The sequence below is a fragment of the Bacillus sp. ISL-51 genome, from assembly GCF_018613535.1.
Lineage (GTDB): Bacteria > Bacillota > Bacilli > Bacillales > Bacillaceae > Bacillus.
This window is the reverse complement of the sequence record NZ_JAGGQB010000006.1, coordinates 403,096-457,860: the sequence shown is the minus strand read 5'-3', so window position 1 is coordinate 457,860 and position 54,765 is coordinate 403,096. Positions and strand designations below refer to the sequence as shown.

Genomic DNA, 54,765 nt, shown 5'->3' with positions numbered 1-54,765 from the left:
CGCTGATGATACACCTGAATTCGCATGCAGGCTGACGAACAAATCCGATTGGCTGGCGCTTGCTTTCGCCACTCTCTCGTCCAGGCTTAAAAAGGTATCGCCAGTTCTTGAAGCTACCGGTTTTGCGCCTTCTGCGTCCAGTTTGGCTATGACTCGATTCGAAACCGCCGCATTCACGTTTTTCTCCAATAATCCGCTGCCGGATGTCCCGCTGTCCCCGCCGCCATGTCCGGCGTCAATATAGATGGTTTTCCCTTGTATCGGTTCGGCCGCATTGACTGACGGCGCAAGCAGCAGCAAAGCCGCACCGAATGCGGCAGCGCTTTTCGTTAGTAATCCCACGTTTTTTCCTCCCCCATTTTCACATGTTGTTTTCTCTTTTCATTTCCTCAAGACGCAGTTGTCCGCTGCTCTCTTTTTTATAGGTGATTTGCACCGCCGTATGTACAGGCAGAGACTGACATTCAAATCGCTTTGCAAGGGGCACCTTGACCTTTTGCCGTTCACCGTCTATTTCCACTGTTATCGTATCTTGGCCGTTTGTTTTGATATAGATCCCTTCCTGTGTAAATGACGGTGCTGAATCCGCCTCCGCGGTGTAATCGCAGCCTGATAACAGCCATGCGGTGAAGATCAGCAGAATGACAGACTTCACTGGACCACCCCTCGTTTTCTTGTTCGGCTTAATCTTTGAACAGAATGGCCGTTTTGTAAAGGGCGCCTCCTTTCACCCAGCGATTTTCCATTTTTCAGAAGAGGGCTGCAAGACCCGCTGATTACCTGAAGTTAGAAAGAAAGAAAGCTGATCAGTCTATGAAAAAGGCTCTATCGGAAGACTGCATATGCAAAATTTAACGGAAACGGACGACTTTCTATTCATTTTGAAAAAAATTGCTTCTCCGCAAATAGAGAGGGGCGCATCAAGCGCTCCCCCTTTAGAAACCGTTCATATTTATTTTGCGTTTTTCATAGAATGAACGGGACAACTTAAAAGAGCAGTGTATTAATGGCAATGATAAGAATAATGGCTCCGCTGAACACCGTGCTGAACTGCCCGACATGTAAGGATCCGATCCGCAATGACGCGGCTTTTTTCCCCAGCGTACAGCCGATCCATATAGTAAGGAAGCTTCCGACAGCAGCGGTGATGGAAATCGCGGCAGGAGACAGCCCGATTAATCCCGCGCTTAATCCATTTGTGAGCGCATTTGCAGATACGGCTACCCCTAGAACCATAGATTCCAGCATGCCGATTTCTCCTGACCCATCGGCATCAGCAGCCTCCGGGTTTTTCAACAAACCGGAAAAACGGCCTTCTTTTTTTGACGAAACATCAACACGCGCTGTTTCTTGTTTTTTTCTCGGAACGGCCAGCAGGATGATACGGATGCCGATGACGGATAAAATAAAGGCTGCCAGCAATACGGGAAGAATCCCTGGTAAAATAGCCGAAATCCATTTTCCGAAATAAATGCCGATATAGCTGAATAAAAAACAGATAAACGCGATCATCATATTTGCTGCATGTGGTATTTTGATTTTTCTGATTCCATAAGACATCCCCACACCCAAATTGTCGATGCTTGATGATACTGCCAATCCCAAAATCAATAACCAAGCCATGTATTCCCTCTCCATTCTTTGATGTCTTTTCAACACGTCATGCTGTTGAATCTACACTATCCTATTCAGCTGCTCAGGAAAGGTACCCGTTATTCATCAATTTATTGATCATTTATCATCATACCGGCGGAAACGAGGTGACACCCATTGACAGAGAAAAGAAACAAAGACCTTGGCCCCCTTTTAAAATCATTGCTTGAAGAGCACTCACTCTCAATGAGAAAGCTCGGCACACTGACAAACATTGACACAGCTACCATCTCCCGCATTATTAACGGAAAGCAAAATGCAAACTTAAAGCACCTTCAGGAATTCTCGAAACATCTGCATATTTCGCTCGAAGAATTACTTGAAGCGTCCGGCATAGCTATCGGAAATGACAAAGAAACGCCATCCCCAGACCCGCTGACAGCGATTCAGGATATGCTCAATATGGCCGAAATGTTTGATAAGCCTTTTACGCAAGAACAAATTGAGCGTGAACTGACCAGATATGAGCAATATGCCAAAACCCAGCAGGGCCATCGCCTCATTTGTGAAGAGTTTCAAAAAAAAATGGATAACGAAGGAAGTGTCGGCCCGATTATTGATCATTTAAAGGAGATGCACCTTCAATATATGGATGAATCGACCCTGCCCGAAGATCGCGCCATCCTCGGAAGCGCTTTGCTATATTTTATTTTGGCGACGGATGTGATCCCTGATTATATGTTTCCGATCGGCTATTTGGATGACGCAATCGCCGTTCAAATCGCTTTGCACCGGCTGAAAAAGACGTGACGGCGCTTTTTGAGAAAAGCGCTTTTTTGTGTTGAAAAAGATGAAACACCGTATTACGGTTTTGTCAAAACAGAGACAGCTGTCATATGATGCATCAACCTAAGAAAAAGGAGGGTGTCTTCTATGGACAGCAACACAGTTGTGGCAGTTTGTGCTCTGTTAAGTGTTGTGATTCAGATCGGAACGATATTCGCCGCGGGAAAGTATAACAAAGAATAACGAAAACAAATTGACGGGATTTTTCAGCTGGCGTATGCTTATAAATAACTTGTAAATGATATGAAAGAAGATATGAATATGAAAAAAATCCTCCTCCTCTTCGCTGCTGCCGTGATATTCAGCTCGATCGGCCATCAGATTTCAGGCGGCTATACGGACCCTGAAAAAGAGCGCAGAAAACCGCTCCATACGCTTAAATGGCTGAACCGGTCGTAGATGCAGAAGAAGCATAAGCAAATTAATTGCACACAATTCAAACATAGGCTAGAATACTGTCGAGTCAAACTCCCAAGGAAGAAGGCGAAATGATGAAGCAAAAATATAAACCGCTGTTTGAACCATTTACGTTTCAAAGCGGCGTCACCATACCAAACCGGATCACGGTTGCACCGATGACCCACTATTCATCCAATGAAGACGGAACGATATCTGACCGCGAAATCAGCTATATTACCCCACGGTCAAAAGAGATGGGCATGGTCATTACGGCATGCGCAAACGTAACACCGGACGGCAAAGCGTTTCCGGGCCAGCCTGCCATCCATGATGATTCCCACATTCCCGGCTTGCGCAGACTTGCCGAGACCATTCAATCACAAGGAGCGAAGGCCATTGTCCAAATCCACCACGGCGGATTGGAATGCCCTCCTGAGCTCGTGCCGAATGAAGACGTCGTCAGTCCGAGCGGTGCAGAAGAAAACGGCAGTCAAACGGCCCGCGCCCTCACTGAACAAGAGGCTGAACATATCGTAAAAGCGTTCGGCGAAGCGACACGAAGAGCGATTGAAGCAGGTTTTGACGGCGTAGAAATTCACGGGGCAAACGGCTACTTAATTCAGCAATTTTACTCCCCGAAAACAAATCAGCGCACAGACCGCTGGGGCGGAAGCGCTGAGAAACGATTAGCTTTCCCGCTTGCCGTTGTTGACGCAGCCAAAAAAGCGATCGCCGAACACGCGAAGGATCCGTTTGTGCTCGGTTACCGCCTGTCACCGGAAGAGCCGGAAACGCCGGGTCTTACAATGACTGAAACATTCACGCTTGTTGACGCGCTCGCGGAAAAAAACTTGGATTACTTGCATATTTCCCTGATGGACGTCAATTCTAAAGCACGCCGCGGGGCAGATGTTACACGGACCCGAATGGATTTACTGAACGAACGTGTCGGTCAAAAAGTGCCGCTGATTGCAGTCGGTTCCATCTATACTGCAGACGAAGCACTGGCAGTGATTGAAAGCGGAATTCCATTAGTGGCTTTGGGCCGCGTCATCTTAATTGATCCTGAATGGGCAGTGAAGATTAAGGAAGGCCGAGAACAAGATATCGAAAAAGTCATCAAAGCTTCTGAAAAAGAAAAATACCGCCTCCCTGATCCGTTATGGGAAATGATCAAAAACACACGCGGCTGGGTGCCGTTTGAGGAGTAAACATTTGAGAAGAAACTGCCGGGAGTTCCGGCAGTTTTTTTATCGCCCATAAAATTTTTGCCGCTTTGTTTAATCTTATTCAAAATGACAGCGTACATATAGTTAATAGATTGATAGAAAGGAGACCGTGTATATGATGGCTGGTTTTCCTATTAATATTAACAGCGTTTCCGGGAACGGAGTTGTCAATGTCGGCGGCGCGCTTTCAATAAGTCCGTTAACCGTATCAAAAAGCGTCTTCGGGTCCGGGGGTTCCAATACGGGAATTGTAATCGAAAATAACTTGTTCAGCACAACAAATTCAGTAAGCTCCCAATACTCAGATCAAAACGTAACAAAAACGATATGATGATGACTCCGAATATCTCCCTCCATCCGGCTGCAGGAAAGCCGGTCTTTTTGTTTTTCAAAATTTTTGCCGCTCCGTTTAATCCTATTTAGAAAGAATGCGTACATATAGTTAGTAGATTGCAGGGAAAGGAGACAAAATAGCATGACCGGTTTCCCTATTCATATTAACAACGTATCAGGAAACGGAGTTGTCAATGTCGGCGGCGCGTTTACCATCAGCCCTTTAAGCGCTTCAAAAACAGCGTATGGATCCGGAGGTTTAAATACCGGAATTGTCATCGAAAACAACTTTGTAAGCCAGTCGAAAATGATCGGCCGCCAATTTTCAGATCAGAATGTTGTGAAATCGTTTTAGTTAAGGCTGCGTTCATGCGGATGATATGCAGCACCCTCCGCTAATATATAACAGCACTTATGTCCCCCTTCCAAAACAATCACATATGAAAAGGTGAGGGTTACAGCTGATGATGGCTGCTAAGGACAATCTTATTTGGAATACGAATGAAAAACGCGGTTTTGAGCTTGAATACCTCTTCTCTGCCCAGTATGGCGGACAACCAAAACCAATGTCAGAATCATGGGCAGACTATTTTTGTTCAAATGTACTATCTGATATCCTCACTCGCCGTATCAATCTTCACCTCTTAAAGCCGCATGTATCACTTATTTGCTTAATGATTTCAAACTCGTTAAATTGAAGGCATGCTGTTGAATGATTTCAGTTAAAGTGGAATAAAAATCAGATTGAAAGCATCCAACCATTGATGTTACAGAATGTATTGAACGGCGGTTTACTATCCTATTAAGAAGGAAGGTAGCATTGATGAAAAAGCTCTGCCGAGAAGTTTGGATCGAAGTAAATCTTGATGCCATTAAAAAAAATTTACGAGCGATTCGCCATCATATTCCAAATAAGACCAAAATTATGGCTGTCGTAAAAGCGAACGCTTACGGTCATGGGTCTGTAGAAGTGGCGCGCCATGCACTGGAACATGGGGCAAGTGAGCTCGCTGTTGCCAGTCTGGAGGAGGGGATTGTTTTACGAAAAGCGGGGATTACAGCACCTATCCTTGTTCTTGGTTTTACATCCCTTAGTTGTGTGAAAGAGTCAGCAGATTGGAATATAGAGTTATCAGCATTTCAGGTTGATTGGATTAAAGAAGCTAACGAGATATTAGAAAAAGGAGCAAGTACGAATCGGTTGGCTATTCATATTAATGTGGATACTGGTATGGGACGATTAGGTGTACGCACAGAAGAAGCGCTTTTAGCAGTAGTGAAAGCACTAAAGTCAAGTAAATTCCTAAGATGGACAGGAATCTTCACACATTTTTCAACAGCTGATGAACCAGACACTGCACTAACCAGGCTGCAGCATGATAAATTTATCAGTTTTCTCCGCTTTTTAAAAAATCAAGGCATTGAACTGCCTACCGTGCATATGTGCAACACAGCTGCAGCTATCGCTTTCCCGGAATTTAGTGCCGATATGATTCGTTTAGGTATAGGCTTATATGGATTATATCCTTCAGCATATATAAAGCAGCTAAACCTCGTTAAGCTTACACCTGCATTAAGTTTAAAGGCGCGTATAGCTTATGTGAAAACCATGCTGACAGAACCTCGAACCATCAGCTATGGTGCTACGTACATCGCAAACCATGGAGAAGTAATTGCTACAATCCCGGTCGGCTATGCTGACGGTTATTCTCGGGCACTTTCGAATCGCGGGTTTGTTCTTCATCGCGGAAAACGAGTGCCGGTGGCGGGAAGAGTGACGATGGATCTAATAATGGTTAGTTTAGGAGAGGGTGAAGGTAAACAAGGAGAGGAAGTCGTGATTTACGGTCAGCAAAAGGGAGCTGAGATTTCCGTTGATGAAGTTGCTGAAATGCTTAATACGATCAACTATGAAGTGGTGTCTACATTAAGCCGCCGCATCCCTCGTTTTTTTATAAGAGATGGCGAGATTATCAAGGTATCAGCTCCAATATTATACGTGTAGATTTTATTTGGGGACATCCGACCGCCTCCTCAACCGGTAATACCCACGACTATCAAAACCGCACAGTTCATCGAAAATTTCTTCCCATTATTAGTAACTGCGAGGTTAGTTACGGATTGGCACAGCCTCTTCGGAAATAACTGCGAAGTCACTTTTAAAAACGGACACCTTTTTGCTGAAATTATATCCGTCATTAATAGATGCGTATAGCCTTCGGAAAATGGACAAAAAACAGACGGGCGGCAGTCCCGTCTGTTACTCTCATCTCGTCTTAAAACTATTCACAAAAGCTTCCCCTTCTGCCTCAGTGCGAACAATCTGCTGAGCACTCTCACTGATCCGTTCTGCCATCGCTTTTTGAGCCTTTCCCTCAAAGCTGTAAAGAAGCGCTGTATAGACCTCGTTTAATTCTTCCTGAATGGTGCTCATCTGGGACTTCTGTTTCAAAGCACTGCGCACAGTCTGTAACTTCGTGTTTGCTGCTTGCGTCATTCCTGTTTTCAGCATTTGCCGCTGAAGCATTTTTCTCAGGGGGTCATCTTTTTGTTCCAGAAGCTTGTCTAATGTCGTCATGAAAATCATCTCCTATAAACGTAACCAGTTTGCCAGCATCTGGTCTTTTTCCTGAAAGTCATCTGCGATTTGATGTAAGAATCCGCCGATCTCTTCAAGGTCTGTTATCGCTGCCTGCAATGAATCAATGTATGCCTGCTCTGCCTGTGTGTCGTAAAAAATCGGGCCTTTATCGTAAAATTGCGCAATATCCTCAAGTGTATTGGTCACGTCTTGCCCATGAAGCTGATCATACAGGCCGTATCCGGCTTGACCGTGAAATTCCATTTTCAGCTCGGCGATTTTCTCATCGTGTTCCTGATAGGCGTGCTGCGCTTCTTTTTTCATTTTCCGTAAATCCTCAGCCATGGCCTGCACCTTTTCACCCAGCTTCTTTGCGCTTTTCGGCGTTACTTTTATCGTGTCTCCGCTGCCGATTGCACCGGACGGCAGGAGAGCGCCGAGGTTTTTATCGAAGACTAGATCCTCTCCGTTTGGGTTTGCAATGTTTCCTTTTCGATCAAATATGAAATTCGCTTCGTTTAAGCCGTGTGTATCCGGATTTCTCAGAATTACGGTAGTGAGGAAATAAGCGAGATTCTTCCCTATCTGTTCGGACAGTGTCCCATTAAGCCGCTCCTTTCGGCTGAACTGCGAGAGCGAGGGATTTTTCGTATAAATCGTCGTCCCGTTATGACGGTCGTATTCATTCCAGTAGCCCGCCCCGACCATGTCATCCGGATTGATGATTGAGCGTATGTAAGGATCGTATAAGCCGCTGTTGATTTCTTTCTGTTTAGCCTCATCATGCAGTTTAACAACAGAAGGACTGTTAAAAGCTGCTGCGTAAATATCATTGTTGACCGCACTGTATTCCGCTTCTGCTCCTCCCAATGAATGTCCGGTAGTTGAAACGATTGTTGATGTTCCGTTATACTTTTTCTTCACTTCGCGTACCAGATGATCAGCTTGATCAATTTGCGATGTTTTCGTCAACAGCTTATAGTCTCCGGTTGTGAGCATTGCGCCTTGGGAGGGAGTTCCGTTATATTTCCCGAGAGTTTTAGACGTGTCCTTGGCGTCCTTTTTAACAATAAAATGGGCTTCTTTTTTTGGATCACTTCCGAAAACAATGTTGCCGCCGTCTGCTTTTATGCCGTCACCTATCGGGTCTTTTCCGAGATCGGTTCCTGCAAAGGCTACGACAGCGTTTTTCGGATTGTTTGACTTGGCCCACTTTCCACCTTTTTCCTTTACGCCTTTTGAGAAGACAAAGGCATCAAGACCCGTATCAGAATCCTGCTCAACTTTTTCAACGTACCAATAAGATGTCTTACTGATTTTATAAGGGGTTTTATATTTCATGTGTAGGGCTAACATTTTATAGTGGTAGGCCGCTTGGCTCAAACGGTAATATTCTTTATCTGTAACATTAGAGATGGTTATTTCTTTTCGTTTTGACATATATACATCACCTTTCATATATTGTAAAATAAGTTCCGAAAGGATGATACGCATGAGAAAATACATTATTATCCTAATAGTTATAATTATAACAGTGGGAGGTTTTTTCGTGAAGCATCAATATGACAACCGTAAGAATGAAGAAAAACTTGTGCATGAGGCGCAAGATCATATGAAAAATTATTTAAAAAAAGACTATAAAAACGTACAAGAAGTACACTTCTCAAAAAACTACACTATCGATCCAACAGGCGGAATAGAAGTTTCAGGCTACATAAATAATAATAAAGAAAAAGAATTTTCCGGGATATATGATCCAACGAACAAGGAGATAGGTATTTCAGTAGTCAATGCCGAAGAAAAGTAAAATACCCCCTCATTTGGAGGTGGGTATTTGTTGTCTAATTATTCATCTTACAAAACCGGCGCTATCGCTCTCATACCGTCCGGCAAGAAACATCATTAAGTCCATTGCGGACATGTCTGCGATTTCTTCTAACTAGGAATGTGTCCGTTTATCGGAATCGAATACATTCGAATGGATACTCACCAACTGATCCGGTTCTGTGTCGTCTGTCATAGTAAGTGCGCAGCCGTTAGCGAGGTCAATCGCTTCTACCGTTTCCTCAATTCGTTTGCCTTCCTCCCTAAAATAAAAGTGAGTGATTTTGTTCTTTTCCATTATCCTGTAACCCCTTTCGCTTCAGCTATTTTAATCATGAATTCAAGTACGGTCATATTTGCAATTTCTTGACTGTTAGCGTTTGACGTCTATGACGACGGGTACATACGCGAAATAACCGGCGCAGTCCATTACGTGGATCATATACGAAAGGAATTTCGCATAAAAGACGCTAAGGGCGATAACCATTTCGTGAGGTTCACGGACATTACAAACGTAAAAAATGCCCCATCCGGTTAAGGACGGGGCTTTTTATTATTTCGCAGTTTGTTCGCGTATATCGTTTTTTATCAAGCGCAGATCACTCGCTGATTCATGCGCTCTACTATTCGCTTCATCTAAAATTCGTATAATAATTGCAAGTCCGAAAAGAATAGCAACGGAAACTACGCCGGCCAAGACGCTAAAGAACACGGATGACTGCATACTGCTCGCAAGTGCTTTGTCCGTTTTATATTGCGCTTGAGCGATAGAATTATCGTATAGCTCCTCGCTTACTTGTTTACTCGTTTTTGCATCTGCCGCTATGTCCTTATCAAACATAACGAAGCCCGCAATAATTCCCGCTACTACACAAATAACACTCAAATACATTAGCACTTTTACAGTAATCTTCTCCAAATTCCACACCCCCATTAATGGTTAAGTTATACTATCTGAACATCTTTTTCCTCAATGCCTGTTCGTTATGTAACACGGGCACCTACGCATTCATACGTAAGTGCCCGCAAAAAGTTCCGTTATTTATTTCGTAGTTCCCTCACGCTTTGTTCCGATCTCGAAAAGACCCGTCGCAGCCAAGCCGGCAAACCCGCCTGCCCATAGACGCAGCACCAAGTCGAGGTCAATAAACGGATAAGCGATCGCACCCAATCCGATACCGATTACGAAGCTCAGGGCCGGCACGATATTCGTCGGCAGCTTAATTGTCTTCTTCACGAGTTAAACGAGCGCAGTTAGGATAGGCGCCAATACTGTAGCGAAAATTAATACGTCTTCCATGATATCGTCTCCCTTTTCGTTTATTTTACGGTTGCGCCTGTGGACTTCGCGGCATAGACGTTTACCTTTCCGAACTGGTCCGTTTTGATCGTATACACGTCCCTTTGCGGATTACCAAGAACTTCGTACTTCAGGCCGTCGAATTTCTTCGGACGAACAGACTGCATTCGTTCCCTTTGACCGACGCTCTTTACGGTGTAAGTGGAACCCGATGTTTTGGCTGGCTGGCAGAAGACTTTCCGCCGAGCGCTTTAAGTTCCGCAGCGATCGCTGCTTGCACCGCTTTCCAACGGTCCTCACTTATAACTGCGAATAGACTAAGGAAAATGGACAAAAAAATAACCGCCCAATAAATGGGCGGCAAAATTATTCACACTTATTCCAAAAGAACAGGCATAAATTCATCGCTATTATGACGAAAAATTCATCGGAATTGCAATAAATTAATTTTCGAAAAAGACGGCAATTCAACACAATAAACGCCGTCAAATCAACGTTTAACTCGCTTTATGCTCCAATCTCAGCTTATCTGCGACCATCGCGATAAATTCTGAGTTGGTTGGTTTTGCCTTTGTCATGCTTACGGTATATCCGAACAGTGAAGAAATAGAGTCGATATTTCCCCTGCTCCACGCGACTTCAATGGCGTGGCGGATTGCTCGTTCTACACGGCTTGCGGTCGTGTTGAATTTTTTGGCGATGTCGGGATAAAGAACTTTTGTGATGCTTCCGAGGAGCTCGATATCGTTATATACCATGGAAATGGCTTCACGCAAATAAAGATAGCCTTTGATATGGGCAGGCACACCAATCTCATGGATGATGCTTGTGATGCTGGCATCAAGATTTTTCCGTTTCGGTTCCGGCTGGCTGCGGATGATGCTGCTTTGCGCAGATGGTGCACGGTGTGTCACGCTGCTGGCATTTCCGCTTACTTGGCGGATATGCCCGACAAGGTTTTCCATGTCAAACGGCTTAAGGATAAAATAGGATGCCCCTAAATCGACAGCTTTTTTCGTAACATCTTCCTGCCCGAACGCTGTCAGCATGATGACGTTCGGCTGCTTGGCAAGCTCTGATCCCCGAAGGCGCTCCAATACCGCGAGGCCGTCAAGATGCGGCATGATAATGTCTAAGACGAGCACGTCGGGATCTTTTTCTTTAAACAAAGAGAGACATTCCTGTCCGTTATACGCAACGCCGATCACTTCCATATCTTCCTGTCCCTCTATATATTCACTCAACAGGCTTACAAGCTCTCGATTATCGTCAGCAACACAAACTTTAATTTTCTCCACGTTTCTTCCTCCCCCAATGTATTAACAGGACACAACCTTTTATGACTGCTACATGTTACATTCGACAAAACCACTACTTCCCCTTTTAAAAAATCCATATTTACCAATAATAGTGGTATATCTTTGTTTTTCTAGCATTTTCTAGGTTTTTCGACTAAAAATTAAGTTTGACAAATCAGGAAACGTGAATTTGTCGAAAAATCTTCTTTTCTTATTTTACATGAATCCCAGATAGAAGTGAAGAACACAACAAATAAAAAACTGCCGGATAACCGGCAGTCAGCTTGCTTTGTCTTTCCCGTATACATCAATTCCCGCTTCAGAAAGCATCCATTCGATATGAACACCGTAGCCGCTCGTCGGGTCATTGACAAATACGTGAGTCACGGCCCCGACGACTTTCCCGTTTTGGATGATCGGGCTTCCGCTCATTCCCTGTACAATTCCGCCGGTTCTTTTCAGCAGTTTCGGGTCTGTTACCTTTAAAACCATTCCCTTTGTCGCCGGGAATTTTTGCGGTGTCGTACTGACGATTTCAATGTCAAACTTCTCCACCTTGTCGTTTTCAATGACCGTAAGCATTTGTGCCGGCCCTTTTTTCACTTCGTTTGACAGGGCGACGGGAAGCGCTTTATCAGAAATGTTGTTTTCAATCGGCTGATGCAGCGTTCCGAAGATGCCGAACGGACTGTTTCGGTTAATGTCACCAATCTTTTTCCGTTCTGAGGAAAACCTCGCCAGCTTTTCGCCCGGGTTGCCGCCTGTCCCTTTTTCAATCGAGGTTACGGTAGAACGGACGATTTCCCCGTCTTCTACAACGATCGGTTTTTTCGTATCCATATCAGATATAACATGGCCCAGTGCGCCGTATTTTTTTGTTTTCGGTTCAAAAAAAGTCATGGTGCCGATGCCGGCTGCCGAATCGCGGATGTAAAGCCCGATCCGATATTTTCCTTCTGCCTCATCCTTTGTCGGAATAAGCTTTGTCTTAATTTTTTGATTATCGCGTTTCACCAATAAATCCAGAGATTCACCGGTTTTGCCCGCTTTTTGAATAAACGGAGCGATATCGCTCATTTTTTCAATTTTATGTCCGTTCATTTTAACAATGATGTCGCCTGCTTCTATTCCCGCTCGTTCCCCCGGAGACTTTTTTCCATCCTTTGTCATCACTTGATGAAAACCGACGACCAGGACACCGACAGAATGTAACTTGACACCGATGGACTGGCCGCCGGGAATGACCTTCAATTCAGGAAGGACACGTACTTTCGTTTTTTTAATGGGAAATCCGGCAAGATCATATACTACTTCTGACCGGCCTTGTTTTTGTCCCGTGATGCTTGTTTGGCCGTGATCTTTTTTCAGCGTAAAGGCTTCAGATAATTCACCCTTTTCAGCGCTTATTGCTGCATTTGCGGAAACAGCCTGTGTTTGGTTTTCAAAGACGCTCGTTTGCGCCGGAATCATTAAATATTCTTTAAATGGCTTGCAAAAGCCTACACTTAGTAAAGAAACAAGGAGAATTACACCTATTGCTTTTCTCATGTTATCGGGCATTCATTACTTCACTCTCCTCGCTCCTATCCCACACCACTTTCTTTTTCTGCTACATCTATACTTTTGCCTTTCTGAGCATGATTTATAACCGGCATACTAAGAAAAACATTGGATACACTGTTAGAGAAATGGAACATAAAAATAAGCTGCCTATTCAGCAGCTTATCCTGTCGTTTTTACTTGTCCGGCTTGTTTTAAGAGCTCCTTCGCATGCCTTTTTGTGAGATCTGTGACCTCGACTCCTGCGATCATGCGCCCGATTTCCACTACCTTGTCCTGATTGGAAAGCGGGGTGACATGGGTTGTCGTCCGGCCGTCTTTTAATTCTTTAGCGATTAAAAGATGGGTATCGGCCATGGCTGCGACCTGCGGAAGGTGTGTAATGCAAAGCACCTGTGAGCCGGTTGATACTTTATGAATTTTTTCCGCGATCGCTTGTGCGACACGGCCGCTGACTCCGGTATCAACCTCATCGAATATAATTGAGGTAACATCCTGCTGGGATGAAAAAATGCTTTTAATCGCCAGCATCACCCGTGACAATTCTCCTCCTGAGGCTACCTTTGACAGCGGTTTTAGCGGTTCGCCCGTATTTGTTGAAATTAAAAACTTCACGATATCAATGCCTTTTGGCGTCAGCTGCACCGGCTGGCCGTTTATAACCGGAGCTACATCGGCAGACGGGTCGGTCTTCACGAGAAATTCTGTATCGAAAGTGGATTTTCCCATATACAGGCTTTTTAATTCTTGATGGATTTCTTCAGCTAGCTTTTTAGCCCACGCTTTTCTGATTTTTGACAAATTGGCGGCCTCTACGGCCACATCTTTACCGACAGATTCCAATTCCTTTTTCAGCGCTTCAAGGTGGCTGTCCCGATTTTCAATCTGATCGATCTCTTCCTCTATTTTTGAGCCATATTCCAGAATGTCTTCTACCGTCGCTCCATATTTGCGTTTGAGCTGTTTTATTTCGTTTAAACGTGTTTCAATAAAATTAAGCCGTTCAGGATCAAATTCCAGTTCATCTAACAAGTTGCGCATCTGAAATGTCGCATCTTCCAGCAGGTAATAAGAGCTTGAAACACTTTCGGACAGCTTTTGCAGCGGCTCATTGATATCGGAAATATCATCCAGCTGAGATGAGGCCATCCCGACCCAATCGAGTCCTCCCTGCTCGCTGCGGAGAGCGTTATAAGCGTTTTGCAATGATTCATATATCTTTTCGAAGTTGGATATTTGCTTGCGCTCTTCTTGCAAAGTTTCGTCTTCATTCAGCTCAAGCTTCGCCGATTCGATTTCTTCAAGCTGAAATTGAATCAGATCTAACCGATGCGCCATTTCCTGCTCGCTTTCTGACAGCTGCTTTACTTTTTTAAGCAGCTTCATGTAGCGGACATATCCCTCCTGGTAAGCCTGAAGCGCTGCTTCGGCTTCGATGCCTGCAAATTTATCCAAAAGCTCTAAATGCTTGTCGTCCTCCATTAACAGCTGGTTATCGTGCTGTCCGTGAATATCTAATAAAAGTCTGCCGATTTCCCTCAAGGCTGCAATCGTTACTAATTTTCCGTTAACACGGCACACGCTTTTTCCCCCGGCATTGATATCCCGTCTCATGACAATCATGTCGTCTGATGCGTCTATTCCCTGCTGACGGCACACCTCAAAAACGGGATGGCCGCTTTCCAGCAAAAACAGCCCTTCAAGCTCGGCCTTTGTTTCCCCGTAACGGACAAATTCAGAAGACCCGCGCCCGCCGACTAATAAGGAAACGGCGTCTATAATAATCGACTTGCCGGCACCGGTTTCCCCCGTCAGGACGGTGAGACCCCGCTCAAACGAAATCGTCAGTTCCTCTATAATGGCAAAGTTTTTTATTGATAGTTCAGCTAACAAACAGCATTCCACCTTTTATCTGATAATTACGCTACAAGAGCTCCAGCAGTCGGCTTTGGACACCTTCCGTATCTTCAGGCGTCCTGCAAATGATTAAAATCGTGTCGTCTCCGCAAATCGTGCCCATAATTTCTTCCCATTCGAGATTATCCATTAGAGCGCCAATAGCCTGGGCATTTCCCGGCATCGTTTTCAGGACGATCATATGGCTTGCCGAATCAATTTTTACAAACGCATCCATTAATGAGCGCTTCAGCTTTGACAGCGGATTAAAACGCTGATCCGCCGGAAGGCTGTATTTGTAAGAACCTGTATTGGTCGGCACCTTTACAAGATGAAGCTCTTTAATATCCCTGGAAACGGTAGCCTGGGTTACCTTATACCCCTCTTCCCGCAGCATGTCAACTAAGTCATCCTGCGTTTCAATCTCATGGCTCGTAATAAGCTCTCTGATTTTTATATGCCTTTGGCCTTTCGTCATGTCAGCACCTCTGTTTCAAGCTGTCTTGTCATTATGTTAACCGCTTCTCTATAAAAAGTACATGATTGCAGAAAAAAGGAATAATAGCCCCCTATTATTCCGGTACATCTGCTTTTTTTGCTTTTAATGTCTGATGTGCCTCTCCTACGGTGCGAAGAATGTCTTCTTCCGGCAGCTCTGCGCCGTTTTGACCTTCGCCTTCCCACCTCAAATGAAGCAGGAATTCAATATTCCCGTCTCCGCCGGTAATCGGTGAGAAAGACAGTCCTTTGCATACATAGCCTTCGGCTGCGGCAAAATGAACCATACGCCGGAGAACATCGGCGTGGACGCCGGGATCTCTGACAATGCCCTTTTTGCCGACTGATTCCCGTCCGGCTTCAAACTGCGGCTTTACGAGCGCGATGCAATCGCTCCCGGGCACAAGCAGCGTTTTTAACACCGGCAGAATTAAGCGGAGAGAAATGAAAGAAACATCGATTGTGGCGAATTCCGGCAAGCCTTTTGTAAAGTCGGAAGGCTCCGAGTAGCGGAAATTCGTCCGCTCCATCACCACAACCCTCGCATCCTGTCTCAGCTTCCACGCAAGCTGATTGTAGCCGACATCCACCGCATAGGATTGTTTTGCGCCGTTTTGCAGGGCGCAATCCGTAAATCCTCCCGTCGATGAGCCGATGTCAATCATGATTTTTCCTTCAACTGAAACGGGAAATTCCTCAAGAGCTTTTTCGAGCTTTAATCCGCCTCTGCTCACGTATTTGAGAGGATTCCCTTTTACCATTAGCGGGAGGTCCCGGGCAATTTTTTCACCCGGTTTGTCCAATCGGTTTTCATTTGAGTAGACGATGCCCGCCATAATGGCGCGCTTCGCTTTTTCCCGCGTTTCTGCGAGTCCTTTTTCTACAAGAAGTACGTCTAATCGTTCTTTTTTTGCTGTCATGATCCAATTCCTTTATGTGTCTTCGGCGGCATCAGCAGTCTGATCCGGTTAATGGCCTCCGCTTTTGTCAGCCCGATCTCTTCGAGAAGTGCGGTTACACTTCCGTGTTCAATAAATCGGTCAGGTATCCCCATTCGGTCAATCTGCGTATGGTACATGCCGAGGTCATGAGCGAATTCAAGTATCGTGCTTCCGAATCCGCCTTCAAGCACGGCTTCTTCAATCGTTAATATCGGCAGTCCTTCGTTAAGGATGGCCTTCATCATTTGTTTGTCAATCGGTTTAATAAAACGCGCATTTACAACACGCACTGAAAGGCCTTCTTTTTGCAGCTCTTCGGCGGCTTCAAGCGCCATTTCAATGGTCGTGCCGAACGTTAAAATAACCGCGTCCTTCCCGGGACGGAGAACTTCCCATGTTCCGATCGGAATGGTTTTCAGCTCTTCATCCATTTTCACGCCGAGCCCGTTTCCGCGCGGAAAGCGCATGGCAATCGGTCCTTCCTCAAAGCTGAGTGCAGTGTTTACCATATGGCGCCCTTCATTTTCGTCCTTCGGCATCATTAAGACGAGATTCGGAATATGGCGCAAGAAGGCGATGTCAAATACGCCTTGGTGTGTCTCACCGTCTGCACCGACTAAACCAGCGCGGTCAATGCCGATAAATACATTCGCGTTCTGGCGGCAGATGTCATGGACGACCTGATCGTAAGCCCGCTGCAAAAACGTTGAATAGATCGCGAGAAACGGCTTCATGCCCTGAAGCGCCATGCCGGCTGCCATCGTTGCCGCATGCTGTTCTGCAATCCCCACGTCAAACATGCGTTCAGGAAATTCTTTCGCGAACCCTTCCAGCTTTGAGCCGACAGGCATTGCCGGTGTAATGGCGACGATTCTGTCATCTTTGCGTGCAAGCTCCTGCACCGTGCCGCTGACGAGGCCGCTCCATGAAGGGGCTGCGGCTTTCGGCTTGACAAAATCACCCGTATTGATTTTATAAGGTCCCGTGCCGTGCCACGTGCCGATGGTGTCAGATTCAGCCGGCTTATAACCTTTACCCTTTTTCGTGATGACATGCAAAAGGACGGGGCCTTTTGTTTTTTTGGCATACTGCAGATTTTCAAACAGTTCGCTGTAAGAATGCCCGTCGACCGGTCCTAAATACGTAAAGCCCAGCTCTTCAAAAAACATTCCCGACACAAGCATATATTTTAAGCTGTCTTTAATCCGTTCAGCCGTTGCGGCCAGTTTTCCGCCTACTGCAGGAATCCTCTTGAATAAATATTCAAGCTCATCTTTCACCCATTGATATTTGCCGGCCGTCCGAAGGCGCCCGAGCATAGAATGAATTGCCCCGACATTCGGCGCAATACTCATTTCATTATCATTAAGGATGACGATCATGTCTTTTTTTTCATCTCCGATATGGTTCAGCGCTTCAAGCGCCATTCCGCCGGTTAATGCACCGTCTCCGATAATCGGAATGATGTATTCTTTCGTTCCTTTAATATCGCGGGCGGCTGCCATTCCCATTGCGCCTGAAAGGGAAGTCGAGCTGTGCCCGGTTTCCCATACGTCATGCTCGCTTTCGCTGCGCTTCGGGAAGCCGCAAAGCCCTTTATACTGGCGCAAGGTTTCAAACTCCTTGCCGCGCCCGGTCAACAGTTTGTGAACGTAGGACTGATGCCCGACGTCCCATAAAAATTTATCTTTCGGACTGTCAAATTCTTTGTGCAGCGCGATTGTCAGCTCGACAACGCCGAGATTGGGCCCGATATGGCCGCCTGAGGCAGATAGCGTCGTAATTAAAAAATTGCGAATTTCCTCACTCAGCTCTTCCAGCTGCTCAATTGACATGTTTTTAAGAAATGACGGGTCCTGTATTGATAAAAGATCCAAAGCGGATCAACTCACTTTCAGCATGAATTTCTGCAAATTAAACAGTGTCTTTTTATCAAAAGAAAAAGACTTATTCTGTATTTTCAACGAAACTGCTTACATTTTACCATATCAGCGGCAGCCCCTTCAAATCAGGATCGTTTTAATGATCTCTCGCCGCTATTAAGTCGCAAAGATCATACAAAAGCTCTTTCTGCAGAGAAAGCCCGCTGATGATCTGTTTCGCTTCGCTTATATGATAAGTGAGCTTTTGTTTCGCGCCTTCTAACGTCAAGAGCGAAGGATATGTTGATTTGTCATTTGTCGAATCTGAGCCGACAGGTTTGCCGATTTTCTCTTCATTTCCTTCAATGTCAAGGATGTCGTCCCGGATTTGAAACCCGATGCCGATATGGCTGCTGAATCGGCGCAGCCTTTCGATTTCATCTTCCGGCGCATCCGCCAAAATAGCGCCCGCCGTCACAGAAAAGCCGAGAAGCTTTGCCGTTTTCCGCTCATGAATCGATTCCAGCTCTTCCAAGGTTACTTGCCTTTGCTCCGCTTCCATGTCGGCTATCTGCCCGCCGACCATTCCTTCTGTGCCGGCGGCGGTGATCAGTTCATTCACGAGACGAAGCCGTTTATTTGCTGAGACCGCATCAGATACATGGGCTGTAATCAGTTTAAAGCTTTCCGTCAGGAGCCCGTCTCCGGCCAATACAGCCGTCGCTTCTCCGAACACTTTATGGTTGGTCGGTTTTCCGCGCCGCAAATCATCATCATCCATACACGGCAGATCGTCATGGATCAGGGAATAAGTATGGATCATTTCAACTGCGCAGCCGACAGGGATCCCGTCTTTTTCATCTTTACCGTAGGCATTCAGCACGGCTAAGACGACGAGGGGGCGAAGTCTCTTTCCGCCCGCTTCCAAAGAATACAGCATAGACTTTTTAAGGGAGTCAGGCATCGCCAAACGTTCTGTATACAAAGAAAGCTGCTGTTCAATCGTTTTTTTGCGCGATGCTAAAAATGCTTCCAGTTTATTTGTCACCTTCGTCTTCCTCCTGAACGCTGAAAGGTGCAAGTTCCCCGTCATCTTTTAAAATAAAGTCCATTTGTTTTTCGACATGCTGCAGTTTTTCATGGCACATTTTAGAAAGAGCCATTCCTTCTTGAAAATAGTTAATCGCCTGCTCAAGCGGCACATCTCCTTCTTCAAGCTTTGCCACTATGCTTTCAAGGCCTTTCATCGCCTCTTCAAATGTCATCGTTTCACTTTTTTTGATTTCTGTCATTTTTGTTCGCCTCTCTTTTGCAATACTTCACACGTCAGGACGCCATCAGCCAGTTTTACTTCAAGCTGATCGTTTTGTTCGACTTGATCGACGCTTTTAATCAGCTCTTCTTCTTTGTAGGCCAGGCTGTATCCTCTCTCCATTACGTGCAGCGGGCTTAATGCATTTAGTTTACCAAGAACCGTTTGAAACTGCGAGTGAAGCTGCTTCATTTGGAAGCTCATGCTTCGTGTCAGCTGATTTGTGCGATCCTCGTACCGTTTTCTCGCCTGCTTCAGCTGGGCCTCGGGATGGAGTGCGGATAATCTGTAAGTGTCACGCTCCAGCTGCCTGTGCTTTCGGTCTAAAAGTGCTGTAAGCTGTGTTTGGAACTGCTGATACATCAGATCAAACTGCTGCTCTTTTTGTGTGTACAAGCGTTTCGGGAAACGGAATGCGTATGAAGACTGCAGGGTCTGAATCCGCTCTTTTTTCTGGCTGATGTGCTGCTGCATCGCTCTTGTCAGTCGGACTTCTGCCGTTTTTGTCCGTTCCATTAAGTCAGTCGTGTGCGGAACGGCAATTTCTGCCGCTCCTGTCGGCGTTGCGGCCCGGATATCTGCGACAAAGTCACTGATGGTGAAGTCCGTTTCGTGCCCGACCGCGGAAATAATCGGAATGGCTGAAGAAAAGATGGCACGGGCCACGATCTCTTCGTTAAATGCCCACAATTCTTCAATCGAACCTCCTCCTCTTCCGACAATCAGGACGTCACACAGCTGTTGTGCGTTTGCTTCTTCAATGCGCTTAACAATCGACCTGCTGGCATTTTCGCCCTGAACGAGCGCGGGAAGAATAATGACTTTCACGAGGGGATATCTTCTTTTAAGAGTGGTAATTACGTCTCTGACAGCCGCTCCCGTCGGAGACGTCACAACCCCGATCGCAGCTGGAAAAGCGGGGATTTCCTGTTTATGGCGTTCATCAAATAATCCTTCACCGGCAAGTTTTTTCTTTAATTCTTCATACGCTAAGTAAAGCGCCCCCACTCCGTCCGGCTGCATTTCTTTTGCATACAATTGATAGCTTCCGCTCGGTTCATATACGGAGATGCCGCCTCTGACGATCACCTTCATCCCGTCTTCCGGTTTAAACGGCAGGCGTGAGCTCTGCCTTTGAAACATGACAGCCTGCATGCGGGCCTGTTCGTCTTTTAAAGTAAAATAGATGTGGCCTCTCGTATGTATTTTAACGTTGGAAAGCTCTCCCTTAATCCAAATATCTTCAAGATGAGGGTCTACATCGAATTTTCGTTTAATGTATTTTGTCAGTGCGGAAACCGTGACATATGCTGCTTCACCCATGTCCTGCACTCCTTTCATAAAGGCTTTTTGCCCTAAACTAAGAAAACCCGCTTTGGCTGAAAGGAGCCTTAAGAAGCGGGTATCATGCTCATTGTCACACCGCGGTGTGATTGTCTCCGGTTATCTATGATAACGTACGTCTGGCAGATTTAACAGTATTATGCGCAAGCATCGTGATGGTCATCGGACCTACTCCGCCCGGCACCGGCGTGATGAAGGATGCTTTTTCTTTCGCTTCATCAAACTGAACGTCTCCGCAAAGCTTTCCGCTTTCGAGACGGTTGACGCCGACATCAATGACAATGGCGCCTTCTTTGATTTGATCGGCTTTGATGAAGTTCGCTTTACCGACCGCAACCACAAGAATATCTGCTTTTTTTGTATGCTCAGACATATTTTTTGTACGGGAATGGCAATATGTGACGGTCGCATTTTCGTTCAGCAGCAGCTGGCCGACTGGTTTACCGACTATATTGCTTCGTCCGACTACAACAACTTCTTTGCCGGAAAGGTCTACGTTTGTTTTTTTCAATAACTCAACAATTCCGTGCGGCGTGCATGGAAGAAACGTATCTTCGCCAAGCAGCATTTTCCCGACGTTGAGAGGATGGAAGCCGTCAACGTCTTTATCAGGGGAGATCCGCTCAATTACCGCTTTTTCGGAAATATGATCCGGAAGCGGCAGCTGAACGAGAATTCCGTGAAACTCAGGGTTTTGGTTGTACTGATCAATGATATCAAGAAGCTCCGCCTCGGTTAAGCTTGAGTCAAAGCGGTCAAGCTTAAAATTCATTCCCATTGTTTCAGCCGCTTTTTTCTTGCCTGTGACATATGAAACAGAAGCGGGATCGTCCCCGATTAAAATGACCGCTAAGCCCGGCACTACGCCTTGTGCTTTCAGCTCTTCTACTTCTTTTGCCAATTGTTCGCGTTTTTCTTTTGCCGTTTCTTTTCCGTCGATAATTGTTGCAGTCATTTTCTTTCCTCCTATGATTGTTCAATATCAGTTTTAATGTTAGAAAGAACCCCGTTTACGAATTTTGCAGCTTTATCGTCGCCAAACCGTTTTGCCAGCTCGATTGCTTCGTTTAATGACACGTTTGCAGGAATGTCGTCTGCATAAACCATTTCATAAACCGCCAACCGCAGGATCGCGCGGTCCACGTTTGCTATCCGATCAAGTTTCCAATTGACAAGATGGCCGGAAATCATTTCATCTAGCTGAACTTGATGCTCAATCACTCCGTATACCAGCTCTTCAAAAAAGGAATCGGTTTTTTCCTCATCAAGCGCATGCGTAATGGCCTCATTCGGTGCAATATCGCTGACATCAATCTGAAAAAGTGCCTGCAAAGCTTTTTCTCTAGCTGTTCTTCTTTTCATTTTCTTTCTCCTTCAGATCCGCTTTATCTGCTTGTCGTTAAGCCTAAAGAGATCATAACATATTTTTTTCTCAATCGCATGTCGAAATTCAGGTTTTTTCACCCTAATACCGAATAATTTTATCAGCCCTTTGAATTTCATTCGGATTTCACAGCATGAAGAAACTCGGCTGCCGTTATGTAAGCCGGCTTTCTTCATACCTGAAATGAAGGGTAACGTATAAAAAACCAAAGGGCTGCCCATCCCCTTGGTTTTTATACGCTCATTACATTTCTTCGTCGATTTCGACTTCTTGGGCCTTCGTGTCAAATTGAATGCCGACGATATGAATATTAATTTCATTAATGGTCAGCGACGTCATGTTTAATAAGGTTTGGCGAATGTTCTCCTGAACGCTTGCCGCTACTTTCGGGATTGAGATCCCGAATTGAACAACGCAGTAGACGTCAATGATAATCCCGTCATCGGCTAAATCGACCTTTACGCCTTTGCCGTGATTGATTTTGCCGAAGCGTTCCACAACGCCGGTGGCGAAATTGCCCCGCATTTCAGCGACGCCTTCTACCTCGGATGCGGCGATGCCGGCGATGACTTCAATGACTTCAGGAGCAATCTCAACCTTACCTAAATGAGCTTCATCGTGATCCATTTTAAGCAAACCGTTGTCTTTCATTCAATTCACCTCCACAAAAATTATGAGCCCATTACATCATATGTTTCTAAAAACTTAGTATTAAACTCTCCGCTGACAAATGTTTCATGTTCAAGCAGTTTCAGATGGAACGGAATGGTTGTTTCGATGCCTTCAATGACGAATTCGCTTAACGCGCGCTTCATTCGTGCGATCGCTTCATCCCTCGTTTTTCCGTATGTGATGAGTTTGGCAATCATGCTGTCGTAATACGGCGGGATCGAATAGCCTGGGTATGCGGCTGAATCGACACGGACACCAAGTCCGCCCGGCGGCAGGTACATTTTAATTTTACCCGGTGAAGGCATGAAGTTTTTCGCAGGATTTTCAGCGTTGATGCGGCATTCAATTGCCCAGCCGTTAAATTCAACGTCTTCCTGTCTAAGCGAGAGCTCCTGTCCGGACGCCACTTTGATCTGTTCTTTAATCAGATCCGTGCCCGTTACCATTTCTGTGACCGGGTGTTCAACTTGAATCCGTGTGTTCATTTCCATAAAGTAGTAGCGCTGTTCTCTATAGTCGTAAATGAACTCAACTGTGCCCGCTCCGGTATAACCGACGGCTTGCGCTGCTTTTACCGCAGCTTCGCCCATCTGTTCCCTGATGTCAGAATCAAGCGCCGGTGACGGTGTTTCTTCCAGCAGTTTTTGCAAGCGTCTTTGAATGGAGCAATCACGTTCTCCGAGATGAATCGTGTTTCCGTAATTGTCCGCAAGCACCTGAATTTCAACGTGGCGGAAATCTTCTATGTACTTCTCGATGTACACACCCGGATTTCCGAACGCCGTAGCGGCTTCCTGCTGGGTAATTTTAATGCCTTTGATCAATTCTTCTTCTGTGCGCGCAACCCGGATGCCTTTTCCGCCTCCGCCCGCAGTAGCTTTTATAATGACAGGATACCCAATATCACGTGCAAGCGAAACCGCTTCTTCGGTATTTTTTATAATTCCTTTTGAACCGGGCACGATCGGTACACCGGCAAGCTGCATCGTATCACGTGCGATATCTTTTGTCCCCATTTTAGAAATGGCGTCCGCCGTAGGCCCGACAAACGTCACGTTTACTTCAGCGCATAACTCGGCAAAGTCGGCGTTTTCAGCCAAAAAGCCGTATCCCGGATGGATCGCATCGGTTCCGGTCAGTTTTGCGACGCTGACGATGTTTGTCACATTTAAATAGCTGTCTTTTGATGCTTTCGGTCCGATACAAAAAGCCTCATCGGCCATTTGGACATGAAGGGCGTCTTTATCGGCTTCAGAATAAACGGCGACAGTTTCAATGCCCAGCTCTTTACAAGCCCGGATGATTCTGACGGCAATTTCTCCTCGGTTGGCGATCAATAGCTTTTTTATCATAATGGCAGGTCTCCTTACTCAGCTTTTACAAGAAATAGAGGTTGTCCGTATTCGACCAGCTGGCCGTTTTCAACTAACACTTCAACGATTTCTCCTTTAACTTCCGCTTCGATCTCGTTAAAGAGTTTCATTGCTTCGACGATACAAACCACTGTATTTTCGCTCACTTTTGAACCTTGGTTCACGTAAGGGCCGGCTTCCGGTGATGAAGAAGCGTAAAACGTTCCTACCATCGGTGACGTGATTTTGTGAAGATTCTCATCTTGTTTCGGCGCTTCTTGCGCAGGGGCAGCTTCCCGGACTTCCGGATTTGCAGCCTGCGGAGCCGGAGCAGCGGCAGGAACAGCTTGGGCTTGTCCAGTTACATGCACAGCCGGCGCTTCATTTTTTTTCAGTTTTAAGCTTACGCCTTCATTTTCATAAATAAATTCATCAATGGACGATTCATCAATACGTTTTATCAGTTCATGAATTTCGTTGATTTTTAACATCAGTTCCACTCCTATGTATAAAAATAGAAATTTATAGGTTGCTACTAAAAGTACATACTATGTTTATCTTACAGGAGCGGTTGAGTAAATTCAACTGTGATCTAAAAATGACATCAGAAAAGCCCGCGGCGTATGCGGGCGGTTTTTGACTCTTTATTTGGACGGTTCAAATGTGACGGCGACATCCTTCATCGTCTTGATTTCTTTGGCGACAAGGTCAATGATGGCGGAGGCTTTTGCGTTTGAGTGTTTGTCTGACTTTACTGTAATGTTGATTTTGTCTCCTTCGGCGTTAACGAGTGCATCTTTATAGCCTTGTGTTTTAATTAAGGTTTCGAGCTGCTTTTCCGTTCCTTCGGCGTCACTGAGAGCGGTCATTTTATCGTAGGCTTCGCTTTTTTCCTTTGCCGTTGCATCATCGCTTGATACGATGCTGTTTAATTGTTCTCTTTCTTTGCTCCGGGCATCTTCCAGTTCCATGCGGTATGCCGTGAATAAGTTGTCATCAGCTGTTTGCGTGACGACAGTGCCGTCTTTTTCCGAGGCTTCGGCTGATGTTTCTTTATCCTCTTTTTTGCCTTTAGAGTCTTTAGAATCTTTCGTGCCTTTTGTTCCGTCTTCTTTTTCCATTTCAGGCTCGCTTTTTTCCTTTGTTTCTTCTTTAGCCGGCGTTTTTTCAGTGGCGATTTCTCCGCTGCTTTTTTCACTTTTCATTTGCACGGCATTTTTGCTTTCCGGCGACATAATATAGTAAACACTTAATACCACGACGAGACTGAGCATTGTTAAAAGCCAAACTGTTTGTTTTTTCAGCATAATTTATGAATCCTCCTTGATTTTTTTAGGGGCAACCGCTACACGGTAGCTGGGAACGTCCAGCACCCTTGTGACGGCATCAATGATGGTTTTTTTTATTTGAACGTTGTCCACTCCTTGAGCGACAACGAGTACACCGCGTATGTCAGGCTTTTTCGTTTGGACGACGACCGGGGTTTCCTGATCCCCGTTTCGTATCATGACGATTTCTTCTTCAGAGGTTTGGTCGGTGACGCTTCTTTTGCCGCCTTGTTTGTCTGTTTCCTCAGTTACGGTATTTTTTTTCGTTTTGTTTTTCTCAAACACTTTTAAAGACGTTGCGTCTACATTTACAACAATTGAGACGTCCTCCACGCCGATAATCGTCTCAAGGATTTCTTTCAGCTGGTTTTCGTATTCTCTCTCATAATCATCGATCGTGTTTTTGGTGCTGCTGTCTTTTGAAGCCTTAAAGACGGGAGCCGTTTTTTGATCGTTTTGCGCCGTTTGAGTCGATATTGCAGTTTGGGCCGCTTGGTTTTTCCCGGTTTTCTCCGGTGAAGACAGCAGCTGGCTGACAAGCATGAAGGATACCCCCAGAACAAACACGAACAGAAAGTAGTGGTATTTTGTCAGTTTAGGTTTTTCTCCGTCTTTCGCCTGTCCGAACATCAGCTGTTTTTTCAGCATGTTCCATAATCCGTTTTTATTCATGGCCGTTTTTCTCCCCGCCTTCCATATAAACCGTAATCTTCTCACTGCCGATTTCCCATATATCCGCAAGTTTTCTTTTAATGTCGCCGGCTTTCTTTTTTTCAGCGGCGTCGCTTGGTTCGTATTTGCGGTCTGTGCGGATGTCGATCGGTGCGACGGTTTGCACGGTTTTTTCAGAAGATGGGGCCATATACACGCTGATCGTTTTTACATCTTCTTCTGAACGAACCTGTTCTCCCGCTGCAAGGCGGATGTCGTCTACTTTGTATTCGTCATGACTGAACATCTCCTCCGCTTTCTTTTTTAGTTGGACAGCCATTTCTTCTAAAACATATGCGCGACTTGATGCTTGTATTTCTTTTTTTTCTGAATTGATTTGATTTTTTATGTCAGCCGATTGAGATTGCTCTTGTTTTGTCAAATAATCAAAGATAACTTCCGGGTCTGTTTTGAAAAGTGTAAAGATCGGATTGAGCATGACGACGATTAACAGCAGGCTGACAACCATTTTCGCGTATTTTTGCATACTGGAGCTGGGCAGAAGCATGTCGATGACGATTGCAAAGAAGATAAATAAAATGATGCTTGTCAGCCATTCTGTTAAAAAGCTCATATACAAAAGGCCCCCTTTATTTCATCATCATGGTGAGGTTGCCGGCTGTGATAATGACGGTGATGCTGAGGAAAAACATGAGAGAGACGATAGCGAGCGCCGCAAATATATACAGCACACTCCTGCTGATGACGCCGAGACAGGTAATAACGGGTCCGCCTCCAAGCGGCTGAAGGATAGCGGCCGCAAGCTTATAAATAAAGGCGAGAGAAAGCACTTTAATCGCGGGGAAAGCGGAAATGCAGATCAAAATCCCGACGCCGAGCAATCCCACCGTATTTTTTAATAAAAGAGAAGCGCTGATCACTGTGTCCGTCGCATCCGTAAACATCCGGCCGAGCACGGGAATAAAATTTCCCGTAATAAATTTGGCCGTTCTGAGCGTAATCCCGTCCGTAACGGCAGCCGATGCGCCCTGAACCGAGATGACCCCGAGAAAGACGGTGAGAAAAACCGCGAGCGCCCCGATCGCGATATTTCTGAGCAGGTTGGCAAGCTGCGTCACCTTATACTGATCTGTCATCGTGCTGACGATGCTTAAAATTGCGGATAGGAAGATAAGCGGCATGACGATGTTTTGAATAAGAAGGCCGCTCGTATTCATCAGAAATAAAATAACGGGGTGAAAAAAGGCGGCAGAGACGGCTCCCCCGGAAGACGCCATCAGAGCCAGCAGCATCGGGATGAGCGCGAGAATGAAGCTGGTCATCGTTTGTATCGCTTCACTGGCATAATTGACGGCTACATGAAAGCTGTTTAAAGCGAGAATGATAAGCACCATATAGACAATCGCATAAGCGACCTTACTCACGGTGCTTTGCTGAAACGCATTTTGCAGCAGCTGAAGAATGACACAAAAAATGGTGAGCAGAATCAAGGTGCCGAGAAGCTTGCCGTTTGCGAGCACCTCATGAAACAGATAGGAAAACAAAGCCTTCAGCCATTCCTGCGGTGAAATTTTCTTTTCGCCGTTGATAAAGTCAATGATGCTTCCCTTTTGGCTTTCAGGCAGAAGGCCGCCGTATTCAGTCATGATGTCATCCCAAAACTTTCCGATGCCTTCTGTTTTCAGCGCTTCGGCCTGCTTTTTAGCCACTTCTTCAGCCGATTCTTGCGGGATTGCGGTTTCCTGCGACGTGCCGTTCGTTCCGGCAGCTTGTACATATTCCATTTGAAGACATAAGATGATGAACAAAAAAGCCCCCATCCACCGAAAGCGCTTCATTTTTTGTGCCTCCTTTCTTTTATGATGAAGAAGGAATAAGTCCGAGAATCGTTTCAATAATAACGGTTAAAATCGGCACAGCCATCACGAGAATTAAGATTTTTCCCGCGAGCTCTATTTTTGAAGCAATCGCTCCCTGGCCCGCATCCTTCGTAAGCTGCGCCCCGAATTCAGCGATATAGGCAATGCCGATAATCTTTAAAATAGTTTCCACATAAACCATATTGACCTTTGCGTTGACAGCTATTTTTTCAATCATTCTGATAATGTCATAGATCTGGTCGACGAGATAAAGAAAGATCACACAGCCGCTGAAGACGACAATCATAAACGCGAATGTCGGTTTCTGTTCTTTTACGATCAGGGAGAGAAATGTAGCGATCAGCCCTAAACCTACAATTTGAACAATTTCAATCTGTAAGCCCCCCTATCCTTGAAATAGAAACACAGCTTTGATCTTTTTAAAAAGGTCATCGACAATCGTCGCCACCATAAATAAAATATAGATAAAGCCAAGCAGCGTCACCCATTGGGCATATTCTTTTTTTCCCATTTGGTCCAATATGGTATGGAGAAATGCGACCACGATACCGACTCCGGCGATTTGAAAAATGACATTTACGTCGACTCCCATTTTATGTTTGCTCCCCTCATGTTTACATCAATAGAAGAATGAGTAACAGTCCGGCCAAAAACCCTAAACTTTTCACCATTTTTTCATTTTTCGCCTGCGCCCGCCCGGCATCCGCTTCCGCCGCTTCCAAATGTGTAAGCGCAAGCTTAATATGTTTCTGCTGAGAAACCCGGTCATGAAGCCCAAGCGTCTCTCCAAATTGTTTGAGCACGTCATATTCGCTTTTTTTCATCGCCATCGAGTGCCAGGTTTTTTTTAAGCTTTGCTCCCAAGCCGTTTTGGCCGAATCGCTTCCCTTCTCAAGCCTCTCGCTAAAGATTTGAAACAATAACGATACAGGCCGGGAAAGCTGTTTGGCAATTTGCCCTGACGCTATGTGCAGCGGTGTGTGCCCATACATAATTTCCACCTCAAGTGATTGCAGCGCCGCACGCAGCTGGCGGATCTGCCTTGGCCTTTCTACGTAGATTTTCGCGATTTCAAAACCTGTCCACGTCGTCGCCGTCAATATGAAAATAGCGCCTAATAACTTCAGCATGTGAGCACGCCTTCCGCCCGCGGGACCGGCTCTCCGCCGCTTCCGTACATCCGGCTGACCGTACCGGGCCCGCGGCGCCTTGACAGTTCAACATAGCGGTCGAATACTCTCTCCTCCCACAGCAGCTTCAATGACGGCCTCTTCACTAAATCTTTCATATTCCATCCGTGTGCGGAAACGATAACGGATACCCCTGCATGCAGCGCCTCCATCAGCGCCTCTGAGTCTTCCATTCTCCCGATTTCATCCACGATCATGACGTCGGGGCTCATCGAGCGAATCATCATCATCAGCCCTTCTGCCTTCGGGCAGGCGTCCAGCACGTCTATCCTTTTGCCGAAGTGATGCTGAGGAACTCCCCGCAGGCAGCCGGCAATTTCAGACCGTTCATCCACGATGCCGGTCTTTTTAGCCGGAATGCTTTTTGTTCCGCTGCTGGAAACCCTCGCCAAATCACGGAGCAAGGTTGTTTTTCCCGTTTGCGGCGGGCCGATGATCAGTGTGTTCAGCCAGTTTTCCTTCCACAAGAAAGGAATGAGCGGATCTGCGATTCCAAGCTTTTCGCGGGCGATCCGTATATTAAAAGAGGTAATATCCCGGAGTCCTTTGACGGCTCCGTTTTCTACAATCACTCTTCCGGCCAGCCCCACCCGGTGTCCCCCTCTGATCGTGATATATCCTTTTTTCAGCTCTTCTTCCAGCGTGTACATGCTGTAATTGCTGAGCCGGCTGAGGATAAGATGCGCGTCATTGGCCGTGCAGATATAAGACAAAAACAGAGGTTGTCCTTTTTGGATCAGTTCAACCGGCCTGTCGACACGAATTCTGATTTCTTCTGTGTCCCGCCGCTTTTCTTCCGGCACGGCGGAGATGGCATGCCTCATTAATTCAGGGAGAACCTCTGTAATTTCATTCAATAGAGTCTCCTCCTTTTTACCGATTGGCTTCTTTAAAATGTATGACCCGGGACAGACTTTATGACATATCTCTCCGCTATTTATGGACGCCCGCCAAAATCAGAACTACACCTGTAAAAATCAGTATCAGCTTCGCATAAGAGAGCTGCCCTGCAATCTGGTAAATGCCGATCGTCATCGTAATGATGAAGATCAACGGGCCGATGATCGCCAAAATACTGTTGACCACAATCGCTTTTCTAATATCGTTTGTGACAAGCATGATAATAGCAGCTGATAATTCAATGACTGAGGACAAAACTCGTAAACCGGCCATCGTTAAAACGGTAGAATTGATTGAACCAAACAAAAATTTCATTGCAATCCCCCAACTTCAAGCGTTTTGTTACACTATATGCTCTAGCTTCGGGAAGTAGTCTCAGTTTTTTTCATATAAAAGAAAGAATCTGTTTGAACGCAAAAAAAGCCTGCTCCTGAAAAAGGAGCAGACTCTATCATCTCTTTACTACGCTCTTGACACGTAAGAGCCGTCAGATGTATTGACAACAAGCGTATCGCCTTCGTTCACAAAGAACGGCACGTTTACGACAAGACCTGTTTCAGTTTTGGCAGGTTTCGTGCCGCCTGAAGCCGTGTCGCCTTTAATTCCCGGCTCTGTTTCAACAACTTTCAATTCAACTGTGTTCGGCAGTTCAATACCGAGCGTTTCAGACTGATACATCATGATATGCACGGACATGTTTTCAAGCAGGTATTTCAATTCGTATTCAATTTGGCTCGCGTTCAGTTCAAGCTGTTCGTATGAACTTGTATCCATGAATACGTGCTGATCCCCGTTAGCATAAAGATACTGCATTGTTTTCGTTTCGATTTGGGCCTTAGCCACTTTTTCACCCGCACGGAATGTTTTCTCCTGGATGGCGCCTGTGCGCAGGTTGCGGAGTTTAGAACGGACAAATGCCGCGCCTTTTCCCGGCTTTACGTGCTGGAAATCAACGACGCGCCAAATGCCGCCGTCCACTTCAATCGTTAGTCCTGTACGAAAATCGTTAACTGAAATCATGTTTTACGTCCTCCTATATTCCCAATCACAAAATAATTAATTCTTTAGGGGAATGCGTAATGGTCCGGTTGCCGTCCTCTGTGATGATGATATCATCTTCGATTCTGACGCCCCCTAATTCCGGTATGTATATGCCCGGCTCAATCGTAACCGCCATGCCAGGTTCAAGAACGGCCGATGATCTGAAAGATAATCCGGGCGATTCATGGACTTCCATGCCCAACCCGTGGCCTGTCGAATGGCCGAAGTACTGGCCGTAGCCTTTTGCAGAGATGTGATCTCTCGTCAAGGCATCCGCTTCCTTTCCTGTCATGCCAGGTTTAATATGCTGAACGCCGAGCGCTTGAGCATCGAAAACGACTTGATAAATCTCTTTCAGTTTATCACTCGGCTCTCCCACCGCGACGGTGCGTGTAATATCAGAACAATAACCTTTATAGTAAGCGCCGAAGTCGAGCGTTACAAAGTCTCCGTTTTCAATTAATTTGCCGCTTGCCACTCCGTGCGGAAGGCTTGACCTTATGCCTGATGCGACAATCATATCAAAGGAAGAACCGTCGGCTCCTTGATGCCTCATATAAAATTCAAGCTCATTGGCAACTGAAATTTCAGAGATGCCGGGTTTGATAAACGTCAGGATATGTTCAAATGCATCATCCGCAATCTTCGCAGCTTCCTCTAATATCTTAATCTCTTCACTTGACTTAATCAAGCGCAACTTTTCAACCGAATCCGCGACGGGAACCATCTCTGCTTCATTTAACACCGCATGGTATGATGCATATGTGCCGTACGTCATGCTGTTTTGTTCAAAGCCGAGCTTTTTAATGCCGAATTCAAGGATCGTGTCGGCAGCCGTTTGGATTAAGCTTCCGCTGTGTTCGATAATCTCAAAGCCTTTCACTTGAGCCTTCGCCTGCTCAGTGTACCGGAAATCTGTGATGAATGCCGCTCGTTCTCCTGATATCACCGCAAGGCCGGACGAACCCGTAAACCCCGTCATATACTGCAAATTGGCGGCGCTTGTCACAAGTATTCCGTCTATCCCCAGCTGGCCGAAAAGATTTCGCAATTTCTCAAGTTTCATTCTCTTTCTCCTCCTTGCCATTCTTGACTATCGCCTGACACCGCGGGAGAGCATGCCCGCCCGGTTTTCAGCATAAAAAATGTTCACTTCTCGTGAACATTTTACCATACCGCACAGGGATTATACACTTATTCACTTGTCTTGCCGAGCGCTCTGGCAAGCTTGTCCGACGTCAGCTCATTATAGGCAAATGAGATCGAATAACCGACAAACACTCCATACAGAATATAAAGGCACAGCGTCGTCACGATTGTATCTGATTTCAATTCAGTCACAGACCGTACATCCTGAAAAATCGGATTGAACAAGAAAAAAACAGCGAACCATAAAATAACGCCGTACACCATACCGGGCCACATGTTTTTAAAACGTTTTAAAAAGATAAAATAAATAAACGCTCCGGCAATCGAAATCAAACCGATAACCACAATGCTGATGATTGTGCCGAGCCATTGTTTTTTCCATTCTCCGATCATAAACGGCTGAAGAATCATATTCGGGCTGATCTCCGAAAAGTGAAATATATAACCTAGATAGCCGATCAAACTCCAAAATACGCCTCCGGCAAACCCTATCCCGCAGATTCTGCCTGTAAAAGAGACGGGCTGGTGATCATCTTGTTTATTCTTTTCTTCTTGTTGTTCTGTATTTTTTTCGTTGGTCATCATGCCACCTCCATTTATAGAGTGCCCAAAAAATGAAAAGTCATAAAGAAGCCCGCATTATTTTCATGTTATGAGTAAAATTTCTAAATTAGGGTAAACTGCTTATAGAAAAAGTATTGATTTTCCAGCTGTCTAACTAGAGGTTTACCGCTGTTTCCTGTACAATAGAGTGAAAGGAAATGGTTAGTAATCCTAAGAAAACAGGCAGGTTGATAAACGATGTCAAAACAAAAAACGCCGCCCGCATACGGCGGGCAGGCAGTCGTTGAAGGCGTGATGTTCGGAGGCAAACGGAATTATGTGACCGCCATCCGCAGAACTGACGGAAGCATTGATTTTTTCAGGCTTCCGAGAGTGCCGAACGCCAAACTGGCAGCCTTGAAAAAGATTCCGTTCTTACGCGGCATTATTGCGATTATTGAAGCAAGCGCCAACGGCACAAAGCATTTAAACTTTTCAAGCGAACGTTACGGACTTGATCCTCATGACGACGATAAGCTCGAAAATGAAGAAAAGAAAGGCTCGGGCTTGTCCATGTTTTTCAGCCTGGCAGTCATCGGCGTGATATCGTTTTTGTTCAGCAAATTCGTTTTTACGCTCGTTCCGGTCTTTTTAGCGGAGCTGACGAGGCCGTTTTTTTCCTCAGATGCCGCGCAAATCGGGATAGAGAGCCTGTTTAAGCTTATGCTGCTTCTCGGCTACATTTATTTTTTGTCGATGACGCCGTTAATTAAAAGAGTGTTTCAATATCATGGGGCTGAACATAAAGTCATAAACTGTTATGAACAGAATTTGCCAATTACAGTGGAAAATGTTCAAAAGCAGTCCCGGCTTCATTACCGATGCGGTTCAAGCTTTATTTTATTTACGATCATTGTCGGCATGTTTGTGTATTTGCTCGTTCCGACAGATCCGCTTTGGGTGCGTATTTTAGACAGGATTGTGCTTATACCGGTCGTCCTTGGCATCTCCTTTGAGGTGCTGCAGCTGACGAACAGAGTGCGGAATATCCCCGTTTTGAAGGTGCTCGGTTATCCCGGCCTTTGGCTGCAGCTTTTAACGACAAAGGAACCTAATGATGACCAGGTCGAGGTTGCGATAGAAAGCTTTAACGAGCTTCTCAGACTGGAAGACATCTCAGAACAGAGAGAAAAACCGTCTCACAATGTGATCTAAACCGTTACCCGTTATTATTTTCGGAGGTGGGCAGTTATGAATCATCGTGTACAACCTATTATCGCTGTATTAATTGCGCTTGGCGCATTCGGTTTCATTTATGCGGCGGTAACCAACCCCGGGCAAATGATCAGCAGGGCCATTACCGTCATCCTCGCAGGTGTCATTATTTATTTTATCGTCAGATCGGTAATGAACCGCCGCGCCGGACAGGACGGAACCGCCTTTCAAAAAGCGGCGAAACAATCGCGGCGCCGAATGAAGGAGCAAAAAGCAAAGCACCGCGCAGGGCATAGAGGGCGGGTCAGCCATTTGAGGAGCGTGCCTAGCGACAGCAAACCTAAGCCGATGATTCTTAAGAAAAAAAGCCAGACACAGCTGACCGTCATTGAAGGAAAAAAAAATAAAAAGAAAAACAGAGCGCTTTTTTAATAGGTCCATTGCTTCAGAAATTGCTCTGTCCTGCTTTTTCCTAGCTCAATGAGGGCTAGTTTTTTTTGTTCCGTGAGATGAAACTCGGTCGCCATCACATGCTCCACCGGGATAAAAATAATGTTTTGTTCGTATCTTGTCGCAATATGCCTTGCGTCATGGGCGTCTTTCATCGTTTCAAACAAAGCGCCAAACAGCTCAAACGCATTCCGGATTGATTTTTTCGGACGTTCTTTTGCATGAGGCGAAAGCGAGATGCCGATCACGGGCCGCTTGCGTTCCTTTGAAAACAGCCAAATCGGAAAGTTGCTTAATACGCCCCCGTCTACGACCGTGGATGTGCCTTTGTCGGTTTTTAATTTAATCGGCTCGAAAAAATAAGGGATGCTGCAGCTCATCCTGACGGCTCTGGCAACCGGGAACATTTCAGGATTTAACCCGTAGCGTGGGAGGTCATCCGGCAGCACGATCATCGTTCCGTTTGTCAAGTCAGAGGCAATCAGACGGAGCGATCCTTTCTTCAAATCCCCAAACACGATAATGCCCTTTGCTTTTAATTTCTCCGCAATCCACTTTTCCAGCGTGTCGCCTTTATATAAGCCAAGGCGCCAATATATGGACACCCACTGTAAGAGTTTGAGCGGAAGGAATGAAAATCTCTGGTCTAACAATTGCTTCTCTTCTACTTCATCAATGATCGTATGAATCTCCCTGCTTGTGCAGCCTGCAGCGATGAAGGCAGCGATAATCGCGCCGGCGCTTGTTCCGGCCAGCCTTTCAAAGCGGAAGCCCTGCTCCTCAAGCGCTTCATAGGCGCCTGCAAGGGCTACCCCTTTTATTCCTCCGCCAGAAAATACGCCGTCAATATGCATAAGCGCCCTCTCCCTTCCTCCCAAGGTGTATTACTATTTTAAGAAACAGCTTGGTGAAATAGACCATGAATGAAGACATAAAAAAAGGGCGCCCTTTTTCGGGCTGCCCTTTACTCAGCAGGATTTTCTGTTTTTTTCTGTACAGATTTCAGTTCTTTTTTACGGCCCTCGTCATCTTCGAAATATTGAACAAGGTCGCCGATGCGATCAATGCTGTTCCAGCTCAGATGATGTTCGATTCCTTCGACATCGTTGTAAATTTTCTCTTCGTCAACACCAATGATTCTTAAAAACTGCTCAAGCAATTCGTGTCTGTATACGAGCCGTTTACCTATTTTTTTCCCTTTAGTGGTCAATACGAGCCCTCGATATTTTTCGTAAATCAAATACTCGTCTTTATCTAGTTTTTGAACCATTTTCGTTACAGAGGAGGGGTGGACTGCCAATGCTTCCGCAATATCAGAAACCCTTGCATATCCTTTTTCTTCAATCAGCATATAAATCTGTTCAATATAATCTTCCATACTTGGTGTTGTCATCGTAACCCTCCCAAAAAGCACCTTAACTTTATAAACCATTACAAGTTTACACTAACGGTTATGAAAAAACAAGGATGCTTCCGGCTTGTCAAGCCTTTTAGCGCTTATAATTCCATTCATCAGATGCATATTTTGTTTCGGCGAGTTCGTTGACAAACTCCAATTCCTCTGCCGTAAGCGTATAAGGCTCAAGATGAATGTTCAGCCCTTCTTCAAATCCGGCTTTAAAAGCTGTGCGGGCCTCATCCATCGTCACTCGTTCCTGTGCTAAAGCGTTAATCGCAACCGCTTTATTTTTGAAATTTCGCTGCATACGCTCACGGACTCTGTCGCTCGGATATAAAAACAGGTCGAACAGCTTGTCCTCGTCAATGTCAAGCAGGATGGAGCCGTGCTGAAGAATGACGCCTTTTTGTCTTGTCTGGGCGCTCCCCGCCACCTTCCGCCCTTCAACGACCAGCTCATACCAGGAAGGAGCATCAAAGCAGACTGAGGAGCGCGGATTTTTAAGGCTTTCTTTTTCTTTTTCCGTTCTCGGAATGGCAAAGTATGCATCAAGGCCCAGATTTCTGAATCCTTGCAGGATGCCTTCTGAAATGACCCGGTAAGCTTCTGTTACCGTTGCCGGCATTTCCGGATGATCTTCTGAGACGATCACGCTGTAGGTCAATTCTTTATCGTGAAGAACACCGCGTCCGCCCGTCGGCCGTCTGACGAAACCAAGGCCGTGCTTATGTACTGCGTCAAAGTTAATTTCCTTCTTAATATTTTGAAAATACCCGACAGACAATGTCGCCGGATTCCAGCCGTAAAAACGGATTACCGGAGGAATTTTTTTTTCGCTGTGCCAATATAAAAGCGCTTCATCAAGCGCCATGTTAAATGCCGGGCTTTCATTCCCTGAGTCAATAAACCGCCATGTTTCTTTTTCCATATACTAAACCCTTCTTTATCGTTTTAATAAAATCAGTTTATCAAACTGATGGGAAAATGAAAAATATTTCGTTTCATTAAGGATGACAATCTCTTCACGCTTTACTATAATAGTATTTGTCCCAAAAAGTCCGGTAAGCCTTGTTTTTTATACAGGGTTTTGATTTTATAAGCTAAAGGAGTAGAATCACATTGTCTAACATGATTGCTTTGATTATTGTCGCGGCGTTTCTCGTTTACATGATCGTATCGTATTTTTATCAGCAGCGGTTAATGAAAACACTTACGGAAGAGGAATTCCGCGCGGGCTACCGAAAAGCGCAGCTCATTGACGTCCGGGAACCGAATGAATTTGAAGGCGGCCATATTCTCGGTGCGCGCAACATACCGCTGTCCCAGCTTAAACAGCGAAAAAATGAAATCCGCCCGGATAAGCCCGTGTACCTTTACTGCCAAAATAATGTCCGCAGCGGACGCGCAGCCCAGACGCTCCGTAAAAACGGCTGCAAGGATATTTACAATTTAAAAGGCGGGTTTAAAAAATGGAGCGGAAGAATTAAAGCGAAAAATCAATAATCAAAAAGAGCTGTCCGTTTATAACGGCAGCTCTTTTTTTACGTCCTTTAACGCTTGTCATCAGGAGCATGTTCATATTTTAAGACCGGGTGTCTTGCGGCCTTGGTTTCATCCATTCTCTTCACAACCGTCGTATGCGGCGCCTCTTGCACGACCTCAGGCGTTTCCTCCGTTTCTTTGGCGATTTGAATCATCGCATCGATAAAGGCATCAAGGGTCTCTTTAGACTCCGTTTCAGTCGGTTCAATCATGATGCTTTCTTCAACGTTCAGAGGAAAATAAACGGTCGGCGGATGATAGCCGAAATCCAAAAGCCGTTTTGCAATGTCCAGCGTTCTCACGCCGAGCTTTTTTTGCCGTCTTCCCGATAACACAAATTCATGCTTGCAATGACGGTCGAACGGCAGATCATAATACGGCGCAAGCCTTCTCATCATATAGTTGGCGTTTAAGACCGCGTTTTCGGTCACAGCCTTTAACCCGTCCGGTCCCATGGAGCGGATATATGTATAGGCTCTTACATTAATGCCGAAGTTGCCGTAATAAGGTTTGACGCGTCCAATTGAGTGCGGGCGGTCATAGTCAAATGTAAAACGCCCTTCTTTTTTCGTTAATACCGGTTTTGGCAGATACGGAATAAGTTCCTTCTTCACTCCGACCGGACCTGAGCCCGGGCCTCCACCTCCATGCGGCCCCGTAAACGTTTTATGCAAATTTAGGTGAACGACGTCAAATCCCATGTCGCCCGGTCTTGCTTTACTTAATACCGCATTTAGATTCGCTCCGTCGTAATAGAGCTTTCCGCCTGCCTGATGGACGATTTGCGCCATCTCGGTAATGTTTTCCTCAAATAATCCGAGGGTATTCGGATTCGTCAGCATCAGCGCGGCTGTTTCTTCATTTACCGCTCTTTTCAGATCATCAATATCAACAAGCCCGTGTTCATTTGATTTCACGGTAATGGTTTCAAAACCGGCGACTGTAGCGGAAGCGGGATTCGTACCGTGTGCGGAATCAGGCACAATCACCTTCGTCCGCCCGTAATCTCCTCGTGCTTCGTGATAGGCGCGGATCATCATCAGGCCCGTCCATTCACCGTGAGCGCCAGCGGCCGGCTGCAGCGTCACTTCATCCATTCCCGTAATCTCTTCCAAGTGCCCGCTTAAATCGTATAATAACTCAAGCGCCCCTTGAACCGTAGCCTCATCCTGAAGCGGGTGAACCGCAGAAAAACCGGGGATCCGGGCGATTTTTTCATTCAGTTTCGGATTGTATTTCATCGTACATGACCCAAGCGGATAAAACCCTGAATCGACTCCGTGGTTTCTTTTGGAAAGAGCGGTATAATGCCGCATGATATCAAGCTCTGAGACCTCCGGCAATTTAGCGTCTTCAGTACGGATATAGTCATCGGGAAGCAGGCTGTCCAATTCCGTTTCCGGCAGGTCAAGCTCCGGAAGACTGTAGCCGACGCGCCCTTCGCGGGACAATTCAAAGATAAGCGCCTGATCTTGATTATTCATGGTGATCCCCCAATCCCGCAATAAGCGAATCAATTTCTTCTTTTGTTCTCAGCTCCGTGACGGCTATAAGCATATGCTGCTCCAGCTCAGGATAAGCATGGCCTAAATCATACCCGCCGATAATGCCTTCTTTTAATAAGCGGCTGTTCGCTTCTTTTACAGGTTCATTCAGCTTAACAGCAAATTCATTAAACATCGGGCCGCTAAACGCGACTCGCAACCCGGCTTTTTCCGCCTGGCGCTTAGCGTAATCTGCTTTCAGGATATTCTGACGGGCCATGTCTTTTACCCCGTTTTTCCCGAGCGCCGTCATCGCAACTGAAGCCGCCAAAGCATTCAGCGCCTGGTTCGAACAAATGTTGGAGGTAGCTTTGTCTCTCCTGATATGCTGCTCGCGCGCCTGGAGGGTGAGGACAAAACCTCTTCGTCCGTTTTCATCCTCTGTTTGACCGACAAGCCGCCCCGGCACTTTCCTCATCAGTTTTTTCGTTACCGCAAAGTAGCCGCAGTGCGGGCCGCCAAACGCCGCCGGTATACCGAAAGGCTGTGCATCTCCGACGACGATATCCGCTCCGTATGCCCCCGGCGGCGTTAAGATGCCGAGCGCGAGCGGGTTTGAAGAGACAATCATCTGGCTTTTTCCTTTATGCGCGATTGGCTCAATCTCTTTTAACGGCTCAATTTGCCCAAAGAAGTTCGGATATTGGACGATAACAGCCGCTGTCTCTTCACAAACAGCGTCCTCCAGCGCTTCAAGATCCGTCAGGCCATTTTTCGCAGGCACCTCTATAACCTCAATATATTGGCCTTTTGCGTATGTTTTCAGCACATCTCTTGATTCCGGATGAACGGCTGAGGAAATAACGATTTTTTTCTTTTTCGTATGCCCTGAAGCAAGCATCGCCGCTTCAGCTAATGCCGTTCCTCCGTCATACATGGAGGAGTTTGCGATATCCATCCCCGTTAATTCACAGATCATCGTCTGAAACTCAAAAATCGCCTGAAGCTCACCTTGGGAAATTTCTGGCTGATAGGGCGTGTATGCCGTGTAAAACTCTGATCTGCTAATGACATGATCAACGATGACCGGCTGATAGTGGTCGTACACTCCTGCGCCCAGAAATGATGCATATGTAACGGCGTCCTTGTTTTTAGCTGCGAGCTTCGTCAGTTCTCTCGTTAACTCGGTTTCTGATTTTGCTTTTTTAATGTCATAGTCCTTTGGAAACCTCACATTTTCCGGGATATCGGAAAATAGATCATCAATTGTTTCTGCGCCGATGGCTTTCAGCATTTCTTTTTTATCCTGTTCTGTCGCGGGCAAATATCGATGCTTCATATGACTCTCCTTTTTCAGCTATGTTTTGGACGTTTATAAAACGGTGTGCGGACGATTTTCGCTTTTACTGTTTTTCTTCGGATCTCCACCTCTACTTCAGTACCGATTTCACTGAATTCCGTCTTCAATAAGGCGAGGCCGATATTTTTCTTTAATGTTGGAGATTGTGTGCCTGTTGTAACCTCACCGATCTGTATACCGTCTTTTTTCACGGCATAACCATGCCTCGGTATTCCTTTTTCAATCATTTCGAGCCCTACAAGCTTACGGGGAGCTCCTTTTTCTTTCTGTTCACTCAATACTGACTTCCCGAAAAAATCGGAATCTTTCTTATGTTTTACGGCAAAACCGATTCCCGCTTCTATCGGCGTAATATCTTTTGTGAGCTCCTGCCCGTATAACGCCAGTTTCGCTTCAAATCTCAGCGTATCGCGAGCGCCCAGTCCGCACGGCATGAGGCCGTCTTCCTCTCCGGCTTTAACAATCTGCTTCCAAAGGCTTACCGCATCTTCATTGCGGCAATAAAGCTCAAAGCCGTCTTCCCCGGTATATCCTGTTCTGGAGAGCAGGACTTGATGCCCGGCGACAGCTGCCCCATCAATAAACGTAAACGGCTTTAATGAAGACAGATCAATTTCCGTCAGTTTTGTGAGAACCGTCTCAGCTTCCGGTCCTTGAACAGCCAGCAATGAGAGCTCGCCGGACTGATCAGTTATCGTGACATCCCCTTCGGCATGCTCTTTCAGCCAAGCGATATCTTTGTCGATATTAGACGCATTAATGACGAGTAAATAGCAGGTGCCGCTTTTCTGATAGATCAGCAAGTCATCAACCGTCCCGCCGTCCGGATAACACATTGCGGTATACAGCGCGCTCCCGGGCTTTAAGTCTGCAACGTCGTTTGTCATCATCTTCTGCAGAAAAGGCAGACTGCCTTTTCCGGATACTTCGACTTCTCCCATATGAGACACATCAAACAGGCCTGCTTTTGTGCGGACGGCTTCATGCTCCTCCTTAATAGAAGAAAATTGAACCGGCAGCTCCCAGCCTCCAAAATCAATCGTTTTTCCGCCGTATTCTTTATACACTTCATAAAGCGGTGTTCGTTTCAGCATCATCTTCCCCCTTCAGCTCATTGGCGCATTGTATAAAACCATATAAAAAAGGACAGAGAAACACCTCATTTACATGAAGGTTTCTCTGTCCCGGCACCTGAAAGTTTACTTTATGAAACATCATAAAGACGTCCCCTTTGGTGGTCTGCTTCTATCTTTGCAAACACTCTCCAGAGTTGCGTCGAGCAAGAGTTCTTTTGCCTGAGAGATTCACTCCGCAGTTTGCTCCTTCGGCGCCCGGATGCTCATTTCTTCGTCCGGGTCTCTCCCCTTGCTGTCATTCGCTCATATTTACCAATTGTTATGGACATACTAAAGCAATATCTTTGGTGAAATCATTACTTATATCCTACCACCCTCACTTACGTCCGGCAACAAAAATTATGATAAATCAGTTTTTTAAAAGAAAGGCGGTTTTATACACATGGCGACAGAGATCATATTCGATTCGAATTGGCCGGGGGAGTTTTTTGAACGCCTGAAAACAGACGGCCCCTGGTCAAATTGGGAGCTGTACAAGCTGTCTGCTGAAGTCCAGGAAACCCTTGCCATTCCTGAATTTGAGGGTTTAAGGGCTCCTTTGTACCTGCCTGATTTCACCCCGCTTCCCCATCAGCTTGAGGTAGCGCAGAAGGTTGTAGAAAAAATGAACGGCAAAGCGATATTGGCAGATGAAGTAGGATTGGGCAAAACCGTAGAGGCCGGCCTGATTTTAAAAGAGTACATGATTCGCGGACTGGCCAAAAAAATCCTCATTCTTGTGCCCGCATCGCTTGTATCGCAGTGGGTGAAAGAGCTGCAGGAGAAATTTTTAATCCCGGCCGTTGAGCAGAAGAAAAGCTATGTTTGGGAGCAGTGCGATATCGTTGTTTCTTCAATTGATACGGCAAAGCGTTCACCTCACAAGGACATCGTACTGTCTATTCCGTATGATCTTGTCATCATCGACGAGGCGCATAAGCTCAAAAACAGCAAAACGAAGAATTATGAATTTGCAAGAAGCCTTGTTAAAAAGTATTGCCTGCTTCTGACGGCAACGCCGATTCAAAACCGGATTGAGGAGATCTTTAATTTAGTGTCGTTATTGAAGCCCGGCCATTTAGGCAATGAAAGCGGATTTCAAGAGACGTTTAATAAAAAAGACGGAATTGATGACCACGAGCATTTAAAAGAACTGGTCAATAAGGTCATGATCCGTAATACACGGAGCGACACGGGGCTTACGTGGACTCAGCGCCATGTTGAAACGGTGCCCATTACGTTTTCGCCGACGGAACAGGCGCTTTACGATGACATTAACGCACTGAAGAACGGCATGGAAAAGCCGACAAGCGCTTTTTCCATTATGACGCTGCAAAGAGAATGCTGTTCGAGCAGAGAAGCGGTGTATATGACACTCAAGAAAATGCTCGACAAAAAAGACAAACAAGCGGCAGCCTTTGACGAACAGACAATCGCGAATTTAATGGGGCGCATCAATCAGGTGACACAAAATTCAAAAGCGATTCAAGTCGTTGATTTAATTCAAAAAATTAATGATAAGGTCATTATTTTTACCGAATACCGGGCAACCCAGATTTATCTGCAGTGGTTTCTTCAGCAAAACGGAATTAGCTCGGTCCCTTTCAGGGGCGGATTTAAGCGCGGAAAAAAGGACTGGATGAAGGATCTTTTCCGCGGCAAAGTTCAGGTGCTGATCGCGACAGAAGCCGGAGGAGAAGGGATCAACCTGCAATTTTGCAATCATATCATCAACTATGATCTGCCGTGGAATCCGATGCGTCTTGAGCAAAGAATCGGGAGGATACACAGGCTGGGGCAGGAAAGAGATGTCCATATTTACAACATGGCGACAAAACATACCGTCGAGGAGCACATCTTAAAGCTTTTATATGAAAAAATACATTTATTCGAAAATGTGGTCGGTGAATTAGATGATATTTTAACAAAAATCAAAGTGAACAATTTCGAAGAGCATTTGAATGATATTTTATGCCATTCGCTGACCGAGGAAGAAATGAGAATCAAAATGGACAATCTCACTTCTTTCTTATCGTACAGCAAGGAAGAGCCGGCCAGAAAAAAAGGCTCTTAGTATAGAAAAGGAGGATGCGTGACATGAGACAGCAAGAGGTTCATCAATTTTTACTGCGTTTTTTTGAAGCGAATCACTGCCCGATTACTGAACAGGGGCCGGGTTTTATGACGGTTCAGCTTACAGTCGAAATGGACAAACAAATTATGAACCGCCCTTTTTATTGGCACTGGCGTGAAAAAACAGGCGGCGAGCCGAATCCGATGAAGATCACGTTTATCACTGATAAAGAAACGGCCCCCAGCGACCTGGACGGCGAATTTATTTACTTCGGGGCTCCGCGGCTCTTTCAAATCTTTCAAGCAGTTAAACAAAATGGGAGATTTACAAGAATATATGAGAAAATTGTATCAGCCGGAGCCAGAGTGCCGCTTCAGCCCTGGCTTGGGATAAACGTAGTGATTTCATACCAATCCGACATAAAAAAAGACAAACTATTGTCACTGGGCCTTCACCTTGTTTCTGGACAAATCATTGAAGACTTTCAGCGAAAGCTTACACCGCTTCCGCTGACTTCACAAATATCAGACTATTGCTTTACCATATCGCCTATGATTAAGCCGGAAAGCGGAATAAAGCGAATGGAACATTATTTGACGAACTTTGCCGCAGAAGAACCGTCAGATTGGGCCGACGATGCCGTTACAAGATGGCAGAAGGATCTTACGCTGCTAGATCAATTTTATGAGCATACAGAGGAAAAACCTGAAGAATATTATTTGGAAAAAAAAGCGCTGAAAGCCTTATATCAGCCGAAAATTAACATCCAGATTGAAAATGGCGGTTTATTTTTCCTGCAAAGTAATTTTTCTGGATAAGCCTTATCCATTCGACAGCTTTCTCGTTTTTTTTAGAAATTGTATATTATAATAAAAGTATATAGAAAAAATTTCTAGCATTTCACATGCGATTATTAACTTCCAGACATGAAGAAGGGTACACAATAGGTCATGGCCGGATTGGCTGAAATACATAAACAAGTATTTTAGGAGGAGAAAATGCATGAAAAATGCAAAAACAGAATTTTCGCAATTAGATAAGGAATGGGTTGAATTAATGTTGGAAGCCCAAAAAGCAAATATCAGCTTAGAAGAGATACGCAAATACTTGCATTCGCCAAAAAAGTCTTCTCAACATATCCAGGCCGCCAGAAGTCATACCGTAAATCCTTTCTGAATGTGCTATAATATCACAAGGAAGGTGATGACATTGATTGGCCAGCGTATTAAACAATACCGAAAAGAAAAAGGCTACTCACTATCAGAACTAGCTGAAAAAGCTGGGGTAGCGAAGTCTTATTTAAGCTCAATAGAACGAAATTTACAGACGAACCCCTCCATTCAATTTCTCGAAAAAGTCTCCGCTGTTCTGGACGTCTCGGTTCATACTTTACTTGATGAAAAACATGAAACCGAATACGATGGTCAATTAGATAGTGAATGGGAGAAATTAGTTCGCGATGCGATGACATCCGGGGTATCAAAAAAACAATTTCGTGAATTTTTAGATTATCAAAAATGGAGAAAAGCGCAAAAAGAGGAGTAGTGCCGCCATATGTGCACAACTCCTCTTTTATCTCCCCGCCAGTTTGAATTAGTTTTTATCCTCACTGTGGGCCTTTTCATTCTCTTTAATATAACCGTCTTTATCTGTATGATCTTTTGTAATGGTCAAGCCGTTCCATTGTGTCGCTTCAAATGAGAATTGAAGAGAAATGGCATTGCCTTGGAATTTGTTCTGGACACTTTGCCCGTCTGCGTCTTTAGCGGTATCATTTTTAAACCGGATTTCCATCCGCACTTGGTCATAATCAACAGGCGTTTTCGGCACACCGTCATACTCAGGCGCAGTCTTACCGTTAATGGTCGCTACATTCACTTTTCCGCTCGCGCTTAGGAATTTTGAATCAATATGCTTACTGATGGCTTCAGCGGCTGTTTTATCCTGTTTCGTTGACATCAAATACAGGTCTTTCAGGTTGGCAGCCTTCAGAATAATATTCTTAGGATAGCCGTTGCCCCCTTCTTTTCCGACCGTCAGAACGGTAATTTCAAACTGGCTGAGGAAGTCCTCCGCAGATCCGTTTCCTTTAGCTGCCCCTTTGAAATCTGTAAAATTCAGGGCCATTAATACTTCTTTAATCGCAAGCGATCCATTATTTCTGAATTCGAAATCTTTCGTCAATTTGTCGCCCGGTTTTAAGTTGGATAAGTTTACATTGGCTGATTGTTCTTTTGCCGATAAATCAAGAGTTCCTGATGCAAACGTGGCATCCGTTGTCTTCACATCATTGAATGCGGCCCATGTGCCGCCTCCGATTAATGCTAATCCAAGTGCTGCCGAAGCAACGCCCAAGCTTAATTTCTTTTTCATACCCATTTTAGTATACTCCCCTTATTAATTTTTTTGTTATCAAATCCTGTCGCCAGGTTGCAACTAAAGTCAAGTAGATATAGTGCTGTTTTTCGCATTCTCTTCAAGCGCTTTTGTTTTTCGGTCAATATCGCGGATAGCGCTGCCGATTACGGTAATCGAATAAATTAAAAGCATGATGCCCGGAACGATTAACAGAATAGCCGTTCCGATCGGCTGGCTTGCTAAATGTATGACATATCCTGCATACGGAAGCTGATATCCCGCATACTGGGCCATAACCTGTTCTGATCGCACAGGAGCGGCATCCGGGGCAGCGTTATGATCCCCTTTTGTCTCAAATAACAAACGCCCGTCTTTCTTTGTTATGCCGATAATCCTATGCGTCACGGCTGATCCGTCATCTTGTGTAAAGGTAATGACATCGCCTTCTTTTAAGGCATTTACATCAGGAATTTTCTTCACTGCAATTAATGAGCCCGTCTTGAACTCCGGGTCCATCGAACCTGACAGCACTGATTTCAGCGTATAGCCGAATATGGACGGCTCTCCGCCGGATGCCCGGGTCGATATGACAGTCAAAGTCAGCACAATAATAAAACTGAAGATGACGACATACAAAATATTACTGATCAGTTTCATCGTTTTTTTCATTTTCTTCCCCGCTTTCTTTCGTCCGTTCAGCCGGCTCTTTCTCTGCTTTTTTTACAGCAGAAGCTGTCGGTTTTTCCTGACATTTGACAAGCTTCATAGGTGCTGACCATTCAAATTTTTCTTCACTTGCCGGATAACCCTCAGGCTTATAAATTTTAAATGCGTATATTCCCGGCTGTAAGGCCCGTTTCGACTCAATCCTATAGAGCAAATCGCTTTTTTTATCGGTGACAAGTCCTTTATCAATGACATTGCCGTTTTGTAAAGGTTTATGTGCGGAAGCGATTTTGTGAAGCTCCCATTTCCATTCAGATATCGCTTGTTTTTTGCCTTTATTTTCCAGTTCAACATAAAGATGAAGCGGAGCACACACGGTGCCTGTCGTATCGGTTTGGTTTACTACGTGTAAATCACTTTGATCCCAGCGTTCGTCATAGCGGCAATTGTTATCTGTATAGCGAAAGTCCCCACACGTTTGAACGGGTAAACTGAAGCTTCTCACATCGTTAAAGGAGGAGCTTGTGTCACCGGTAAACTGGGCACATATCGTTATGGCCAAGCTGAAAATGAACGAAAGCTGGAAAAAGATTAGAATCCGCCATCTCGTTTTAGCCCCTTTTTCCGTTCGGAACAATCGGAACATGCCTTACCCCCTGTGAAATCTGTAAATAAATATCACAATCGTTCTCTTTAAAGAACCTCATGAACAAAGTATAATCAACGTTTATCATCTTGAAAAATGTCAAAAACGGTCAAAATGTTCGTTTTTAAGAATGGAATCTTTTAAAAACATCGTTTTGCTCCAAATTACTCATCTTTTTGGAATTTTTTCTAATAAAATGCGGGAAAATAAAGGTATGGCCACAGAAAAATTAGAAATGATATGCAGTGAAAGGGTGATTTATTCATGATCAAACAGTGTTTGATTTGCCTTTCTCTTCTTGTTTTTGGGGTTTCAGCAGCAGCTCAGGCAGAGGGAATGCCGTATTATGTTGTTCACCATAAATCAAAATGGGAAAAGGTGGCAGAAAAAGAAGCAAAAAAAAGATATCCTCTCGCACAAACCTTATTTATTCAAAAGGTGTGGGATCGGAAAAGAACAGATGAAGCCGTCAAACAATATCACCTAACGTTAAGAGAAGGGGCCAAAGAATTCGGCGTGTTTGTAACAATTTCATTTAATCCTTACAGCCAGAAAGTGAATAAAGTTGCCGTCATTGAGGAATATCAATAAGGCCCTCCCGATTTCAGGAGGACCTTCCGCACGTTTAAGCTTTTATTTTTTCCGCTGCATCCACAGCTTAAATCCATATGGCAATATACCGAACCAATGCTGAGAGGCAGGAGCTTTTTTCTCTTTTCGCACCTCTTTTAGTTCTTTTCGCTCATGTTTAGGCGTATCTATATATTTCACGAATTGCTCAGTCATATATTTTACATAATCGTTTGTTTTCACGATTTTCACCTCATATTGCTGTCTTTACTATGAAGTGTTGGCTCGTCTGATCCTTTTTATACTTCGATCCATTGAATCAGTTTTTTCTTCTTCTGATCAAATGAAATGTGCGCCTCTCTTTTCGTACCTGAACGTGTCTCTCCTTTTATAAAAATGTCCAATTCACCCTGATGAATTGGACCGCGGATTTCATAAGATACAACGCCGTATGAAAAACGTTTCTTGCCGGATTGGCCTTTTTGTCCTTGTAAAACATGACGGATGGACAGCAGCGCGCCGTTCTGAAGCAGATTCTCTCCGGCGTAATACTCGGCCGTCTCTTTTTCAAATGTTTTACGGGTAATGAAATCAGATGAAGTATAACTGATGACCAGTAACATAACGGCAGAAACGAAAAGAACCGCTGGATAAATAAAACCATTTGGTTTGTACATTTAATCTCCTTTTAAATAGGTATAAATCGGGAAAGCGGTATGGTTCTTTTTCCCATTGACACTTGTGATATCCATAAAAAGCAGGCCGTTTTTCATATACACGTTTAATGACGCCGCGTTTTGAAGAACGGGGACGTGGCCTTTTCCGTTCACTCTTTTTCTTATCATGGTTTGATATATTTGAAAGCGCACCTCTTCTCCGCCTGCTTTCCGGCAGGTTACTGCTCTTCCGCCGTCAGCAGGGTTCACGGCTTCGGCATTTTTACATTCATTCATGATCTGCTGAACGGCAATAGTCTTTTCCTGTCCGTCTATTCCGCCGCCTTCCGCCTGCCGGGACAAAAACAGGTGTAAAACCGGTGTTAGCGTCCCTGATAGAAAAAGGCAGATCGCCAAGGAAAACAAAACATTAAGAAGCGTAAAGCCACTTTGTGCTGAGAATATTGAGACAAACGTTTTTTTCTCCGCGAATGACCGTACATACCTTTTGATAATCACCCTCCTCCTTCCACGTTACAACAGAAGACGGCAGCCGCTTACCGGACATCATATATGTGCTGATGTTCTCCTGAAGAAGCTGATGGGCTTCTTTTTGATCTTCTATTTTCTGTTCATCCGCGAGAATTCCTGACCAAACAGGGACGATGGAAATCATGAAAAATAGCCAAATCGCGAACGCGGATAAAGACTCAATTGTTGAGAACCCTTTATTTCCGTTCTGCATAAACGTTTCCGCTCCCTAAGTAAACTGTTATTTCATATGTGACTCCGACTGTTTTCACATCAATTTTCCCGCCGGAATTCGGATGTCCTTTTTCGTTAAATTCAAGCTGCATCGGTAATGTGGACAGCGCAATCTCTATTTTTTCAAAGGACCGCTCAACAATGCTTCCGCCAATAGACAGTTTGTATTTATGTTCCTTCGGCAAAAACGTAATACTTGTTCTTTTATGTTCAGCGATAGCGGTTTCTTGGGCCAGCTGAATGTCTTTTTGCAGCTGGTCTGCTTTTTGCCGCACCGCAATATGAGTATAAACAGGAGGAAAAGCCGTGAAAAAAACAGTCAGTAAAACAGAGGCCAGACTTAAAACGACCAGACTTTCAAGAAGGGTGAATCCGCCTTCTGTCAGCCTGTTACTTCTCAACTGTTACTTCCCCGCCGCTTATTAAGACTCGTTTTCCATTCGGGCACGCTGTGTTCTTTTTAATATACCCCTCTGACTGCAAGTCACCGATATCCGGTGTTTTTCCTTCATGATCGATTTCGTATGCTGTCACTTGGGCCTTCACCATATTTTGCAATCCTTCACAGCCCTTGTTTTGAATGCTTTGATTATGCTTAGTTACATTAGGAATTGTGATCAAGAGCAAAATGGAGACGATAAATAAAACGATCAGCATTTCAATTAAAGTAAATCCATCTTGATTCTTCAGACGAAGCACTCCCTTTACATTTGGTTCATCATCTGGTACATCGGCATCAGCATCGACAAATAGACGATTAAAATCATACCGGCGACAACACCATAAATTACCGGCTGAAGAATGCCGGTATATTTTTCTGCATTTTGTTCAAGCCGTTCCATCATAAATTGGCTGTATGTAAAAAGTTCACGATGGAGCTGGCCGCTTAACTGTCCGTGACTGACTGCAGCGGCAAAGTCTTTTTCATAACAGGGATGGCGGTAAAGAGCCGATTCAATCGTTTCTCCGGCTTTTAACCGCTCTATGATATTTTCTGCTTCTTGCCGGTAAAAAGGCAGAAAGGATTGTTCTTTAAAAGCCGTTAAGCTGTCGTATATGGAAAGGCCCGATTTTAGCAGGCTGCTGAGCTGCAAGGAAAAAAAGTAGCTGTTGAAGAGCACGGCGGCTTTTCCTATAAGAGGAATTTTTACGAACAAAAGCATTTTGTCTTGCGGGGATTTTTTCTTAAAAACGAACCAATAGTACAGAAACATGATAAAAGCCGCAGAAAACATAATCGCACAAGCCACATGAAAGTGCTGAAAAAACGCAAAGATAACAGCGGTGGAACGTGAGGTTTTCATATTCATGGACTGATAAATCCCAGAAAACTGCGGGATAATCATACTTTGTAATATATAAAACATCACAAAGACTGAACATATTAAAAACATCGGGTAGCGAAGCATTTTTCTGATTTGATTTGTCTGAGCCAGCTTTCGCTGCAGCAATTCCCCGCTTTGTTTCATTGCAGCAGGCAATTCTCCGTGTTTCTCCGCAAAATAGCAAATACTTACGGCTTCTTTATGGAAAGACATCGCCTGTAATACTTGATAAAAAGCATCACCTTTACTTAACTGCCGGATTGCAGACGTCATTTCAGAAAGCTGCCGCTTATGGAGCTGAAGTTCCAGCAGCCTCAGTCCTTCAATCAGGCTGTACCCTTTTTCGGTCATCTCACCGAGCCTTTTCAGCAAATTGGCTTGATCTTTTAGCGGCCATGTTTTTTTAATCGGCTTCATGGTACACCCACCGGTCGTAATTACTTGATGTGACATACCCAAGCGCAATGCCTTTTCTGATCAGCTTGCGGAGCGTTTGATACTGAAAATTGGCCTGTTCGCCCTTTGCTTCTTGAAAACATTGATTAAGGTTTTTCCCGTACAGCAATTCATAAATACCCGCACGCCGTGTCTCTCTGGACAGCCGGCAGTATACGGAACAGCTTTTATCCTTGCAAAATGGACACGTTAAATCGACTAATCGCTGGGCAGCAATTGCAATGACCGTTTGTTCAATTTCACTCATCTTCACCCCGAATTCAAGCAATCTGTAAATGGCGCCTTTTGCGTCCCGCGTATGCAGGCTCGAAAGAACGAGATGGCCTGTCATGGCTGCCCGAACCGCGATTTTAGCTGTTTCGGCGTCTCTGATTTCTCCTAAAATAATCATATCGGGATCATGTCTCAGAATCGCCTTTAAACCTGCTGAATAAGTAATTCCCGCTTTTTCATTCACCTGTACTTGAAGGACATCTTCATCTCTCGTTTCTACGGGGTCTTCAAGCGTGACAATCCGCCGGTTAAAATGCTGTTTTGCATATTTGACGAGCGAATAAAGAGTCGTCGTTTTTCCTGAGCCGGTCGGACCGGTGAAAAGGAGCATACCGTGAGAATGTTTTAAAAAGGACAATAACGTGGCACCGGCGCCCGGAAATAAGGACAGTCTGTCAATCGGCGGAATTTGATGCTGAGGTAAAAGTCTGATAACCAGGCTCTCTTCATTCATCGTCGGCAGTGTTGACATTCTCAGATGAACCGTTTCCGTTTCAAGCGGCATGGAAAGCGATCCGTTTTGCGGCTTTCGCCTTTCTCCTATATCCATTGCCGATAAAAACTTAAAATGAGAAATCAGCCGCACACATTCTTCTTTTTTCATGACCCGTTTTTTCACTAAAGCATGGTCAATGCGAAAATGAATAAAAGCATCACGCTCTCTCGGCACAATGTGTATATCAGAAGCCCTTGCCATATATGCCTCGTATATGATTCCTCTGCTGTACGTTTCGATTTTCTCCATGAAATCCCTCCTTCCGACACGTATTGTACATTAGATACATGGCGGCCTCAAAAGAGGAAACGTGCGTTTTTAGGATGCATCCAGTATGAAAAAACAAAAATAAACCAGTAAAAATCAATTAACCCGCATAAATAGCCTTCCATTCAGCGATTTTGGCTAATAAAAAAAGCAGGACTGCTGCCTGCTCATTCAGCCCGCTGACCATAAATCAGCGGGTGTTTTTTTTATGAAAATATTTCTTTTGCTGCTCTTTGAGAATATCACCCGTCCAGCCCTTATGCCTTAAATAAATATAAATCAGCAAAGTGGATACGATGATGAGTATGATAGATCCGAGATATGCATACTTCCAATGCAGTTCCGGCATGTTGTCAAAGTTCATTCCCCAAAGCGCCCCAAGTGCCGTCATCGGCGTAAACAGAGTCGTAAAAATCGTCAGGGCTTTTACAATTTCATTTCCTCTTTGTGAAGTGATGACTTCTTCTGCGTGGAGCAAGTTGCTTAGTTCCTGATCAAATTCATTTATATATGTAATGCCTCTCGTGATTTTTTGGTGGGTTCGCCGATAATCTTTTTGCTGGTCATTTTTCGGCAGAAAGGCTTCTTTTAATGCCATCTCCACTTTTTTAGCGTTTAAGGTTAACCCTTTCCAAATGAACAGTTCATGGCGCAGTTTATGCACATTTTCCAGAATTCCTTTGCTGTTGTCATTGTGAATCTGCCATTTCAGCATCCGCTGCTTGACTTCAAACTCATCCAGTCCGATTAAGTATGAATTCATCAGCTCGCCGAGCAGGACAAAAAAACCTTCAATCGCGTCCCCGCAGGTTTTGATTTGCTGCGTAGCATGCTTTTCTTTCACACCGCGAAGCAAAGAAAAATCAAAATTAATCGTAAAAAAGAATTTCCGCGTAATGTAAAAATGAAACACGGTGTGATCCTTTTCATCTTTTAATCCTTGATGATAGATTAAGGAGCCGAAAACCGCTTCATTATTCGGATCATTTGTATCTGAGCGTAAAAAGTTAATATGATTTTCGTTTTCAAACCACTTTTCGCATTGCGGCCAGTGGGTATAATGGATAAGTTTTTTTGCTTCTGTTTTTTCGTGGGGCCCGAGCTGATACCAAAACCAGTCCTCACCCGAATGAATCTTCATATGCTGCAGCCTCCTGTATTCGTTTCTTTTTTTAATTGCCCAAATTGAAGAAGGTTAAACAAGCTAGCATGTTTGGTCAGCTTTATACAGTGGTATTAATCTGAAAAAAGGGAGGTGCAAGCCTTCCTTCGCGGAAGGCGTTCTATTGTATTTAATCAAACTATCAGCCATTACACTATTTATTTTGTTAACGGCATGTTTTGTCGCCGTTGAATTTTCAATCATTAAAGCAAGACGCTCCCGCATGAACCAGCTTATCCAAGAAGGAGTAAAAGGAGCAAAGGCGGCAAAGCATGTCATCACTCATCTTGATGAATATTTATCAGCATGCCAATTAGGAATTACCGTAACGGCTTTAGGGCTCGGCTGGCTTGGAGAACCGACAGTGAGGGCTTTGATTCAGCCTCTTTTTTTAAAGACAGGCTTACATGAAACCGTGTCACATGTTTTATCGCTTATCATCGGCTTTCTATTGGTTACATATGTGAATGTCGTCATCGGCGAGCTGGCGCCGAAAAGTTTTGCCATTCAAAAAGCGGAACGAATTACGCTTTTGTTTGCAAGACCGATGATTTTGTTTTATAAGCTGATGTTTCCGTTCATTTGGCTTCTCAACCATTCCGCCCGGCTGATCACAGGCCTGTTCGGGCTGAAGCCCGCTTCCGAACATGAAATGGCATATACGGAAGAGGAACTGAGAGTGCTTTTGGCGGAAAGCTACCGCAGCGGCATGATTAAAAAAAGCGAATTGCACTATGTAAATAACATTTTTACATTTGATAAGCGCACCGCAAAAGAAATTATGGTGCCCCGGAACGAAATGGTGAGCCTGCCTTTAGAAAGCGGATCGGGACGTATTCTTCGAGACATTATCAAAACCAATAAATATACCCGTTACCCCGTCGTTAAGGGAGATAAAGATCATGTTGTCGGTATCATAAATATTAAAGAGGTGCTGTTCAGGTTCTTATCGGAAGGGGCTGCTTTTACGAAACATGAGCTCAGCCCTTACATTCAGCCCGCAATCCATGTCATCGAAACGATCCCGATATATCAATTGTTTGTCAAAATGCAAAAGGAACACGCCCATATGGCTATCCTTATTGATGAGTATGGCGGCACCGCGGGATTAGTGACGGCAGAGGACATTATTGAAGAGATCGTCGGAGAAATCCGGGACGAGTTTGATACAGATGAAACGTCCTCTGTGCAAAAGCTCAATGACAGCCGTTATATCCTGAGCGCCAAATTGCTGATCAGCGACGTCAATGATCTGCTGGGAACAGAGATTGTTGCTGACCAAGTGGACACTCTCGGAGGCTGGTTTCTCACTCAGTATATTGATGCAAAACCGGGCAGCGCGATAGAATGTGACGGATTCACATTTACGGTCAAAGAAATTGACAGCCGCCATATTATCACAATCGAAGCTGACAAAGCTGAATAGCTGGAAGGGGTAACTCCTCTTTCAGCCATTCAGCTTTTTTCTGATTCTTTATGATTCTTGAACGATAAATCCGTTTTTTGATAACGCCTTCGCCAAGCTTTGCTCCGTTCTGACTTTGGAAAAATCAATGCCG

70 protein-coding genes, 2 pseudogenes and 1 riboswitch (2 of these 73 cut by a window edge) are annotated in these 54,765 nt (G+C 45.0%); of the genes and pseudogenes, 18 read left to right on the top strand and 54 right to left on the bottom strand.

Annotated elements, in window-relative coordinates; genetic code table 11:
* The 3 genes from J7E26_RS11060 to ytaF all read right to left on the bottom strand — a co-directional run.
* On the bottom strand, positions 1–342 hold the 5' portion of the coding sequence (locus tag J7E26_RS11060) for an N-acetylmuramoyl-L-alanine amidase family protein (protein WP_214798632.1). Its footprint begins 285 nt before the window's first position; only the first 342 of its 627 coding nucleotides appear in the window; its start codon is at positions 340–342; the stop codon falls past the left edge of the window.
* Between the two features lie 19 nt (positions 343–361).
* A complete protein-coding gene (locus tag J7E26_RS11055; RefSeq protein ID WP_214798629.1) occupies positions 362–655 on the bottom strand; it encodes a hypothetical protein in 294 nt (97 codons plus the stop codon).
* A gap of 332 nt (positions 656–987) precedes the next feature.
* Positions 988–1,623, bottom strand: coding sequence for a sporulation membrane protein YtaF (gene ytaF / locus J7E26_RS11050; RefSeq protein ID WP_251034458.1), 636 nt, complete (start codon positions 1,621–1,623; stop codon positions 988–990).
* A gap of 147 nt (positions 1,624–1,770) precedes the next feature.
* Between ytaF and J7E26_RS11045 the strand changes: the two genes are divergently transcribed.
* The 7 genes and pseudogenes from J7E26_RS11045 to alr all read left to right on the top strand — a co-directional run bounded on the left by J7E26_RS11045 (position 1,771) and on the right by alr (position 6,405).
* Entirely contained in the window at positions 1,771–2,403 is a 633-nt protein-coding gene (locus J7E26_RS11045; RefSeq protein ID WP_214798626.1) for a helix-turn-helix domain-containing protein, read from the top strand.
* 279 nt (positions 2,404–2,682) lie between these two features.
* Positions 2,683–2,838, top strand: coding sequence for a hypothetical protein (locus J7E26_RS11040; RefSeq protein ID WP_311379493.1), 156 nt, complete (start codon positions 2,683–2,685; stop codon positions 2,836–2,838).
* 92 nt (positions 2,839–2,930) lie between these two features.
* Positions 2,931–4,049 (top strand): NADH-dependent flavin oxidoreductase, encoded by a 1,119-nt coding sequence (locus tag J7E26_RS11035; protein ID WP_214798965.1) that lies wholly within the window; start codon positions 2,931–2,933, stop codon positions 4,047–4,049.
* A 136-nt stretch (positions 4,050–4,185) separates the two neighbouring features.
* Positions 4,186–4,398 carry a spore germination protein gene (locus J7E26_RS11030; RefSeq protein ID WP_214798963.1) on the top strand — a complete coding sequence of 71 codons (213 nt, stop codon included), beginning with the start codon at positions 4,186–4,188 and terminating at the stop codon, positions 4,396–4,398.
* 144 nt (positions 4,399–4,542) lie between these two features.
* Positions 4,543–4,755 carry a spore germination protein gene (locus tag J7E26_RS11025; RefSeq protein WP_214798623.1) on the top strand — a complete coding sequence of 71 codons (213 nt, stop codon included), beginning with the start codon at positions 4,543–4,545 and terminating at the stop codon, positions 4,753–4,755.
* Between the two features lie 145 nt (positions 4,756–4,900).
* Positions 4,901–5,100 (top strand): annotated as a pseudogene (locus tag J7E26_RS11020) (tyrosine-type recombinase/integrase); the annotation flags it as partial.
* Between the two features lie 123 nt (positions 5,101–5,223).
* Positions 5,224–6,405: an alanine racemase gene (gene alr / locus J7E26_RS11015; RefSeq protein ID WP_214798960.1), complete on the top strand. Its 1,182-nt coding sequence runs from the start codon at positions 5,224–5,226 to the stop codon at positions 6,403–6,405.
* 261 nt (positions 6,406–6,666) lie between these two features.
* On the opposite strand, the gene J7E26_RS11010 is transcribed toward alr, so the two are convergent.
* Entirely contained in the window at positions 6,667–6,978 is a 312-nt protein-coding gene (locus tag J7E26_RS11010) for a hypothetical protein (protein ID WP_214798618.1), read from the bottom strand.
* A 12-nt stretch (positions 6,979–6,990) separates the two neighbouring features.
* Positions 6,991–8,421, bottom strand: a complete 1,431-nt coding sequence (locus J7E26_RS11005) for a lipase (RefSeq protein ID WP_214798615.1) — start codon at positions 8,419–8,421, stop codon at positions 6,991–6,993.
* A 52-nt stretch (positions 8,422–8,473) separates the two neighbouring features.
* On the opposite strand from J7E26_RS11005, the gene J7E26_RS11000 reads away from it, so the two are divergent.
* Entirely contained in the window at positions 8,474–8,788 is a 315-nt protein-coding gene (locus J7E26_RS11000; protein WP_214798612.1) for a DUF1433 domain-containing protein, read from the top strand.
* 132 nt (positions 8,789–8,920) lie between these two features.
* Here the strand turns inward: J7E26_RS11000 and J7E26_RS10995 are convergent, their stop codons facing one another.
* Entirely contained in the window at positions 8,921–9,103 is a 183-nt protein-coding gene (locus J7E26_RS10995; protein ID WP_214798610.1) for a hypothetical protein, read from the bottom strand.
* 72 nt (positions 9,104–9,175) lie between these two features.
* Here J7E26_RS10995 and J7E26_RS10990 point away from each other — a divergent pair, with 72 nt between their 5' ends.
* Complete coding sequence (locus J7E26_RS10990; RefSeq protein ID WP_214798957.1) at positions 9,176–9,343, top strand: YolD-like family protein; 168 nt, start codon at positions 9,176–9,178, stop codon at positions 9,341–9,343.
* A gap of 15 nt (positions 9,344–9,358) precedes the next feature.
* Here J7E26_RS10990 and J7E26_RS10985 read toward each other — a convergent pair whose 3' ends face one another.
* The 29 genes and pseudogenes from J7E26_RS10985 to J7E26_RS10845 form a co-directional block, all read right to left on the bottom strand.
* Positions 9,359–9,724 (bottom strand): hypothetical protein, encoded by a 366-nt coding sequence (locus tag J7E26_RS10985; protein ID WP_214798608.1) that lies wholly within the window; start codon positions 9,722–9,724, stop codon positions 9,359–9,361.
* Positions 9,725–9,847: 123 nt separating this feature from the next.
* Positions 9,848–10,105: pseudogene (locus J7E26_RS10980) on the bottom strand (holin).
* 20 nt (positions 10,106–10,125) lie between these two features.
* Positions 10,126–10,272: a hypothetical protein gene (locus J7E26_RS18625; protein WP_251034456.1), complete on the bottom strand. Its 147-nt coding sequence runs from the start codon at positions 10,270–10,272 to the stop codon at positions 10,126–10,128.
* A 330-nt stretch (positions 10,273–10,602) separates the two neighbouring features.
* Entirely contained in the window at positions 10,603–11,403 is an 801-nt protein-coding gene (gene spo0A / locus J7E26_RS10970; RefSeq protein ID WP_214798605.1) for a sporulation transcription factor Spo0A, read from the bottom strand.
* A 279-nt stretch (positions 11,404–11,682) separates the two neighbouring features.
* Complete coding sequence (gene spoIVB, locus J7E26_RS10965; RefSeq protein ID WP_214798602.1) at positions 11,683–12,963, bottom strand: SpoIVB peptidase; 1,281 nt, start codon at positions 12,961–12,963, stop codon at positions 11,683–11,685.
* Positions 12,964–13,125: 162 nt separating this feature from the next.
* A complete protein-coding gene (recN, locus tag J7E26_RS10960) occupies positions 13,126–14,856 on the bottom strand; it encodes a DNA repair protein RecN (protein WP_214798599.1) in 1,731 nt (576 codons plus the stop codon).
* A 31-nt stretch (positions 14,857–14,887) separates the two neighbouring features.
* Positions 14,888–15,337: a transcriptional regulator AhrC/ArgR gene (gene ahrC / locus J7E26_RS10955; RefSeq protein WP_061522000.1), complete on the bottom strand. Its 450-nt coding sequence runs from the start codon at positions 15,335–15,337 to the stop codon at positions 14,888–14,890.
* A gap of 94 nt (positions 15,338–15,431) precedes the next feature.
* Positions 15,432–16,277 carry a TlyA family RNA methyltransferase gene (locus J7E26_RS10950; RefSeq protein ID WP_214798596.1) on the bottom strand — a complete coding sequence of 282 codons (846 nt, stop codon included), beginning with the start codon at positions 16,275–16,277 and terminating at the stop codon, positions 15,432–15,434.
* A complete protein-coding gene (gene dxs / locus J7E26_RS10945) occupies positions 16,274–18,175 on the bottom strand; it encodes a 1-deoxy-D-xylulose-5-phosphate synthase (RefSeq protein WP_214798593.1) in 1,902 nt (633 codons plus the stop codon). Before dxs ends, J7E26_RS10950 begins: the two co-directional genes overlap by 4 nt.
* A gap of 142 nt (positions 18,176–18,317) precedes the next feature.
* On the bottom strand, positions 18,318–19,208 hold the full coding sequence (locus tag J7E26_RS10940) for a polyprenyl synthetase family protein (protein WP_214798590.1): 891 nt from the start codon (positions 19,206–19,208) through the stop codon (positions 18,318–18,320).
* Positions 19,198–19,452, bottom strand: a complete 255-nt coding sequence (locus J7E26_RS10935; protein WP_214798587.1) for an exodeoxyribonuclease VII small subunit — start codon at positions 19,450–19,452, stop codon at positions 19,198–19,200. Before J7E26_RS10935 ends, J7E26_RS10940 begins: the two co-directional genes overlap by 11 nt.
* Positions 19,449–20,795 carry an exodeoxyribonuclease VII large subunit gene (gene xseA, locus J7E26_RS10930; RefSeq protein WP_214798584.1) on the bottom strand — a complete coding sequence of 449 codons (1,347 nt, stop codon included), beginning with the start codon at positions 20,793–20,795 and terminating at the stop codon, positions 19,449–19,451. Before xseA ends, J7E26_RS10935 begins: the two co-directional genes overlap by 4 nt.
* 124 nt (positions 20,796–20,919) lie before the next feature.
* The gene (gene folD / locus J7E26_RS10925) at positions 20,920–21,771 is read right to left on the bottom strand and encodes a bifunctional methylenetetrahydrofolate dehydrogenase/methenyltetrahydrofolate cyclohydrolase FolD (RefSeq protein WP_214798581.1); all 852 of its coding nucleotides are present in this window, start codon (positions 21,769–21,771) and stop codon (positions 20,920–20,922) included.
* An 11-nt stretch (positions 21,772–21,782) separates the two neighbouring features.
* Positions 21,783–22,178, bottom strand: a complete 396-nt coding sequence (gene nusB, locus J7E26_RS10920; protein ID WP_214798578.1) for a transcription antitermination factor NusB — start codon at positions 22,176–22,178, stop codon at positions 21,783–21,785.
* A 265-nt stretch (positions 22,179–22,443) separates the two neighbouring features.
* Positions 22,444–22,851 carry an Asp23/Gls24 family envelope stress response protein gene (locus tag J7E26_RS10915; RefSeq protein ID WP_214798575.1) on the bottom strand — a complete coding sequence of 136 codons (408 nt, stop codon included), beginning with the start codon at positions 22,849–22,851 and terminating at the stop codon, positions 22,444–22,446.
* Between the two features lie 20 nt (positions 22,852–22,871).
* Positions 22,872–24,224: an acetyl-CoA carboxylase biotin carboxylase subunit gene (gene accC / locus J7E26_RS10910; protein ID WP_214798572.1), complete on the bottom strand. Its 1,353-nt coding sequence runs from the start codon at positions 24,222–24,224 to the stop codon at positions 22,872–22,874.
* Positions 24,225–24,238: 14 nt separating this feature from the next.
* Positions 24,239–24,715, bottom strand: a complete 477-nt coding sequence (accB, locus tag J7E26_RS10905; RefSeq protein WP_214798569.1) for an acetyl-CoA carboxylase biotin carboxyl carrier protein — start codon at positions 24,713–24,715, stop codon at positions 24,239–24,241.
* Positions 24,716–24,868: 153 nt separating this feature from the next.
* Positions 24,869–25,531 (bottom strand): SpoIIIAH-like family protein, encoded by a 663-nt coding sequence (locus tag J7E26_RS10900; protein WP_214798567.1) that lies wholly within the window; start codon positions 25,529–25,531, stop codon positions 24,869–24,871.
* Between the two features lie 3 nt (positions 25,532–25,534).
* The gene (gene spoIIIAG / locus J7E26_RS10895; protein WP_214798564.1) at positions 25,535–26,224 is read right to left on the bottom strand and encodes a stage III sporulation protein AG; all 690 of its coding nucleotides are present in this window, start codon (positions 26,222–26,224) and stop codon (positions 25,535–25,537) included.
* Positions 26,217–26,837, bottom strand: a complete 621-nt coding sequence (gene spoIIIAF, locus J7E26_RS10890; protein ID WP_214798561.1) for a stage III sporulation protein AF — start codon at positions 26,835–26,837, stop codon at positions 26,217–26,219. Before spoIIIAF ends, spoIIIAG begins: the two co-directional genes overlap by 8 nt.
* 16 nt (positions 26,838–26,853) lie before the next feature.
* Positions 26,854–28,062 carry a stage III sporulation protein AE gene (gene spoIIIAE, locus J7E26_RS10885; protein WP_214813309.1) on the bottom strand — a complete coding sequence of 403 codons (1,209 nt, stop codon included), beginning with the start codon at positions 28,060–28,062 and terminating at the stop codon, positions 26,854–26,856.
* Between the two features lie 19 nt (positions 28,063–28,081).
* Positions 28,082–28,477 carry a stage III sporulation protein AD gene (gene spoIIIAD, locus J7E26_RS10880; protein WP_214798954.1) on the bottom strand — a complete coding sequence of 132 codons (396 nt, stop codon included), beginning with the start codon at positions 28,475–28,477 and terminating at the stop codon, positions 28,082–28,084.
* 12 nt (positions 28,478–28,489) lie between these two features.
* Complete coding sequence (spoIIIAC, locus tag J7E26_RS10875; RefSeq protein ID WP_003153142.1) at positions 28,490–28,696, bottom strand: stage III sporulation protein AC; 207 nt, start codon at positions 28,694–28,696, stop codon at positions 28,490–28,492.
* 22 nt (positions 28,697–28,718) lie between these two features.
* Positions 28,719–29,234, bottom strand: a complete 516-nt coding sequence (spoIIIAB, locus tag J7E26_RS10870) for a stage III sporulation protein SpoIIIAB (RefSeq protein WP_214798555.1) — start codon at positions 29,232–29,234, stop codon at positions 28,719–28,721.
* Positions 29,228–30,151: a stage III sporulation protein AA gene (gene spoIIIAA, locus J7E26_RS10865; RefSeq protein WP_214798553.1), complete on the bottom strand. Its 924-nt coding sequence runs from the start codon at positions 30,149–30,151 to the stop codon at positions 29,228–29,230. Before spoIIIAA ends, spoIIIAB begins: the two co-directional genes overlap by 7 nt.
* A gap of 76 nt (positions 30,152–30,227) precedes the next feature.
* Positions 30,228–30,509 (bottom strand): YqhV family protein, encoded by a 282-nt coding sequence (locus tag J7E26_RS10860; RefSeq protein ID WP_061521982.1) that lies wholly within the window; start codon positions 30,507–30,509, stop codon positions 30,228–30,230.
* A 147-nt stretch (positions 30,510–30,656) separates the two neighbouring features.
* A complete protein-coding gene (gene efp / locus J7E26_RS10855; protein WP_214798550.1) occupies positions 30,657–31,214 on the bottom strand; it encodes an elongation factor P in 558 nt (185 codons plus the stop codon).
* A gap of 25 nt (positions 31,215–31,239) precedes the next feature.
* Positions 31,240–32,301 (bottom strand): M24 family metallopeptidase, encoded by a 1,062-nt coding sequence (locus tag J7E26_RS10850; protein ID WP_214798547.1) that lies wholly within the window; start codon positions 32,299–32,301, stop codon positions 31,240–31,242.
* Positions 32,302–32,429: 128 nt separating this feature from the next.
* Positions 32,430–32,966, bottom strand: a complete 537-nt coding sequence (locus J7E26_RS10845) for a YqhR family membrane protein (RefSeq protein WP_214798546.1) — start codon at positions 32,964–32,966, stop codon at positions 32,430–32,432.
* Between the two features lie 219 nt (positions 32,967–33,185).
* Here J7E26_RS10845 and J7E26_RS10840 point away from each other — a divergent pair, with 219 nt between their 5' ends.
* The gene (locus tag J7E26_RS10840; protein WP_214798543.1) at positions 33,186–34,142 is read left to right on the top strand and encodes a DUF1385 domain-containing protein; all 957 of its coding nucleotides are present in this window, start codon (positions 33,186–33,188) and stop codon (positions 34,140–34,142) included.
* Positions 34,143–34,178: 36 nt separating this feature from the next.
* Entirely contained in the window at positions 34,179–34,574 is a 396-nt protein-coding gene (locus tag J7E26_RS10835) for an SA1362 family protein (protein ID WP_214798540.1), read from the top strand.
* Here the strand turns inward: J7E26_RS10835 and J7E26_RS10830 are convergent.
* The 3 genes from J7E26_RS10830 to J7E26_RS10820 all read right to left on the bottom strand — a co-directional run bounded on the left by J7E26_RS10830 (position 34,571) and on the right by J7E26_RS10820 (position 36,919).
* Positions 34,571–35,446 (bottom strand): patatin-like phospholipase family protein, encoded by an 876-nt coding sequence (locus J7E26_RS10830; RefSeq protein WP_214798537.1) that lies wholly within the window; start codon positions 35,444–35,446, stop codon positions 34,571–34,573. The two genes, J7E26_RS10835 and J7E26_RS10830, sit on opposite strands and share 4 nt — an antisense overlap.
* Positions 35,447–35,556: 110 nt before the next feature.
* Positions 35,557–35,985, bottom strand: a complete 429-nt coding sequence (gene mntR, locus J7E26_RS10825) for a transcriptional regulator MntR (protein WP_214798533.1) — start codon at positions 35,983–35,985, stop codon at positions 35,557–35,559.
* 97 nt (positions 35,986–36,082) lie between these two features.
* Complete coding sequence (locus J7E26_RS10820) at positions 36,083–36,919, bottom strand: lipoate--protein ligase family protein (protein ID WP_214798530.1); 837 nt, start codon at positions 36,917–36,919, stop codon at positions 36,083–36,085.
* A 191-nt stretch (positions 36,920–37,110) separates the two neighbouring features.
* Here J7E26_RS10820 and J7E26_RS10815 point away from each other — a divergent pair, with 191 nt between their 5' ends.
* Positions 37,111–37,494 carry a rhodanese-like domain-containing protein gene (locus J7E26_RS10815; RefSeq protein WP_214798527.1) on the top strand — a complete coding sequence of 128 codons (384 nt, stop codon included), beginning with the start codon at positions 37,111–37,113 and terminating at the stop codon, positions 37,492–37,494.
* Between the two features lie 47 nt (positions 37,495–37,541).
* Here J7E26_RS10815 and gcvPB read toward each other — a convergent pair whose 3' ends face one another.
* Genes gcvPB through gcvT form a run of 3 tightly spaced genes read right to left on the bottom strand, consistent with a single transcriptional unit; the run spans position 37,542 to position 41,471 of the window.
* Complete coding sequence (gene gcvPB / locus J7E26_RS10810; RefSeq protein WP_214798525.1) at positions 37,542–39,017, bottom strand: aminomethyl-transferring glycine dehydrogenase subunit GcvPB; 1,476 nt, start codon at positions 39,015–39,017, stop codon at positions 37,542–37,544.
* Positions 39,010–40,356, bottom strand: a complete 1,347-nt coding sequence (gcvPA, locus tag J7E26_RS10805) for an aminomethyl-transferring glycine dehydrogenase subunit GcvPA (RefSeq protein WP_214798522.1) — start codon at positions 40,354–40,356, stop codon at positions 39,010–39,012. Before gcvPA ends, gcvPB begins: the two co-directional genes overlap by 8 nt.
* Positions 40,357–40,370: 14 nt before the next feature.
* Positions 40,371–41,471, bottom strand: coding sequence for a glycine cleavage system aminomethyltransferase GcvT (gene gcvT / locus J7E26_RS10800; RefSeq protein WP_214798519.1), 1,101 nt, complete (start codon positions 41,469–41,471; stop codon positions 40,371–40,373).
* A 179-nt stretch (positions 41,472–41,650) separates the two neighbouring features.
* A riboswitch (glycine riboswitch) is annotated at positions 41,651–41,752 on the bottom strand.
* Between the two features lie 143 nt (positions 41,753–41,895).
* On the opposite strand from gcvT, the gene J7E26_RS10795 reads away from it, so the two are divergent.
* The 4 genes from J7E26_RS10795 (at position 41,896) to sinR (ending at position 45,111) form a co-directional block, all read left to right on the top strand.
* A complete protein-coding gene (locus J7E26_RS10795; protein ID WP_214798516.1) occupies positions 41,896–43,566 on the top strand; it encodes a DEAD/DEAH box helicase in 1,671 nt (556 codons plus the stop codon).
* 23 nt (positions 43,567–43,589) lie between these two features.
* Positions 43,590–44,384 (top strand): YqhG family protein, encoded by a 795-nt coding sequence (locus tag J7E26_RS10790; RefSeq protein WP_214798514.1) that lies wholly within the window; start codon positions 43,590–43,592, stop codon positions 44,382–44,384.
* A gap of 184 nt (positions 44,385–44,568) precedes the next feature.
* Positions 44,569–44,742, top strand: coding sequence for an anti-repressor SinI (sinI, locus tag J7E26_RS10785; protein ID WP_214798512.1), 174 nt, complete (start codon positions 44,569–44,571; stop codon positions 44,740–44,742).
* A gap of 33 nt (positions 44,743–44,775) precedes the next feature.
* A complete protein-coding gene (gene sinR, locus J7E26_RS10780) occupies positions 44,776–45,111 on the top strand; it encodes a transcriptional regulator SinR (RefSeq protein ID WP_003153104.1) in 336 nt (111 codons plus the stop codon).
* A 48-nt stretch (positions 45,112–45,159) separates the two neighbouring features.
* On the opposite strand, the gene tasA is transcribed toward sinR, so the two are convergent.
* The 3 genes from tasA to tapA form a co-directional block, all read right to left on the bottom strand.
* Positions 45,160–45,945, bottom strand: a complete 786-nt coding sequence (tasA, locus tag J7E26_RS10775) for a biofilm matrix protein TasA (RefSeq protein ID WP_214798510.1) — start codon at positions 45,943–45,945, stop codon at positions 45,160–45,162.
* 63 nt (positions 45,946–46,008) lie between these two features.
* On the bottom strand, positions 46,009–46,593 hold the full coding sequence (sipW, locus tag J7E26_RS10770; protein ID WP_214798507.1) for a signal peptidase I SipW: 585 nt from the start codon (positions 46,591–46,593) through the stop codon (positions 46,009–46,011).
* Entirely contained in the window at positions 46,565–47,236 is a 672-nt protein-coding gene (gene tapA, locus J7E26_RS10765; protein WP_214798504.1) for an amyloid fiber anchoring/assembly protein TapA, read from the bottom strand. Before tapA ends, sipW begins: the two co-directional genes overlap by 29 nt.
* A gap of 264 nt (positions 47,237–47,500) precedes the next feature.
* Here tapA and J7E26_RS10760 point away from each other — a divergent pair, with 264 nt between their 5' ends.
* Complete coding sequence (locus J7E26_RS10760) at positions 47,501–47,827, top strand: DUF3889 domain-containing protein (protein WP_214798501.1); 327 nt, start codon at positions 47,501–47,503, stop codon at positions 47,825–47,827.
* A 42-nt stretch (positions 47,828–47,869) separates the two neighbouring features.
* Here the strand turns inward: J7E26_RS10760 and J7E26_RS10755 are convergent, their stop codons facing one another.
* The 9 genes from J7E26_RS10755 to J7E26_RS10715 form a co-directional block, all read right to left on the bottom strand.
* On the bottom strand, positions 47,870–48,049 hold the full coding sequence (locus J7E26_RS10755) for a YqzE family protein (protein ID WP_214798498.1): 180 nt from the start codon (positions 48,047–48,049) through the stop codon (positions 47,870–47,872).
* Positions 48,050–48,105: 56 nt separating this feature from the next.
* Entirely contained in the window at positions 48,106–48,483 is a 378-nt protein-coding gene (comGG, locus tag J7E26_RS10750; protein WP_214798496.1) for a competence type IV pilus minor pilin ComGG, read from the bottom strand.
* Complete coding sequence (locus tag J7E26_RS10745) at positions 48,484–48,879, bottom strand: ComGF family competence protein (RefSeq protein ID WP_214798493.1); 396 nt, start codon at positions 48,877–48,879, stop codon at positions 48,484–48,486.
* A 13-nt stretch (positions 48,880–48,892) separates the two neighbouring features.
* Positions 48,893–49,207 (bottom strand): competence type IV pilus minor pilin ComGE, encoded by a 315-nt coding sequence (comGE, locus tag J7E26_RS10740; RefSeq protein WP_214798490.1) that lies wholly within the window; start codon positions 49,205–49,207, stop codon positions 48,893–48,895.
* The gene (gene comGD, locus J7E26_RS10735; RefSeq protein WP_214798487.1) at positions 49,191–49,628 is read right to left on the bottom strand and encodes a competence type IV pilus minor pilin ComGD; all 438 of its coding nucleotides are present in this window, start codon (positions 49,626–49,628) and stop codon (positions 49,191–49,193) included. Before comGD ends, comGE begins: the two co-directional genes overlap by 17 nt.
* Complete coding sequence (gene comGC, locus J7E26_RS10730) at positions 49,618–49,926, bottom strand: competence type IV pilus major pilin ComGC (protein WP_082791723.1); 309 nt, start codon at positions 49,924–49,926, stop codon at positions 49,618–49,620. The genes comGD and comGC overlap by 11 nt, the downstream gene beginning before the upstream one ends.
* Before the next feature lie 5 nt (positions 49,927–49,931).
* Positions 49,932–50,969 (bottom strand): competence type IV pilus assembly protein ComGB, encoded by a 1,038-nt coding sequence (comGB, locus tag J7E26_RS10725; protein WP_214798485.1) that lies wholly within the window; start codon positions 50,967–50,969, stop codon positions 49,932–49,934.
* Positions 50,956–52,026, bottom strand: coding sequence for a competence type IV pilus ATPase ComGA (gene comGA / locus J7E26_RS10720; protein ID WP_214798482.1), 1,071 nt, complete (start codon positions 52,024–52,026; stop codon positions 50,956–50,958). Before comGA ends, comGB begins: the two co-directional genes overlap by 14 nt.
* 208 nt (positions 52,027–52,234) lie before the next feature.
* Complete coding sequence (locus J7E26_RS10715) at positions 52,235–53,185, bottom strand: magnesium transporter CorA family protein (RefSeq protein ID WP_214798479.1); 951 nt, start codon at positions 53,183–53,185, stop codon at positions 52,235–52,237.
* A gap of 145 nt (positions 53,186–53,330) precedes the next feature.
* Between J7E26_RS10715 and J7E26_RS10710 the strand changes: the two genes are divergently transcribed.
* Entirely contained in the window at positions 53,331–54,632 is a 1,302-nt protein-coding gene (locus J7E26_RS10710; RefSeq protein WP_214798476.1) for a hemolysin family protein, read from the top strand.
* 48 nt (positions 54,633–54,680) lie between these two features.
* Here the strand turns inward: J7E26_RS10710 and J7E26_RS10705 are convergent, their stop codons facing one another.
* Positions 54,681–54,765, bottom strand: partial view of an STAS domain-containing protein gene (locus J7E26_RS10705; protein WP_214798473.1) — the 3' end only. It continues 758 nt past the right edge of the window; only the last 85 of its 843 coding nucleotides appear in the window; its start codon lies beyond the right edge, outside the window — the gene reads right to left on this strand; the stop codon is at positions 54,681–54,683.

What these genes read in the sequence shown, in the direction of transcription:
- ytaF (WP_251034458.1), bottom strand. Translation starts at nt 1,623, where the DNA reads ATGGCTTGGTTATTGATTTTGGGATTGGCAGTATCATCAAGCATCGAC.
- J7E26_RS11040 (WP_311379493.1), top strand. Translation starts at nt 2,683, where the DNA reads ATGAAAGAAGATATGAATATGAAAAAAATCCTCCTCCTCTTCGCTGCT.
- J7E26_RS11035 (WP_214798965.1), top strand. Translation starts at nt 2,931, where the DNA reads ATGAAGCAAAAATATAAACCGCTGTTTGAACCATTTACGTTTCAAAGC.
- J7E26_RS11030 (WP_214798963.1), top strand. Translation starts at nt 4,186, where the DNA reads ATGGCTGGTTTTCCTATTAATATTAACAGCGTTTCCGGGAACGGAGTT.
- J7E26_RS11025 (WP_214798623.1), top strand. Translation starts at nt 4,543, where the DNA reads ATGACCGGTTTCCCTATTCATATTAACAACGTATCAGGAAACGGAGTT.
- alr (WP_214798960.1), top strand. Translation starts at nt 5,224, where the DNA reads ATGAAAAAGCTCTGCCGAGAAGTTTGGATCGAAGTAAATCTTGATGCC.
- J7E26_RS11010 (WP_214798618.1), bottom strand. Translation starts at nt 6,978, where the DNA reads ATGACGACATTAGACAAGCTTCTGGAACAAAAAGATGACCCCCTGAGA.
- J7E26_RS11005 (WP_214798615.1), bottom strand. Translation starts at nt 8,421, where the DNA reads ATGTCAAAACGAAAAGAAATAACCATCTCTAATGTTACAGATAAAGAA.
- J7E26_RS11000 (WP_214798612.1), top strand. Translation starts at nt 8,474, where the DNA reads ATGAGAAAATACATTATTATCCTAATAGTTATAATTATAACAGTGGGA.
- J7E26_RS10995 (WP_214798610.1), bottom strand. Translation starts at nt 9,103, where the DNA reads ATGGAAAAGAACAAAATCACTCACTTTTATTTTAGGGAGGAAGGCAAA.
- J7E26_RS18625 (WP_251034456.1), bottom strand. Translation starts at nt 10,272, where the DNA reads ATGCAGTCTGTTCGTCCGAAGAAATTCGACGGCCTGAAGTACGAAGTT.
- spoIVB (WP_214798602.1), bottom strand. Translation starts at nt 12,963, where the DNA reads ATGCCCGATAACATGAGAAAAGCAATAGGTGTAATTCTCCTTGTTTCT.
- ahrC (WP_061522000.1), bottom strand. Translation starts at nt 15,337, where the DNA reads ATGACGAAAGGCCAAAGGCATATAAAAATCAGAGAGCTTATTACGAGC.
- J7E26_RS10950 (WP_214798596.1), bottom strand. Translation starts at nt 16,277, where the DNA reads ATGACAGCAAAAAAAGAACGATTAGACGTACTTCTTGTAGAAAAAGGA.
- J7E26_RS10935 (WP_214798587.1), bottom strand. Translation starts at nt 19,452, where the DNA reads ATGACAGAAATCAAAAAAAGTGAAACGATGACATTTGAAGAGGCGATG.
- xseA (WP_214798584.1), bottom strand. Translation starts at nt 20,795, where the DNA reads ATGGGTGAAGCAGCATATGTCACGGTTTCCGCACTGACAAAATACATT.
- folD (WP_214798581.1), bottom strand. Translation starts at nt 21,771, where the DNA reads ATGACTGCAACAATTATCGACGGAAAAGAAACGGCAAAAGAAAAACGC.
- nusB (WP_214798578.1), bottom strand. Translation starts at nt 22,178, where the DNA reads ATGAAAAGAAGAACAGCTAGAGAAAAAGCTTTGCAGGCACTTTTTCAG.
- J7E26_RS10915 (WP_214798575.1), bottom strand. Translation starts at nt 22,851, where the DNA reads ATGAAAGACAACGGTTTGCTTAAAATGGATCACGATGAAGCTCATTTA.
- accC (WP_214798572.1), bottom strand. Translation starts at nt 24,224, where the DNA reads ATGATAAAAAAGCTATTGATCGCCAACCGAGGAGAAATTGCCGTCAGA.
- accB (WP_214798569.1), bottom strand. Translation starts at nt 24,715, where the DNA reads ATGTTAAAAATCAACGAAATTCATGAACTGATAAAACGTATTGATGAA.
- J7E26_RS10900 (WP_214798567.1), bottom strand. Translation starts at nt 25,531, where the DNA reads ATGCTGAAAAAACAAACAGTTTGGCTTTTAACAATGCTCAGTCTCGTC.
- spoIIIAG (WP_214798564.1), bottom strand. Translation starts at nt 26,224, where the DNA reads ATGAATAAAAACGGATTATGGAACATGCTGAAAAAACAGCTGATGTTC.
- spoIIIAF (WP_214798561.1), bottom strand. Translation starts at nt 26,837, where the DNA reads ATGAGCTTTTTAACAGAATGGCTGACAAGCATCATTTTATTTATCTTC.
- spoIIIAE (WP_214813309.1), bottom strand. Translation starts at nt 28,062, where the DNA reads ATGAAGCGCTTTCGGTGGATGGGGGCTTTTTTGTTCATCATCTTATGT.
- spoIIIAC (WP_003153142.1), bottom strand. Translation starts at nt 28,696, where the DNA reads ATGGGAGTCGACGTAAATGTCATTTTTCAAATCGCCGGAGTCGGTATC.
- spoIIIAB (WP_214798555.1), bottom strand. Translation starts at nt 29,234, where the DNA reads ATGCTGAAGTTATTAGGCGCTATTTTCATATTGACGGCGACGACGTGG.
- J7E26_RS10860 (WP_061521982.1), bottom strand. Translation starts at nt 30,509, where the DNA reads ATGAAATTTTTGTTTGGTTCAATCAATTCTACCGTTTTAACGATGGCC.
- efp (WP_214798550.1), bottom strand. Translation starts at nt 31,214, where the DNA reads ATGATTTCAGTTAACGATTTTCGTACAGGACTAACGATTGAAGTGGAC.
- J7E26_RS10850 (WP_214798547.1), bottom strand. Translation starts at nt 32,301, where the DNA reads ATGAAACTTGAGAAATTGCGAAATCTTTTCGGCCAGCTGGGGATAGAC.
- J7E26_RS10845 (WP_214798546.1), bottom strand. Translation starts at nt 32,966, where the DNA reads ATGACCAACGAAAAAAATACAGAACAACAAGAAGAAAAGAATAAACAA.
- J7E26_RS10840 (WP_214798543.1), top strand. Translation starts at nt 33,186, where the DNA reads ATGTCAAAACAAAAAACGCCGCCCGCATACGGCGGGCAGGCAGTCGTT.
- J7E26_RS10835 (WP_214798540.1), top strand. Translation starts at nt 34,179, where the DNA reads ATGAATCATCGTGTACAACCTATTATCGCTGTATTAATTGCGCTTGGC.
- J7E26_RS10830 (WP_214798537.1), bottom strand. Translation starts at nt 35,446, where the DNA reads ATGCATATTGACGGCGTATTTTCTGGCGGAGGAATAAAAGGGGTAGCC.
- mntR (WP_214798533.1), bottom strand. Translation starts at nt 35,985, where the DNA reads ATGACAACACCAAGTATGGAAGATTATATTGAACAGATTTATATGCTG.
- J7E26_RS10820 (WP_214798530.1), bottom strand. Translation starts at nt 36,919, where the DNA reads ATGGAAAAAGAAACATGGCGGTTTATTGACTCAGGGAATGAAAGCCCG.
- gcvPB (WP_214798525.1), bottom strand. Translation starts at nt 39,017, where the DNA reads ATGAATAATCAAGATCAGGCGCTTATCTTTGAATTGTCCCGCGAAGGG.
- gcvPA (WP_214798522.1), bottom strand. Translation starts at nt 40,356, where the DNA reads ATGAAGCATCGATATTTGCCCGCGACAGAACAGGATAAAAAAGAAATG.
- gcvT (WP_214798519.1), bottom strand. Translation starts at nt 41,471, where the DNA reads ATGCTGAAACGAACACCGCTTTATGAAGTGTATAAAGAATACGGCGGA.
- J7E26_RS10795 (WP_214798516.1), top strand. Translation starts at nt 41,896, where the DNA reads ATGGCGACAGAGATCATATTCGATTCGAATTGGCCGGGGGAGTTTTTT.
- J7E26_RS10790 (WP_214798514.1), top strand. Translation starts at nt 43,590, where the DNA reads ATGAGACAGCAAGAGGTTCATCAATTTTTACTGCGTTTTTTTGAAGCG.
- sinI (WP_214798512.1), top strand. Translation starts at nt 44,569, where the DNA reads ATGAAAAATGCAAAAACAGAATTTTCGCAATTAGATAAGGAATGGGTT.
- tasA (WP_214798510.1), bottom strand. Translation starts at nt 45,945, where the DNA reads ATGGGTATGAAAAAGAAATTAAGCTTGGGCGTTGCTTCGGCAGCACTT.
- sipW (WP_214798507.1), bottom strand. Translation starts at nt 46,593, where the DNA reads ATGAAAAAAACGATGAAACTGATCAGTAATATTTTGTATGTCGTCATC.
- tapA (WP_214798504.1), bottom strand. Translation starts at nt 47,236, where the DNA reads ATGTTCCGATTGTTCCGAACGGAAAAAGGGGCTAAAACGAGATGGCGG.
- J7E26_RS10760 (WP_214798501.1), top strand. Translation starts at nt 47,501, where the DNA reads ATGATCAAACAGTGTTTGATTTGCCTTTCTCTTCTTGTTTTTGGGGTT.
- comGG (WP_214798496.1), bottom strand. Translation starts at nt 48,483, where the DNA reads ATGTACAAACCAAATGGTTTTATTTATCCAGCGGTTCTTTTCGTTTCT.
- comGE (WP_214798490.1), bottom strand. Translation starts at nt 49,207, where the DNA reads ATGCAGAACGGAAATAAAGGGTTCTCAACAATTGAGTCTTTATCCGCG.
- comGB (WP_214798485.1), bottom strand. Translation starts at nt 50,969, where the DNA reads ATGAAGCCGATTAAAAAAACATGGCCGCTAAAAGATCAAGCCAATTTG.
- comGA (WP_214798482.1), bottom strand. Translation starts at nt 52,026, where the DNA reads ATGGAGAAAATCGAAACGTACAGCAGAGGAATCATATACGAGGCATAT.
- J7E26_RS10715 (WP_214798479.1), bottom strand. Translation starts at nt 53,185, where the DNA reads ATGAAGATTCATTCGGGTGAGGACTGGTTTTGGTATCAGCTCGGGCCC.